We start from the raw sequence: 57,671 nt of genomic DNA, 5'->3' as shown, positions 1-57,671 counted from the left end.
AAAGGCGGAATTTACAACTTTGTAACTAAACGTGGTTTGTGTCAAGGTGTGAATTCTAAGATTTCTTGGACTCAAGTAGAAACAGGTTCTGCGATTACTTGGAAGTATCCCAGTTGTGTTTTAATTGGTGATAATTCTGTGGGTGAATTTTACTCGGTTGCATTAACAAATAATATGCAGCAAGCTGATACTGGAAGTAAGATGATTCACGTGGGGAAAAACACCCGCAGTACAATTATTTCTAAAGGTATTTCTGCTGGTAAATCTAGCAATAGTTACCGGGGTTTGGTGAAAATTAATCCTACAGCAAAAGGCGCGAGAAATTATTCTCAATGTGATTCGATGTTAATTGGTGATAATGCTCAAGCTAATACTTTTCCTTATATTCAAGTTCAGAATAATACGGGTAAGGTGGAACATGAGGCTTCTACTTCTAAAATTGGTGAAGATCAATTGTTCTTTTTTGCTCAACGGGGTATTTCTTCGGAAGATGCTATTTCGATGATGATTAGCGGTTTCTGTAAGGATGTTTTTAATCAGCTTCCTATGGAGTTTGCTGTTGAGGCTGATAAGTTGTTGAGTCTGAAACTAGAGGGTAGTGTGGGTTAAAAAAACGAACCACAGAGGCACAGAGTACGCAGAGAAAGAGAGGAAGAGAAGATGATTGTTGAGAATAGTGATTTGATTTTGTCGGTTAAGGATTTGACGGCTGATGTTGATGGAACTCAGATTTTGAAGGGGTTGAATTTGGAGGTTCGCGCTGGGGAAGTTCACGCGATTATGGGTCCAAATGGTTCTGGGAAGAGTACGTTTTCTAAGGTTTTGGCGGGACATCCAGCTTATACTGTTACTGGTGGTGAGGTGATTTTTCAAGGACAAAATCTTTTGGATATGGAAGCCGCAGACAGGGCTAGGAGTGGTGTGTTTTTAGCTTTTCAATATCCTCTGGAAATTCCTGGTGTGAGTAATTTGGATTTTTTACGGGTGGCTTATAATTCTCGTCGGAAGGCTCAAGGTTTAGAAGAGGTTGACGCTTTCGATTTTGATGATTTGGTTGAGGAAAAGCTGGATGTTGTGAAGATGAATTCTTCTTTTCTGAATCGCAGTGTGAATGAGGGTTTCTCCGGTGGGGAAAAGAAGCGGAATGAAATTCTGCAAATGGCGATTTTAGAACCTAAATTAGCTATTTTGGATGAAACTGATTCTGGTTTGGATATTGATGCTCTGAAAATTGTCGCTAATGGTGTTAATCAGTTAACTAATGCTGAAAATGCGACGATTATGATTACTCACTATCAGCGTCTTTTAGATTATATTGTCCCTGATTTTGTTCACGTTATGGCGCAGGGACAAATTATTAGAAGTGGTGGTAAGGAGTTGGCTCTTGAGTTGGAATCTCGCGGTTATGATTGGGTTCTAGAAGAAGCTTTGGGAGTGGGTGTATAATGTCTATTCCAATTAATGTAGAGACGTTTCATGAAACGTCTCTACAACAAAATCTATTAGATAGAGATGCTTTTTTAAGTGGTTTGTTAAGTCGGGTAACTACCACAAAACAAGATGGTTGGTTACAGGATTTGCGCGACGGTGCTGTTAATTGGGTGCGTCATTCTGTTATCCCCAATACCCGCGAGGAAGAATGGCGATTTACTGATTTATCACCTCTCAAACAGGTGGATTTTAATAATGTAGAGACAATTCATGAATTGTCTCTACAAGATGATTTTGTTTTACCTGAAGTCTCTGGGCGGTTAGTTTTTATTAATGGTGTTTATTCACCTGATTTATCTAATACTGAAAATTTACCTGCTGGCTTAATTGTTGGTAATTTGGATGTTTTACCTGGTGAAGTTGTTCAGGAATATTTAGCGCAAGCTGAAGGTGCTAAAGAAGTTTTTACGGCTTTAAATACTGCGGCTCTAAATGATGTCGCGGTGGTATGGGTTGCTAAAAATGTGGTTGTGGAAACTCCTATTCATTTACTTTTTGTTTCTGTTTCTGGTGAGTCTGCAACTATTTCCCAACCTCGTGTTTTAGTGGTAGCTGAAAGTAATTCTCAGGTGGGTTTGATTGAGGAATATACGAACCACAGAGACACGGAGAACACAGAGAAGGAAGTGTATTTTACTAATGGGGTAACGGAAATCTGGGTAAATGAAAATGCTCAGGTGAGTCATAATAGGGTTGTGCGGGAAGGTGCAGCGGCTTTTCATGTTGGGAAAACTGCTGTTACTCAGGCGCGATATAGTCGTTATAATTGTAATGCGGTGACGGTTGGTGGCAAAATATCACGTCACAATTTGGAGATTTTGCAAACTGGTGAGCAAACGGAAACGACGCTCAATGGTTTAACTGTGATTGCTGATAATCAATTGGCTGATACTCACAGTGCTTTGTCTTTAAATCATCCACATGGTGTGAGCAAACAGTTACATAAGTGCATTATAGGCGATCGCGCTCGTGGTGTCTTCAATGGTAAGATTTTTGTTCCTAAACCGGCGCAGTTAACTAACGCTTCTCAATTAAATCGCAATTTGTTGTTATCGTCTAAGTCGAGAATTGACACCAAACCTCAATTAGAAATCACTGCTGATAATGTTAAATGCGCTCATGGTGCTACTGTCAGTCAGTTAGAGGATGATCAAATATTCTACCTGCAAAGTCGCGGTATTGATGAAAATAATGCCCGGAAATTATTAGTTAATGGTTTCGCAATGGAAATTATTAACTTTATTCCTGTTGCTTCTTTGCGTGAGAGTTTGTTGAAAACTGTTACAAGTCTCACAAATAAATAGGCGATTAGAAATCGCGGCTATACAAACAAAGTCCGCCTTCGCGGACTCAAGATGTAAATTAAGGTATTGAACCCACGAAGGTGGGTTTCGCCTGTGTAGCTGCGGTTTCTAACCGCCCGGTGTAATTAAACCTAAAAACTCCTGAAATCTTTATTACAGCAAATTGTCATCAAACCCGGAACAAGAACCCCACCCCCAACCCCTCCCCGCAAGCGATGAGGGGGCTAAGATGTACATTATATGATTGGAAATCGCTGTAAAAATGACTATCACTTCTACCAAATCTCTCGCTGATAAAGTCCGCTCTGACTTCCCCATTTTACATCAGGAAGTTCACGGTAAACCCCTGGTTTATCTCGATAATGCGGCTACTTCTCAAAAGCCTTTCGCTGTTTTAAATGCTTGGCGTGATTATTACGAACAATATAATTCTAATGTTCATCGTGGCGCACATTTCTTGAGCGGAAAGGCTACTGATGCTTATGAAGGTGCGCGTGATAAGATTGCTAAGTTTATTAATGCGAAATCACGTCAAGAAATTGTTTACACTCGCAATGCAACTGAAGCTATTAACCTAGTCGCTTACAGTTGGGGAATGAACAACTTACAGCCAGGAGATGAAATTATTCTCTCGGTCATGGAACACCATAGTAATATTGTTCCTTGGCAATTTGTGGCTCAAAAAACAGGCGCGGTTTTGAAGTTTGTCGAATTAACACCGGCAGAAACTTTTGATTTGGAACAGTTTAAAAACTTGATTTCTGACAAAACAAAACTGGTGTCTATTGTGCATATTTCTAATACTTTGGGTTGCATAAATCCAGTTAAAGAAATAGCCGAAATTGCTCACAGATACGGTGCGAAATTCTTACTTGATGCTTGCCAAAGTGTCCCCCATACTCCCATTGATGTTCAATCACTTGACTGTGATTGGTTGGTGGCTTCTGGACATAAAATGTGCGCTCCCACTGGCATTGGCTTTTTATATGGTAAGCTGGAACTACTAGAAGCAATGCCGCCATTTTTCGGTGGTGGTGAGATGATTGCAGAGGTATTTTTAGACCATTCCACCTATGCAGAATTACCCCATAAATTTGAAGCTGGTACTCCGGCTATTGGGGAGGCGATCGCCCTTGGTGCAGCTATAGATTATCTTACTAATATCGGTATGGATAAAATCCATGCCTATGAAACCGAATTAACTGCCTATTTATTCGCGCAACTAGGGCAAATACCCCAAATTAGAATCTACGGACCAAAACCCAATGCTCAAGGGGAAGGGAGAGCCGCATTAGCCGCTTTTACAGCCGAGGGTGTCCACGCTAATGATTTAGCAACTTTGTTAGATCAAGAAGGTGTAGCGATTCGTTCTGGACACCATTGTACGCAACCATTACACCGTTACTTGAGTTTATCAGGAACTGCAAGAGCAAGTTTATCTTTTTACAATACTCTTGAGGAAATTGATATTTTCATCAAAGCATTGAAGGAGACTTTGGACTTTTTTGCTGGTGTGTTTGGCGATTGACACTCTCACTGTCTTTAGCCACTGAGATTCTTAGTTCAACGAGTCCACTTAACTCAAACCCCTTGCGGTATTTAAGCCAGAGGTGGTTCTCTCCCCAAGCGTTAACTTTCCCTCTGCCCGAAGGTAGTTGCATCATCTCGTTCCCAGTCTCTGACTGGGAATGAATTCTAGAAGGCTCTGCCTTCAATGATATTAGAGGCAGAGCCTCATCAACTGCATTCCTAGTCAGAGACTAGGAACGAGATGTGGTAGGGATTTGAGCTTAAATTAACACATATCAGCTTTTGCTTTACCCCTACCCGCGGAATCTTAGCAGTATTGTATTGAATCCTGACCCTAGTTAAAATGTTGCATATACATATACAAAGTTAGTAATTTCTAGGAAAATATGCCATAACAGAAGCTAAGATACTCCGATAATTAGGTGTCTATAGATGAAATATTCTCAGATTCAATTTAGCCAAAGCCTTGCGGATATTGATCTTTTCCAACTCCAAGAACTGTTTAATCTGGCTGCTTTTTGGGCAAAAGGACGTAGTATTAAGGATTGGGGTATAGCTCTTGCTAACAGTGAACCTGTTATTTCTATCTGGGATAGGGAATTATTAATTGGTTTTGCTAGAGCCACCTCTGATGGCATCTATCGCGCTACAATTTGGGATGTTGTCATTCATCCAGATTATCAAGGTAACGGATTGGGTAGCAAGTTGGTGGAAACGGTTTTAAGTCATCCCCGAATGCAGAAGGTAGAGCGTGTATACTTAATGACAACGCACCAACAGGAGTTTTATGAAAAGATTGGTTTTCAAGTCAATAACACCACAACAATGGTTTTAGATAATCAATCTAATTTTGAGGCTTTTGTCACTGAAGAGATTTGTTTGCAAGAGTCCCTGTAGGTATGGATATTTGCAGTCTAGTTAACTGCGATGTTTCTTCCTGGTTGGTGGGAAAAGGCAAAATTTCTAATTTTCCTCCCATCAATTCTACCAGACGTTGATTGAGTAAAAGTTTCATTCCTGGTGATAAATCTATATTTTCCTGAGTTGTTTGCGGTTCTGATTTCATCAAATGCAGAGATTCATTTGTGATTACTGTATCAGTGGGTATGTCTAACCAAATATTGACCCAATTATCTGGAGATTGTAAGTTGCTAGAAAGATGTATATTCCCTTCTTCCATGTTAGCAATTGTTGTATCTATCAAATTGATTAATACTTGTTTGAGCCAATGGTAATCTGTCAAAATCTGAATTTCTGGATCTGACGGTGATAAAATAAAAGGATAATTGCGGTTAACGGCTAGTAAATAAGTTAGTTCATAAACTTCCTGGAGAAATTCACTTAATTGCAAAGCCTGAATATCTAATTTATTTCTACCAGATTCAATTTTGGAAACATTGAGAATTTCATCAATTAGTTTTAATAATTTCAGAGATTTTTCGTAAGCTTGTTGGACAAATTCTCGCTCTTCTTGGGAATTTTCACACAAATCTGCCAAAATCAGTTGATGTAAACCCATCATACTCCCTAAAGGCGATCGCAATTCATGACCAATCCTAGCTAAAAAACCCCCTTGAAATTGGCTCATTTCCCGCGCCTGATAGTAGGCTAATTGGGTTTGCTCTAATTCTGCCAAAAGTGGGTTTTCTTGCTGTTGTGGAGCATTTTCAACGGGAACGGATGCAGATTTGCTAGACTGAAGGAATAATCTACAAAAACCTATTCCTAATCCTATTCCCGCGCCTAAATATAGCCAGTTACTAAAATCCATAATTATCTAATTTAATACTACCTTGTCGTAAAATCTGCCAATTGTTCCCTGTCCATTTAGCAACGGTGGAAGGTATTCCCAAACCTTGGTATTCCGTTGATTCTAATGTTAAAACCTCTGGAAATTGAGCTTCTATAGCTGCTTTGGTTTCTAAAGCTGGTTGTCCTGATAAATTAGCGCTAGTTGTCGCCATTGGACCAGTTTGCGCCAAAATAATTTGAGCAACTGGATGATTTGGAACTCTAATCCCAATAGTAGTCGGTTCAAGAGGATTCATGACAGTGGGAATTTTGTCACTAGCTGGTAAAACTAAAGTTAAAGCACCTGGCCAATATTGATTAACAATTTTTTGCCAGGTTTGATATTCTATTTGGCTACCTTGAACATAATCCCATAAATCTTCAGCTTTGGCAGCCATTAAAATTAAAGGTTTATCGAAACTACGTTGTTTCGCAGCATAAATTAATTCTGCTTGTACTGGTATGGTGGCTAATGCAGGGACGGTATCTGTAGGGAAACTGATGAGTTTTCCCGCTTTTGCAGATTCTATTAGGACTGATAATGAAAGGTTCATAAAGATGGTTTTTCTGCTGGTGTTTTGAGTTAGGGATAATTTTTTTGCTATTATTATCATAGTAGAAATGGGGTTTAAAAACATGACTCAACTAACACCAAAACAACCAGCAAGAAGAGGAAGAATTTTCCCTGAATTGACTTTATCGCCGGAAGAGTTAGCTAAACGTAAAGCAGAAGATGAACAATTTTATCAACGTTGTTGGGCAATTTTTCAAAGATTACTGCCTGAATTGATGAAAGAACATTATAACTCGTATATTGCTGTAGAACCAGATAGCGGTGATTATTTCATTGATCAGGATATGGAAGTCGCTAGTAAAAAATCACGGGAGAAACATCCTAATGTGATACATTTTCTATTTCGCATCAATGAAACAGGGGTAACAGGAAGAATATGATACAGGGTTATTTTGGTGATGAGGGGCAGCTTTTCTTTGAAATTGAATTAATTACTGCTGAAGGCTTAAATCTGCCTGTAGATGCTTTATTTGATACTGGATTCACAGGCTTTATGGCTATTAATAAACAAGATTTAGAAGGATTGAATTGGTCATTTATACGCAAGCAACGTTTACGCACTGCACAGGGAGAGTCAAGATTTGATATCTATTCAGGTAAAGTGATTTTGGATAATCAAGAGGATGAAATTCCTGTTTATGCTGGAGATGAATTAACGGAAATTTTATTGGGTTCAGCGTGGTTGGAGTTTTTGCCTTTGGTGGTGAATTTTCAAGCTGGTGTTTTGACTTTGGGATGATTTTTTTGATATTATTATAATATTAGAAATGGGGTTTAAAAACATGACTCAACTAACACCAAAACAACCAGCAAGAAGAGGAAGAGTTTTCCCTGAACTAACCTTATCGCCGGAAGAGTTGGCTAGACGTAAAGCTGAAAATGAGGCAGAGTATCAACGTTATCGAACAATTTTTGAGCGTGTACGTCCTGAATTGATCAAAGAACATTATGGTTGGTATATTGCTATTGAGTTAAATAGTGGTGATTACTTAATCGATCAAGATAAAGAAATTGCACATCAAAAAGCCCGTGATAAATACCCAAATGCTGATCATTGCGTTTTTTGTTTGAATGAATCTGGAGCAACTGGGAGAATATGATAGAGGGTAAATTTGGTGAAAAAAAGCAGCTATTTTTTGAAATTGAGTTGGTTGCTAATGATGGTTTAAGTTTGCCTGTGGATGCTTTATTTGATAGTAGTTTCACAGGCTTTATGGCTATTAATACACAAGATTTAGATGGGCTTAATTGGGATTATGTAGATAAAGAAATTCTGCGAACTGCTCAGGGTGAAATCACGTTTGAAAGATATTTGGGTAAGGTGATATTGGATAACCAAGAGTATGAAATTCCTGTTTATGCTGGAGATGAATTAACGGAAATTTTATTGGGTTCAGAGTGGTTGGAGTTTTTGCCTTTGGTGGTGAATTTTCAACAGAGTATTTTGACTTTAGGATGATTTTTTTGATATTATTATCATAGTAGAAATGGGGTTTAAAAACATGACTCAATTAACACCAAAACAACCAGCAAGAAGAGGAAGAATTTTTCCTGAACTGACTTTATCACCGGAAGAATTGGCTAGACGTAAAGCTGAAAATGAGGCATTTCACAAACGTTGTCGGGCAATTTTTGAGCGTGTACGTCCTGAATTGATCAAAGAACATCATAATTGGTATATTGCCGTAGAACCAGATAGCGGTGATTATTTTGTTGATAAAGATATAGAAGTTGCTAGTCAGCAAGCACGAGAAAAACACCCTCATGCTGTACATTGTATGTTTCGGTTGAATGAAATTGGAGCAGTTGGGAGAATATGATAGAGGGTTATTTTGGTGATGGGGGGCAGCTATTTTTTGAAATTGATTTGATTAATGCTGATGCTTTAAACTTACCTGTAGAGACAATGTTAGATACTGGCTTTACAGGTTTTCTAGCAATTAATAAACAAGATTTAGAAGCACTAGATTGGCAGTTTATTCGGGAACAAGAATTGATCACAGCCCAAGGAGAAAAAGCTTTTGATTTATATTTAGGTAAAGTGATTTTGGATGATCAAGAGTATGAAATTCCTGTTTATGCTGGAGATGAATTAACGGAGATTTTATTGGGTTCTCGCTGGTTGGAGTTTTTGCCTTTGGTGGTGAATTTTCAAGCTGGTGTTTTGACTTTGGGATGAATGATTTTGGGGAAATAAACCACGAAGGCACAAAGATCGCGAAGGGAAGAAAAGAAGAGAGAAAAGAGTTATTTTTAATTTATTGGTAAGTCGCGCAGGTAGTAAAATTTATCTGTTTTCCAATCGTTTCCTTTTTTTCTTCCTAAATAACCTGTTAATGGTGATGATAGTTCTATTAAAATTTCATACATTTCTCCTGGTTTTAATGGTTGTGGTGGATTTGAACCGAAATATGCACCATGTAAAGATTCAACTCCAGCAGATTCTATTCCTGAGTTTTGTAGATAGTTTTTTACCAGTTGGATAATATGCGATCGCAATTTAATCTCTTTTTCTACTTTTTCTATATATTCATTAATTTTATCATCAATTTGTCCCGGTTCTAAGTATTGCTTTAATTCAATTAAGTTGATCGCACCTGGATATTTTGCTTTGAGTTCAACTAATTTTTGTAATGTCATGGCTTTGATAATACTGACTTTAGAGATTTGAGCAGATTCTTTCAAATTTTTAGTAGGTTCACCAGGTCCAATAATTAACCGCACAGCTTGAAGATAATTTTCTTGAAGATGTCTTTTACCAATTCTATCTAATTCTTCTACTGTGTTATGAGGAATGCTTTTACCTGCTTTACATTCGCAAACTAGAGAATAAGGTTGTGAACAATATAAATCTAAACCTCCAGCACCACCTTTGTGATCTTCCTCTACCTTGAATCCTAAAAAATTAAGGCTTTTGCGTGTAACAATTTCAAAGTTTGTACCTGCCTGATAGTTGCTTGTACTATCATCTTTTTCTATGCTTCTATCTCCTAAAGATGTAATTGTTTTTATCCAATCTAAACTTTTATCTAATTTTGGAATAGGTGGAACACTATACCAGCCTAAAAATTGCTTAATGTCATGATTTAGCTTTTCAATATCTCGATTAGTTTCTGAAATATTTTCACATTGAAACTGTAAAGCTTCTATATTTTGGTATGGAGAAATATTTCCAGATAAAATTAGGTTTTTTCGTTGGCTAAAACTAGAATCAGAAACCACAGGAATATCATTTTCACTTGCATGATGTACTATATCTTCAGATTTAGTCCAGTAAAATAAACCTGTATCTGTTGGTATATTAACTATACAAGGTTTAGAAAGATAATAAACTCGCAACATCAAAAATTTGAGAACTTTCTGCTGTTCAAATATATTTTCTAAAGCACTCAAATTCCAAATTGTTGATTGTGTAATTTTCGGTAAAAGATCCTTTTGATCAGGATTAATACGCCATTGATATTCACAACGCGCCCAAAATTTAAGATGAATAGGGTATGTTGAATATTTAGCCAAGGCATTTTTAGCTTTTGCTAAATATTCAGGTTGATAATACTCCTCTAAACTGAGGTTATTTGGGAGTTGTTGACATGGATATAGCCAAAAGGCTTTACCCTCAGGTTGAAACTGCTTGAAAGGTACTACAATCAATTTTCCCAAAGCCAGCATTTCTACATCAAAAGCTGGTAATTGAATTCCATTTATTATTTGATTATTCATATCACACTGGCGCACTCAAAATTTCACAAATCAATAGATTATCAGCAGCAAGACTTAAATCTTTCACAAATTGAGTTACCTCTTCTTTGGTAAATCCATAGTCTTCAGCTTGTTCGTAAATTTTCTGAATCGCTACTAGAGGTTTAATATCATTTTTTTTCAACACCACTACTTCACCTCCCTGCTCTTTTTCCAGTTTTTCTTTTAGCGCATATCCAATTTTCCAACTTCTCGGAACATCACTAGAACGGATTAAACAACCACGAGTAAGTCCGTATTTATCGTAGTTTACTAATCTCGTCATTACTGCATTAAATGTTTTACCATTTGTCGTTTCACATATTCTTACCCCAATTTTGATTTGGCATTTATGCAAGCAGTCATAACCAGAGATAATAAAATGTAAATCATGTGTTGCATCAGCAATTTTTTTAACTTCTTGAATTACCACATTTGCTGTACCACCATTAGGAATCATGTTCATGGCACAAGTTATGATTGCTGCTAACTGATCATCATCTTTCATGGGTATACGAATTCGTTTAAGTAACTCCTGGTACTTCTCCAAAAAAGTTTTCTTTTTTTTCTTATCTTCATCTTCTGGTGGTATAACTTGAGTAATTTTTTCAAATTCATCAGCACACCATTTCATCAGAGAACGCGCACTAGCAGATTCACTGGCAATATGTTTAATTTTGCTTTCCTCAAAAGGATATAAATGAGGATAATCTTCAGCGTTAAGACTATTATTTTTGTAAAACCAATTTAGTCTGAGTTTAACCAATTCTATAGTCTGTTCAGTAGTAGGTGGTTTTGCTCTAACTGCTCTTTGTCCAACTCTATCTGGGATACCACTTCCCATTTGTTCAATTTCTCTCCATGTGTCACTAATAACACAGCAAACAAGAATTACATTACTACATTGAAAATAAATTCTATCAATACATTTCGCAATACTTTGAGCAGGGCTATCTCCAGAATCATTATCAGTACCAGCACTATCAAGTTGATCAAAACAAATTACCACTGGCAATGATGCTATTTCCGCTAACTTGCAGATTTGTTCCATCATCCAGATAGATTTATCTTCTTTTTCTGCAAATAAAAATTCTGGTAATCCTATTTTTTTAATCTCTGAATTATCTTCTCCTTTAATCCAAGCCAAGGCAATTTGAGCAATTATTGCATTTTTCAGAAGTAAAAATAATAATGCCTTTAAAAAATTGACATCAATTCCAGTTTGATTTTCTAATATCGCTTCAACTAATTCATCAAAAAAGCCTAATAGCGTAGTTTTATTTTGACTAGCTACAATATATTTCCGTAATTCATTAGGTGAATGACACTTTTCAATATATGAGCGATATTTGTCCTCAAACTCTGTTCCTTTTAAAGTATTAATTGCTGCTGCTGCTAATTTCTGCCATTGGGTAATTCCTTGACTATCTTGATATGTAAAACTATCAGATAAATAGAAGCGAACATGAGAATTGATTCGTTTGGGATTAGTACAAGGACTAATATAGGCAAAAACAGAATCTCCTTCTTGTGTTATTTTTTTCCATACTCTATGGATAATATGACTTTTGCCAGTACCTCTATCACCTTTAATTGCAATTCCAATTTTGCTAGAATACTTTTTACGCACTTCAGAAATTGCATCAAATATTCTTTCGTCAATATGTTGATTTAGTCCAGGTAAATCAGTGATAACATCACCCCAAACTTCATTAGCTGATATTACTGATTCCAGTCCAAAAGGATTTACCGATTCTTTACGTGCCTTATCAAGTAAGGCATATTTATCTGTGGTTGACATTTTAATTATTTCCCTATTTGACAATTACAATGGTTTACTAACGAAAAATAGAAGCCCTCTTATTTCACTATTAATAGAGTCTTGTTTCTGTTCTTCAGTCGCTCCTCGTGCTTCTCCACTTTGGAGATATAACAATTGCTCTGCTTGCATATCCATGATCCAAGCATTAAATTGATCGCGTTGTAAACGATTTTCTACTTCTTTGCGTATCTGCCAAATAGGAACTAACCCAGCATGACTATAGCTTTTGTCTAACTTATCGAATAAATCCAGAATCTCTGATTTAAACTCCTCATAAGAACCAATTACCCCACCACCAGACGCAACCGGCGCAGCTACCACATTAATTTGACCTATCCACCGCAATAACGCATTAGCCGCCCAAGTCCCAACAATAGTTCCCTCAAACTTAAACTCATCACTACGCAAACCCGCACCCAATACATCTAAACCGATTGGTGAGTTGAGAGTATAACCAGTCCTAGAAACAGTAACAGCCCCCTGTTCCTGCAAATCCTCTAAAATCCCCTTATAGTCCGCCATTTTCTGACCCTTAGCCACTATCCGCTTCGTCAGCAAACCTTTTTTCACTTCTTGTTGACTTGCTCCTAAATCCCACAACGCAAGCAGCAAGCGAGTTTTAGCATATAAAGTCTGTAAATTTTGGGCTTGGGCGTTCATATTCAGTATCCTAATTAACTAAAAAATATTATAAGTATTGTATTTGTTACTAGGACAAAGATCAAATAATATTGAGTATTTTGATGTAAATAAGACAAAAATCAATATTTATGACTTATGCCGCAAATACCCTGAACAGGTGAGGGTAAAGCAAGAGCTTCATTGGTGTCAACTTAACGTAAAACATCTATCCCGCAAAGAACTCAACTTACCTCATTCCCAGTCTCTGACTGGGAATGAATTCTAGAAGGCTCTGCCTTCAATGATATTAGAGGCAGAGCCTCATCAACTGCATTCCTAGTCAGAGACTAGGAACGAGATGTGGTAGGGATTTGAGTTTCTAATTGCATATTTCCTCAGAGGTAAGAAATTAGAGTCGCTTATATCAGCAGCAAGATGGAAGACCGACAAAAATAGTTCATTATTATACTGAAAACAGTTCATAGTTTAACCAAATATGAACCGTTTTCAGTATAACGGGCTGTGGGGGTGGTTCTCGAAACGCATCAGTACCACCACCTGTAGATGATACAGGAGGTAGAAACGTGAGCGATCGCTCCGATCAGGAAAATTAACTATCTGGTGAAAATTAAATCTGCGTTTTCCAGAAACCTTGTAGAGACGTTCCATGGAACGTCTCTACTTTTTTGGAGATATCTATTTCTATCAGACATCTAAATTAGGCAAACTCTTCCAATTGTGACAACTTTAACCAAATATTTGGCGTTGGCACTTGTCCAAACTTCACCAAAGCATAATCACCCTTAATATCCACAATTTCCCCCTGGGTTTCAAACAAGTAACTAGGTAAACGGGAATCACTAGCCTGTGCTTCTAGACTATTTTCCAGCTTTTCCCGAATAGCCCGCACCATATTTCCTTTTTTAATCGCCATAAGTTCCCCTCGTTCCAAAATAAACGCTTTTACTGAAAATTTTAGCCTGTACCCAGACACAAGGGGAATTTTTCTATTAATCACCTGGTTTTTTAGCCGACATCATCCCCATATTTCCGCCCGCGCCATTGCTTAGGAGTGTGAAATGCAGATAAAAAGATGCGTAGCACCGCTAAAGGGTCAGCCAACGGAGAAAGCCAGAATAACCAACCACCAGTGGCATCTTTCCGATCATAGGAGGGAGCGATCGCTAATAATAAGGCAAAGCGAATCACCACCAAAAATATATTCAATCCTAACAACAAATCCGCAATATCCTCATAAATCCTCCTTAGAGGATGTTTTAAAAGTATTAGATGAAACCGATAATCTCCAAAAACCTAACCCCCCTGCCCCCTTCCCTACGAGGGAAGGGGGTTTTCAAAGCCTCTCCCCGCTTCGGGGAGAGGTTTGGAGAGGGGTCTGTTTATACATTAAAAACTTTTCAAACACCCTCTTAGACAATCCAGAATTAGTGATCCAGCAACTCATTTTACCACCTGCATAATTATCGCATTTCCCATAATTTGGAAGACGTTGCATTAAGCATTCATTCTTTTAATTGCTGAGAGAGAAGGATATTTTTTATTATCAATAAGTAATTGACGTTCTAATAAACGAGGTTGATCATTAAATCCTAAAATTCTAGCCGTCACTTGTCCTATATTTGTGAGAGATTCAATAGTAGAATTATTCAGTTTAAAATGTTCCCCCCAATTATCCCAACGAGGATGATAAAAACGCACAAATTCTTTTTTATCTAAAATAATTGAACCGATATCACTTCCTTTAAAACGATTACAATAGACACAACAATAAGCCAGATTATCTATATTTGATGAGCCACCATGTTTGATACTAATAATATGATCAATGGCACAGCCTAAAATGGTATCATGTTCAGAAATCAGGCAATATTCACATAAATTATCCGCTCTTTCTGTAACTAAGCGGCGAAGTTCTAGATTTAAATAAGGACGCTCCATAATTTAATTTTAAGCCTTCTCGTTAATAAAATCATAAGCCCTAGCTTTTGCTAGTCTTAATAAATGTTCTAGAATCAAATAATGATCTAATTCTGATTTCTCCTCTGGAGAAATTCCATCAGTTTTTTCCCGAAAAATTAAATCAGATACTCTTTCTTTTACTGTTTCCGATACTTGAAATTTAACTAAACTTTGAGATGTTATGCCAGCAGCGAGAAAGTTAATTATCTCTTCATACGCTGGATTAATGGTGATTGATGTTTTCATGATGATTATCTCCTTTATTAAGGATATTTAAAATCCATAGAGCAAATAAATGTAGAGAATTTACAGATACACTAATTATAATAGCCTGTGTTCTTTAAGGGAACACCAAAAAATAAATTACCCAATTTTGTGGGATGGGCATCCTGCCCGTCCTTGATGATTAGCGGGCAATTCGTCCCGCACCACAAGAAATTTTTGGGTATTTTTTTATTTTTTTAATTGGAAGTCCCTAAGAACCAAGATATTTTCTCATGATTAAGATCGCTCCCTCCCCACAAGACAAACTGGAATAAAGAGCGATACCCTCAGTCAGCGCCCTAAATAGCCTTAATCCCCATATTTCCGCCCGCGCCATTGCTTAGGAGTGTGAAATGCAGATAAAAAGATGCGTAGCACCGCTAAAGGGTCAGCCAACGGAGAAAGCCAGAATAACCAACCACCAGTGGCATCTTTCCGATCATAGGAGGGAGCGATCGCTAATAATAAAGCAAAGCGAATCACCACCAAAAATATATTCAATCCTAACAACAGTAGCGCCGGCAGTGAAAGCACCAAAGAAGGCAGCGACAAATAACCCAGTAAAATCAAAATAGGTAAACCCTGCACCGCCGACAATACCCATAAATCCCCCCAAATCTGAGCGGGAGAAGCAGCATCCTTCAAATCAAGGCTGCGCCCCCATTCGTTCCAAGTTTCCCACGCCCCCTCGTACATCCTCACCCTTAGCACCTTAGCCCCATCCAAAAAGCCCACCTTAAAGCCCTTAGCGGCAATATTCCGCGCCAAAGTCACATCATCACAAAAAGAACCCTTCGCGCTGGTGTAACCATCCACAGCCTTTAACACAGACCGACGACACAAAAAACACTGACCATTAGCCATTACCCGTTCCGGTTGTTCAGTATAAATCCCCGTCGGATCAAATCTATACAACAACGTCATTAACAAAGCCGGTTGTAACCAACATTCCCCCGGATACTTGAGAATAAACTGCGGTGATAAAGATACCAAATCATAACCTTTAGCGATCGCAGTTTGCACCAAACTCGCCACCAAACCAGCATCAGGTTGGATATCTGCATCCATACCCAAAAACCACTCACTCCCCTCAGAACTGAACAAAAAACCATTATGCAACGCCCAAGGACGACCCACCCACCCAGAAGGTAAAGGATCATCCGTCATCACCCGAAAGCGTGGGTCATTTGCTGCTGCGGTTTTTACCAAATCGGGAGTACCATCTTGAGAGCGACTATCAACCACAATAACTTCCCGAACCTCATAACTTTGGCGAGTTAAACCAGCCAAAAGCGGACCAATCCGCAACGCCTCATTTAACGTCGGTACAACCACACTCACACTGCCTAAAAGTTCCGGTGTTGGCTGTTGTGCTGTTAAAGCTGGATCACGTCTAGGACCCTTCAGCAACCGGGAAAGCAAAATCGCCGTTGCCGGTACTTGGACAAGTAGCAATAGGAGTGGAATAATATTTAGCAATTTCAACCCTGACTTTTTGTATAAACTAGCTACTTTAAATCTTCTCGCAATTTAGGCAAATTGACCTAAATTATCCAGCGATATACAATAGGCATCTCCAAAAAAGATGGTATAGCCGAGAATCCTTACCCATGGAACGTCCACAAATTTTTGAGGTTTATAGCCGGACTAACCACCAAGTTGAGACGTAACGGACTTCCAATTAAAAAAATACCCAAAAATTTCTTGTGGTGCGGGCAATCTTGCCTGCTAATCATCAAGGACGGGCAGGATGCCCATCCCACAAAATTGGGTAATTTATTTTTTGGTGTTCCCTAATCTTCAACTCACAACTGATTTTAACTTCCTAATTCTGAAACTATGCGGTGGGGAAGCTTAAATTACCGGATGAAAAAAGGTTGAAACCTATACCAGGACTACTTGTATGTACACAGTAGCTCCTTTTAGGAGAGGGCTAGGGAGAGGTAGGGAAGGGGGGTTAGGTTTCTGGAGATTATCGGTTTCATCTAATACTTTTCCCACAACCTCTAAGGACAGGCTACGCCATCAGCATTAAGCAACAAAAACCTTTTGGTGTAATGCTATAGTATGTTACTTGACACTCTCCGGTCTAAAGACGTGGAGATTCTGTAGAGGGTTTCAGTCTATATCCCTCGGTTATCCCAGTTTCAGGATTGGTTCCTTAAATATTTGGGTTCTTGCCCTGATTTCGTTTGCCCTGGCGGGCGAAATCATATCTGACAAGCGTAACTTTCCGAGAGTCCCCCGGTAGCTTTTTATGTCTTTAGTGACAATTTGATTGTATCACGAATATGGATTAAAATTTGAAATTATTTCAAATTTTCAAATTAACGTCATTGCAGGATAAAGGAAAGCAACTAGCCTTCATCCCTTGTCTGAAGCCCAGATGCGTTCGACTTAGGAGAACGCATCTTCAAGGGTTTTCAGCATCTACTTTATAAGTGTGATTAAAAAGTTGTGCATCATTGCCTGTTTCAACAGAGAATAATTTGACTATGGATTTTGACTATTTCCGAACCAACGAAAGTAATAACACCAATAAGAACTTTCAACACTTGTTATCTAGTGGTTGGCGACCATTTCACAGAGATTTTGATTGGGAATACTTCGGTAAAATTCTATTCCATGACACTCAAGAATTAACCCAAAAAAGTATTAATTTAGCCAGTTATTATGCTGATGCTTTAGCGAGAAAAGAATATGCTTGGTGGGCAAATATTTTAAATTTAGCTTCAGATTACACCCGTGGTGAATTCCAAAAATATTGGAACTATATTACACCAGATATGCTCACCCCAGAACAGCGCCATAAAGACTTTTTAACCACAGAAACACCCCTAGTCCAATTTGTCAGCCGCAACAGTATTCCTATTGATTACGTCCTGAATCTTCTCCAAGAAATAACCGTTTTACGAGTTTTAAAACTATTAGAACGCCCTGATATTATCACCCAATATTACTCAGAACGAGACTTTTATTTCCCCGTTGAAAAATTTGTAAACTGGGAAAGACTAGATGTGGTTAATACAGTTTATGCCTACTGGTCAGAACATGATATTTGGTTACAAATTGAAGCTTATGAAAGAGGCAGAAGAAATTATACTTTAATGGCTAAAAATATCAAGCCATTAATTAATAAAGCCACCTATGATCTAGCAGTTATGCTGAGTGGATATCAAAGTCGTGTTGGGAAAGTTCATAGTCAGTATTCATTACCAACATTTCCCCAAGATATTCAAGATTTTACTGACATAGTTCAACAAACAATTTTAGATCAAAATCAATTAGCCGTTGTAGTACATGGCGCACCAGGTACAGGGAAAACAGCATGGACACAAAGTGTTGCTAAAGAAATTCTTGTCCCTTTAGGATATGTAATTTTCATTTTAGATCATGATGCCATCACTAACTTTGTGCCGCCAACATACTTAGAAAAGATTTGTATTATCATCAACGAAGCTGATAATTTAGCTCAAGATCGAGCTTCAGAAGTAGCACAATATAACAACAAAACCGAGCATATTTTAGCCTTATTAGATGGGACATTATACCAAAGCATAATTGACGAATCTGGTATTCAAATGCAACAGAAATTAGTCATACTAATGACTTGTAATACCACGGAAAGATTAGATCCAGCCATGTTACGTAAAGGTAGAGTAGACTTAATATGTGAGTTTACCAAAAAATTTGTTTAATTAACCACAAGACAATATCCCCGACTTCTTCAAGAAGTCGGGGATATAAATAATCTCAATAACACTAATTACCTGCACTTATGAATAAAAAAGAACAAACAGTAACGCGATTATTTTCCCATCTAAAATTTGATAATCATAAATTTCAACATCAACCCGGTAGTGTTTTAGGAAATACAGCTTTAATTGTCGGGACTACCATTGGGGCGGGGATTGTTGGATTACCTGCTGTAACTTTACCATCCGGGATTATACCATCCACAATCCTACTTATTACTGTATGGCTGTATACTTTAACTTCCGGTTTATTAATTGCAGAATTGACTTTAAATGTGATGAGATTTGAGGGTATTTCTCATATAGGTTTATTAGCAATCATAGAAAAGATTCTCGGTAAACCAGGAGCGAGAATTGCCGGAATTGCCTATGTATTTAACCACTATGCCCTGTTAGTGGCATATATGACTGAAGGTGGCAAAATTTTAACAACCACAGTTGATAAAGTTTGGGAATTAGAGCATATTTCACCTCAGTGGGTAGGAACAGTTAGTTTTTTTCTCGTATTTGGTAGCCTAATGTATTGGGGTAAAGATAGATTGATAGAAAGAATAAATGGTATATTTATTATTATTTTATTAATTACTTTTTTGGGTTTATTAATATTAGGAGGAATGCAATTCCAAAACTCTCAACTTCTAGTACAAAATTGGCAATCTATCGGTAATGCTATTGCTATTATATATGTGGCAATGTTCTTTCACAGTATTATTCCACTGGTTGTAACTCAATTAGAAGGAGACATTCACAAAATTCGCCAATCTATGATTATTGGTTCATTAATTCCCTTATTCATGTTTTTGGCTTGGAATGCTGTTATTTTAGGCTGTATGACTCCAGATATTTTATCCCATAATTTCGCAAATGAGAGCGTATTTGATCCACTGCAAATTCTGCGAACTGGTCAATCAGGAGAATGGTTTGCTGTCTTATTATCAATTTTTTCTGAATTTGCAATTGTGACATCATTTATAGGTATTACCTATGGTTTAGCAGACTTTTTTCAAGATATTTCCATCATTACTAAAAGCGAAATTTCTCGTTTACCTCTCTATTCCTTAGTATTGCTTCCACCTCTGAGTTTAGGAACATTTAATCCTAATATCTTTTTTCATGCTTTAGAATACACGGGAGCATTTAGTGTTTCCATTCTCGGAGGAATTATGCCAGCATTAATGAGTTGGAAACAAAGTCAAACACCAGAATTTACTAATGGTAACTATCAAACCCTAGTTCCTGGAGGAAAAATAACATTAATATTTATTATGGTCGGGGCATTATTTTTAATATGTAGACAAATTTTGGTAATATATCAATTTTGAAAAATGTGAATAAAACCTCTCTTGTCGGGTAATGACAAGAGAGGATTTGGAGCTAAAGTCCGGTAGGGTAATCGGGCTATTTAATATTTAATATTTATTCGGGTTTAATCCAGTCCCCCCTAAGACATATAAATTAATGATTATCATCTACAATTGGTATCATTTACGAATTTGCATAAAAAAATCCCTTGTTTGTATAGTGCAAACAAAGGGATATACTGTTAAAGTTCGTCAGGTGATCGGAATGTTTAATTATTTAATATTTATTGGGTGCGTCTTGATTCCTCCATTGGGTAGATAAAAATTTGTGATATGAAGATATTGTTGTATATTTTTAGACTATTAACATAAATACATTTATTCATATAAGTAATTGGACAAAAATATTTACAGTCATTGCGAGCGAAGGGAAGCAATCACAACCCTTGCGATTGCTTCATTTCACTTCGTTCCATTCCCAATGACATTGTGTAATTAATTCTGTTTCACTACTTATCATATTCATGAAGAAATCATGAATTTATCAATATATCCAACAAATTCTCCCAAACTAGGAACATTATTAGCAAGGTACATATATAGAAACTCGTAATCTAAATTAGATGCAAGTCTATTGATTTGTTTCTCGCTTTTGTTATAACCTTTTCCTGCATAGTTATAAATCTGTTTCATATCATCAGCAGGATGAGGTCTTTGTTCCATATCATCAGTTTGAGGATTAAATCCAAAAATTGATTGAATTTGCTCTGGAGTCAAACCTGGATCTATTTTGAGAAAATGATTATATTCTGCTAAAAACCATGATTCCACTTCCATAACAGCAAGAACTATATTTATAGGAATTACCCCTTTTGGTAAAGTATAATTCAAACCTCTTTCCAACTTAGATTTGTCAGCTATGGATATTGGATAAACATCTCTTAAACCTATTACTCTATCATAGCCATCTTCAGTTAAACGATGATACCACTCCTTCATGTCTGAAACAACACTTTCATCACGGCATGAGTTATAAATTAATACATAAAATTTTGTTTCTGAAGTGACAGAATCTTTCATTATTACTTTATCAAAGTTAATTCCTTGCCGAGATTTATACTGAAAACGGTTTATAGTTTAACCAAATATAGAACCCCTCTCCAAACCTCTCCCCGCAACGGGGAGAGGCTTTGAACTTGTTTTTTATATCATAAAAAAGTCCAGATTTTAGACGTTTTGAGTATAATCTCTATGGAAATCTGAAATTTTCCAGCAATTTCTCTCAGCAACTTTGCGACAAAAATCTGTTCTGTTTTACCCTCTACAAAAATAGCTAATTTTTTCACTATTCTATATTTTCCTCATTACCAAACCCCTCAATATAGAATTGAGTTGCAAAAAAGTCGAAATTGTTTAACCCAGTGAATTTAAAATCATCAAATATTTCCTTTGAATTATGTATGTTATGAAGTTTAGCTAATCCTGGTGTCCTTTCAATCACTGACCAATATTCCAAAGGAACACCATTCATAATAAATCTGTCATTGGTAGTCATAATTAGCTGAACTAATCCAGTTTGTGCTTTGCTAATAAGCAACTTAACCATCGCTGATGCTCTTTCAAAATCAAGTCCTTCCCCAATATCATCTATCAAGATACAACTAGGCTGTTTGGCTAATAGTGAGTAGTTTACTTGAATAATTAAAGATAATACTCTAAACATCCCTTGAGATATTATTGATTGTTCAGTTTTATCTTTTAAATCACTTTCTTGAACATAAATATATTGCGGTTTTACTTCTAGCAAGTAGGATTTACCTTCTTGAAGAATCGAAGTTGATGGCGTTTTAGTACCAATTTCATCTATTCTGTAACCAACAGATAACATATCTGATTTGATAGATTCAATAAAACTTTCTCCTAACTCTTTTTCTCCTAGTTTGAATATGCGAATTACATGATCTTTATTTTTGAAGTCTATATTTTTTTTGATTATCGCAACGCTTTCGGTGTTAATTACATCAAGACTACTTCTGCCTAAATCTGTTCCAAATTCGTAATACCTCAATAAACTTGCCCAAGTGTAAACTTCTTCAAAAAAAGGATGCTGGATAGAATCTCTTCGATGGAAAGCAGCGACTTCATTAGTAGGTGTTTGAAAATCAATTTCTTTTTCTAATTGTTTAGCCCAAATTTTACCTTCACCTGATTTATCTCTCTTGAGGTAAAATTTAGATCCAATAGTGTAACTTTCTTCAATTACTAGACCATTCTCAACTTTCAATATGTAAACTTTTTTATTATCTCCGTTATGAGAATCAAAAGTTAGTTTCCACTCTCTTAACCTACCATCAAGTCTACTGAGCTTTTCTTCACCAGATAGAAAATCTGATAAAAATTTAATACTTCTCAGAATTCTTGATTTTCCAGAGGCATTTTTACCAACAATCAAGTTTACATTACCTAATTGACAACCTTCTAAACGCCACTCACTTGGCAAATCTTTATCCTGACAATATTCTACAAAGTCTAATCTCATATAGTTTTACTATTTATACTTAATTAAAGTAACCATAACTTATTATAGCCTATGATCAATCACTACTTACCCAAAAACAACACCGCGATAAATTTCCGCTGTCGGTAATTCAACCCCAATTGACTCCAAAGAAATAGATTTTTCTAAATTATTAAAATCACTTAACAACCAACCTTGAGATTGTTTACTATATTTTTCTATAAAAGGTTCATCTTGTTCAACTAATAAATATTCACAAAAACTGCTAATTGAACGATACATCCGAAACTTGCTTTTGCGGTCATAATCTGCTGTTGAAGGAGAAGTATTGGTACAATTTCTCCATCACGATATTCACTGCGCCCTTCAGCTTTTCTTCAATGGTGCGATATTCATCTAAACTATAACGACGCTCAACTGTGGTAATCATCATGTTGTAACCGATTACATTGAAGTGATCACGATTATAGCAAAATGGGGACTATTGCTAATGTGAAGGTCTACAATTTTCTAGTAAGTGATAGAACTTACGCAAGTGTCACACCAAAACTCTGTTGTAGGGTGCGTCAGACTGCATAAATCCTGCAAATAAACAAATTGTTGATATCTGACGTACCCTACCAATATGCCAGTTGCTTAAGAGGGTGTTTAAAAAGTATTAGATGAAACCAATAATCTCCAGAAACCTAACCCCCCTTCCCTCGTAGGGAAGGGGGGTTTCAAAGCCTCTCCCCGCATCGGGGAGAGGTTTGGAGAGGGGTTTATTTATACATTAAAAACTTTTCAAACATCCTCTAAGTCCTGAGTGAATTACAGTTAATTTCGTGCAGAGACGTAAGGAGAAATCAAGAGTGTTAAAATCTAACTAAGACAATAGATGGAGTAACTCTGATGCTACAAGTTAAACATCAATTTCAAAGCTTTGAAGAATATTTATCTTATGATGATGGTACGGACAAACTTTATGAATTATTTAATGGAGAATTAATTGAAATGCCCCCAGAATCAGGAATTAATGTGCAAATTGCCACATTTCTGCTAATTCAATTTGGCTCACTTTTGGGTTATAAAAGAGTACGGGGACATGGTTTGGAATTGGAAGTAAGAGGAGAACCGAGAAACCGTTATCCTGACTTGACTATTATTCGAGAAGAGCATATTCAACAATTAGCAAATCGGAACACTATTCGCCTATCAATGCTACCACCTTTATTGGTTGTTGAAGTTGTTAGTCCTGGGGAATTACAAAGAGATAGAGATTTTATTGCCAAACGTCTACAATATCAAGATTGTGGTATTCCTGAATATTGGATTATTGACCCCCAAACCCAAAGCATATTGGTTTTAGAATTAATTAATGAAATTTATCATGAGATTGGGATTTTCTCTGGTGATGATTTAGTTTTATCTCCACAATTTAATAGTCTAAATTTAAAAGTATCTCCAATTTTTGCATAAGGATAAACAAGAACATCCTGTTAATCCTGGTATGGCTTGCGCCACGCTACGCTACCAGATAATATATTCGTAGGGATAAAGCGTAATTCTCAGCCCCTACCAGCTTTTTTACTTACATAAGTAATTGGACAAAAATATTTACAGTCATTGCGAGGGAAGGGAAGCAATCACAACCCTTGCAATTACTTCATTTCACTTCGTTCCATATGGCTAACGCCACGCAATGCTAACGCAATAACATTGTGTAATTACTTCTATCTCACTACTTAATTCCTGAGTGAATTACATTTAATTTCGTGCAGAGACGGAAAGAGAAATCAAGAGTGTTAAAATCTAACTACGGCAATAGATGGAGTAACTCTGATGCTACAAGTTAAACATCAATTTCAAAGCTTTGAAGAATATTTATCTTATGATGATGGTACAGATAACTTGTATGAACTATTTAATGGAGAGTTAATTGAAATGCCGCCAGAGTCAGGAATTAATGTGCAAATTGCCAATCGTCTTTTCTTAATGTTTGCATTGTTAATAGGGATTGATAGAGTGCGAGGACATGGTTTAGAATTGGAAGTCAGAGGAGAACCGAGAAACCGTTATCCTGACCTGACTATTATTCGAGAAGAGCATATTCAACAATTAGCAAATCGGAACACTATTCGCTTATCAATGCTACCACCTTTATTAGTTGTTGAAGTTGTTAGTCCTGGGGAATTACAAAGAGATAGAGATTTCATTGCCAAGCGGCTACAATATCAAGATTGTGGTATTCCTGAATATTGGATTATTGACCCCCAAACCCAAAGCATATTAGTTTTAGGGTTAATTAACGAAACTTACACTGAAATGGGGATTTTCTACGGTGATGATTTAGTTTTATCTTCACAATTTAATAGTCTAAATTTAAAAGTATATCAAATTTTTGCATAAGGAAAATGTGTGAATCAGGATATCCAGGATTTAAGGATTTACAGGATTAGGAAATGAAGGTTTCCCCAATTTTAAAATTAGTAAAAAGCAATAAATCAATTAATTTCTATTTCTTGGTGGTGTAACAAACAGGTAAGGGTTTAGCATTGCTAAACCCCTACATTTGTACTGAAGATTGGGATATTTTTTGAGTAGGAATTTTTTAAACTCCAGTAATTACCCATTACCTTTGTTTACAGAATATTGAGAAGGTACACCAATGTGAAGAGAATGATCCAAATAATATCAACAAAGTGCCAGTAAATTTCCGCCATTTCGATGCCCGTATGTTTAGTGGCAGAATAATGACCACGACGGAAAGAACGCCATAATACACCCAAAATTAATAACAATCCAATAAAGACGTGCAAACCGTGAAAGCCCGTCATTAAATAAAAGCAATTAGAGAAAACATTAGTAGTGAATCCATAACCTAAATTCATGTATTCATAAACCTGACCGGCTAGGAATACAGCCCCCATAATTGCGGTGATAAAATACCAAAACCGCATCCAACCCACACTATTTCTTTTAATTGCCATATCACCAAAGTGAATGACAAAACTACTAGAAACGAGGATGATCGTGTTAATGGCTGGGATAAATAATTCTACTTCTGTTCCTGCTGGTGGCCAAACTGCTGTAGTCCCTTTAAAAAACAAATAGGTGGCAAAAAATCCACCAAACATCAATGATTCAGAAGCGAGAAATGTGATTAAACCCCACACTCGTAAATCTGGATGTTCTTCATGCCCGTCGCTATGATGTTCAATTGGTGTAATTGCAGTCATATTATTATTCCTAGTAAATTTTTTCTAGTCTCACGCAAAGGCGCAAAGGCGCAAAGATAGAAAGAATTATCCTCAAAAAACCTCTGCGTACCTCTGCGTTTTAATCTGTTAGCGATGATTTATCATGACCATAGTCATAAGGTCCATGAGTAACAACGGGTAGAACTTCCCAGTTTTCAATGATGGGTGGGGAAGAGGTTGTCCATTCTAAAGTTAAACTTTCCCAGGGGTTATCACCTGCGAGTTCGCCGTTTTTCCAACTGAAAATGGCGTTTAAGGCGAAGGGAATGACAGAAATACCCAAAAGAATTGCGCCAATGGTGCAAAGCTGGTTTAAGCTGGTAAATTGGGGGTCATACATGGCAACTCGGCGGGGCATTCCTTGTAACCCTAGTTTGTGCATGGGTAGGAATGTGAGGTTTGTGCCGATGAAGGTGAGGACAAAATGAACTCGTCCCCAGGTTTCGTTCATCATTCTGCCGGTGATTTTGGGAAACCAGTGATAGATACCTGCGTAAATCCCAAAGACTGAACCACCAAATAAGACGTAGTGGAAATGACCGACTACATAATAGGTGTCGTGAACGTGAACGTCAAAGGGGGCTGTTCCCATGGTTACGCCGCTTAAACCGCCCATGACGAACATGGAAAGTAAACCAATGGCGAATAACATGGCGCTGGTGAAACGGATTTTTCCTCCCCAGAGAGTTGCTACCCAACCGAAGATTTTCACACCTGTGGGGACTGCAACTATGAGTGTGGAAATGGTGAAGAACATCCGCATCCAACCGGGTGTGCCACTGGTGAACATATGGTGAACCCAAACGAATAAACCAACGACACAAATGGCGACTGTGGAAAAGGCGATCGCTTTATAACCAAATATCGGTTTCCGGGCGTGGGTGGGAATAATTTCGGACATAATCCCGAAAATCGGCAGAATCATTAAATAAACCGCCGGATGGGAATAAAACCAAAATAAATGTTGGTAAATAATGACGTTACCACCTGCATCTGGTTTGAAGAAGGATGTGCCGAAGTTAATATCAAATAACAGCAAAACTAAACCGGCTGCTAATACGGGAGTAGAGAAAAGGGCAAGGATAGAAGTTGCTAAAATTGCCCAACAAAATAGGGGAACTTGATCCCATTTCATGCTGGGAACTTTCATCATCAAAATGGTGATGACAAAGTTAAGTGAACCTAAAATTGAAGAAGTTCCTACCAAAACAATCGCTAAAATCCACATTGTTTGGGCGTTGTTGGCGGTAACTAGACTTAATGGTGGGTAAGCTGTCCAACCTGATTGAGAACCACCAAAGATAAAACTACCTAATAATAGTAATCCGGCGGGGGGATTTAACCAAAAGGCGATCGCATTTAATTTAGGAAAAGCCATATCTCTAGCACCCATCATCAAGGGGACTAGATAGTTACCAAATCCACCAATTGCACTGGGAACAATCCACAAGAAAATCATGATTGTGCCATGATTTGTCATGAAGGCATTGTACAGATTTGGATCAAGAAAGTCCGAGTCCGGTGTGGCTAATTCGGCGCGAAGGGCGATCGCCATTAACCCACCAATTAGATAGAATGCAAAGGCTGTCACCAAGTATTGAATCCCAATAACTTTGTGATCAGTATTAAATGTGAAATAATCTCGAACTTTCCAGGCTGGGGGATGAGAACTATGAGTAATCAGCCGGGTTGTTGATTCGCTTGCATCAGGTGGGGGATTAACTGGAAAATTTACTTGTGTCATATTTTTGTTAGTTGTCTTTTGTCAGTTTTCAGTTATTAGCTAATAATTACTAATGACTCATAACTAATGACTTAAGATCTGCTGGAGTTACTTCCAAATTGTGAATGTAGGGGTCAAGAAATTCTGACGGAGATAAATTCTCCAAATTAACTGCTACAGCACGATTCATATCTTGCTTTTGGGCAATCTGGTTTTCACTCATCCAAGCATCATAATCTGCTTGTTCATGGACGATTACTTGCGATCGCATTGAACCGTGATAACCACCACACAATTCTGCACAAACTACCGGATAAGTACCAGTTTTTGTAGCTGTAAATCGCAGTTGTGTAGGAACTCCAGGAATAGCATCTTGTTTCAGACGAAATTGGGGAACCCAAAAAGAATGAATCACATCATCTGCGGATAAATTCAATTGCACATCAGCACCGATAGGAACGTGCAATTCTCCAGCAGAAATACCACTTACAGGGTAATTAAATAACCACGCAAATTGTATACCCTTAACATCTACAACCAAATCAGCCGGTTTATTTTTGGTTTGCGGATTTTCACCAATCCCAATATTAGCTATTTGACTAACATTCATAGCACCCGCTGACTCATGGTGAGGATGACTACCCACACCAAAACCACCCATTTGGTTATAAATATCAACACTATAAATACCTAAAACAATCACAATTACCGTAGGAATTGCCGTCCAAAAAATTTCTAAACTCAAGTTACCTTCTACAGGTGTACCATCAGAGTTATCTCCTTTGCGTCGTCTATAGATAACTAGAAACAGCAGAATCGTCCCTTCAACAATTAAGAAAAGAGCAACCGCAATTGTTAACATGATATTGAAAAAACCATCCACCAAAGGAGCTTGTTGCGATGCTGCTTCCGGTAATAAATGATGATTTTGACCAACCCAGATACTGATAGGGGCTATGATCATCCCAGCTAACAGTGTCCACAGCGAAACAGGAACTTTTTGCATAAATGCTACCTGCTTTGTAAATAGTAGTAAAACCAGAGTCAACAGATTTTGCATTGACTCCACCAGACAAGTGTAGAGCTTGAGGATTTTAGATTGGTGGTTTTTGATTAATTCCGCCCTGAAGAGGCCGGGAAGCTGTCCCGAAAATTCCCAATCCAAAATCTGAAATTTTTCGGTCAGTAAAGATAGACTTTGGTAGCCACAGAATTATTTTCTGAGGACAAAATTATCTTTGATATTTTCACTATTACTGTTCTAACTTGTATCTAATCAAAAATCGGTAAACTTCCATATTTTTTCATATTGATAACCACAAAATCCTCGACTTATTGAAGAAATCGAGGATCTAAGAGGTTGATATTTTCATAAATCAAATAGCAGCAGAAAAAATAGTAGCAAGGATGATTTTTTTGAGATGATAGCAACTTACAATTTACGTTTCTGTTTACCGCAAACCTTTTAACTAACTACGGTAAATATTAAGATTCCCCTCTAATTACCTTGCCTATAAACTTAACCAAAATAACCGATGTTTTGCAGGACATTACACCGTTAAATATTACCAAAGATGTTATTTGTCTAATGTTACATGACTATAACAATTCTTGGGACAAATCCGAGAACAAGCTTCACACCCAATACAATTTTCTGGATGAGTAACAACCATTACTTTCCGTTCCACTTCTTCCTCATCTTCATCTTCGACAAATTCACCTTCTTCGTTTAAAGGCATTAAGCCCAAAACTTTATGACCACAAACTTTCATACATCTGCCACAACCGATACATTTGTCTTTGTTTATTTCTTGGGCAAATTTAGGAGTCCAATCAGTACCTCCAAAGGTCAATCCTGTTAATGTAGCCATGAATAAAACCTCAGCAATTTTAGCTAGATATTAGTTAATCCTTTAATATTCATACTAGCCTGATATTTTATTTTTTCAATCACAAAAATTAACTTTTTTATCAAATTTTGATGACTTGCTAAATAATATTATTTATTTTTGCTTATTTGAAAATATTAAACGATATTACTTATTGATAAATTTGTCTAGTGCGCTTCGATAAAAAGCTGATTAATCAAAGGTTTCCAGAATTGTGTTTAAAGTTATTTTCTCAATAAATATCAATTAATGAGTCTAAAAATACCCCATTCAATAAGAATAATAATCAATTAGCACCCATTATTATGAGCTTCATTAACCTCCTACTTGCAAATATTTTCTAATTAGATAAAAATATTCTACTAACAGTATTAGTAAATACAAACTTAAAAAAATCATTTCCTCTATTTTTGAACTATTTTCTTCACATCCTAAATCACGTAGGTTGGGTTGACAAAGGAAACCCAACATTTTCGCCACCTTGTTGAGTTTTGTCCCATTACTCCGTAACGCTGACGCGAACAATCCAACCTACAGCTATAAGATGTTATTCAAAAACATTTAACATATTTTATATAGCCCAAAATAAACATTATGACAGTAAATATCCAGGTAAATATTAAGAAATTCTGCCAAGCTCATACTGAACAATCTTATTGAAATCTTTATGAAAATTATAGTTAATGAAGAAGCAATGAAGCCCAACTTTGCAAAATATAAATAGCTACAAAATCTGGCTTCATTCACCCTATGAGTAATTAATCAGGCGAGAAACATATCTTCTCGTTATAGAGGTAATTTGGTAGCGAGTTATGAATCAAAAGGACACATTAAGGGGAGACTTGAGCCAAACATCTCAACGATTAAAGTAGGAAGACGGACCATGCCGCATATAATTCCTAACCACAGTTGCGTGGGATGTGACAACTGCCGACCCCTATGTCCTACGGGTGCAATTAAAATCAAAGATGATGAATATTGGGTTGATCCTGCCCTTTGTAATAATTGTGATGGCTATTATTCACAACCACAATGTGTAATTGCCTGTCCCACAAATGCGCCTATTCCTGTACACGCCAAAAAAGGAAGATGTAAAATTGAACCACGAGATGTTACCAGTCCCGATTTATTTTCTAATGGTAAGAATAACCCCTTCGCTTCAGCCATAGTTATCTGGGAAGCTTGTAATTTACTAGCACAACGAACATCTTTACAATGGGAAAAAGATGAGGAAGGTAACTTACATTACAGTCGCTCAGTTAATCAAGGACGAGGGACAATTTCCTTTCATCTTCAAGACCTATTTCCAGTTAACAACCGTGCTAATAATTCACAAGCAATTGATTATTTAGACATCCGGGCTGCTTGTATTCATCTTATTTTCGCCGCTCAAATTACAGCATTAGATCAACCTTGGGAAGAAGAATTTACCATTGATGAACGACAAATTGAACAGTATTTGGGCTTAGAAAAACGTAAAGACCTCAGCAAAAGTGCCAAACTGGGTTTAATTAAAAATATCGTCTCTCAGACTTGTTCTCTCATGGTTTCTATTGACTGGCCACAACAAGGTAGAGTTCCCAGTTTTTCCATTAAAGATAGTTATTTATGGAATTTGACAGATACCCAACATCATTTTCAAGAAGATGATCAAGGTTGTAAATATTTAGTGGGACTGACATTTACAATTAAAGCTGGGATTTGGACTAAACATTTCTTCAACAGACAAGGATGCAAAGAACGAACCACATTTTATCAATATGGTAGTCTTCCCAAAACTCTACTCACCACAGTTATGAGTCTGTGGCAACAACACGAAGGTGCTGTTAGACTTATGCTTTGGTTATTATTTAAAACAAAAATGGGGAGAGAACAACGCATCACTATTCCTACCTTGCTGCGCGTTGCTTATGGTGAGGAAAAAGTGACCCAAGCTTCCAGACACAGGGAAGAACGGAAACGCCTACTTAAAGCCTATGAAAATGATTTAGAAGTTCTCAATCATTATGGACTTAAGCCATTATTTGATCCTGTTACCTATCCCCCGGAAATTCAGCCCCTGTGGGCAAAATTAGTAGATATACCGGAAGATCCAGAGGAAGCGTTAGAATTTTGGATTAATGATGGTAGTGGTGAAAATCGCCTCACAGACAGCGGACCACGTGGTAAATGGAATTTACTTCTGAACGCACGCATTTTATCTTTTGAACTCCCGACCGATTGGGAAAATCGTTCAGAATCAGATAAAAAACAACGTCGCTCCACTAAAGCAAAAAGCAATCATCAACAAACAGGTAATTTGCTAGGGGAAGAGGTTATGGAAGGACGAAAAAAAATGAACCTCTCCCAAAGGGAACTAGCCAAGTTGATGGAAAAAAGCCAAAGCTGGATTCGTGATGTGGAAAAAGGGCGCTTAAAAGCTAAACTAGACGATCAAATGCTCTTGAGACAATTGCTAGATATTTCATAAGGTACAGCAGGAGTCAGGAGGAAAATTCTCTTGGCTTTTGATGTAAATTTTTTACGCAGCTTAGTTAATTATACTCAAAACGGCTAGAAGCTGGACTTTTTTATCATACAAAGAACAAGTTCAAAGCCTCTCCAGTATTAAATATTATTCCTTTTCCCTCTCCTAAGAGGAGAGGGTTAGGGAGAGGTGCAAAGGAGAGGTTTACCAGAGGGGTTTCATATTTGGTTAAACTATGAACCGTTTGCAGTATAAACAAAATCAAGATCCGAATTTTGATTTTTGGTGTTAGATGGTGAGTATATACTAGTAACTTGAGATGATATCTAGATAGGTATCAATCTTAATTTATTTAGGAGTGAACATGAGTAATATTATTTTTCGTAAAACTTGTTTAGCCTTACCAAGTCTTGCAGCTTTGGTAGTTTTAGGTAGCGGACTTTCCGTAAATGCTCAGACAGTCGAACCAGGAACAATTGTTCTTCCCACCAACCAAACATCAATATCCACCGTTGCTACAGAAGAAATAGCCAGTCGGACAATCACACCCGTACCAGGAACAGTAGAAACTTCATCAGTTATGCTCAATTCTGGTTCTACACAAGCTACCGAAAAAACAGAACCATCCAATCAAATAGCACAAAGTCCGATTGGCATAGGTAGAGCCACTCGTGGTGGTAGTAGCTATATTGGTGTTGGTCTCAACGTTGGTGCATCCGGTAGCTTTTCAGCTTTGAGTGATGGTAATTTCACTGTTATCAGTAAAATTGGTCTGACCAAAACCTTATCAGTTAGACCATCAGTAATATTAGGAACAGATACAACATTTCTTACTCCTATTACTTACGACTTTGCTTTTAAATCACCAGATCCATTTACAGAACCTTTACCCATAGCTCCTTATATTGGACTAGGTGCGGCTATTAAAACAGGTAATCAATCTAACACTGAAGCTGCTTTGCTAGTCACTGGTGGTATAGACGTACCTCTAAATAGCAGATTAACCGCCACAGCCGCCGTCAACGCTGGATTTTTTGATAAAACTGATGTGGGAATTTTATTAGGAGTCGGTTATAACTTTACTGGTTTTTAGAAAATAGAAGTAAGCAGGTGTTTAGGATTGCTAAACATCTGCTGATTACTGAATTCTGCTGTTTTATTGCAAAGGGATAAAGCCTGATTGTTGGATAATTTGTTGTCCTTGGGAAGATAATGCCAGATCAATAAATTGTTTCACGGCGGGACTATTCTGTTTGCGAATTGCTAAATAAACACTCCGACTAATGGGATATTTACCAGATTGAATGGCAGTTTTATCTACAGGCGATACTTCATTAATTGGTATTATTCTTACTAGCTGCTGATTTTCTAGCTGGGAAACTGTAGCGTAGCTAATCCCATTATTTCCCAGTATGCGGACTATTCCTGTAGTTTCGTCTTGGGGAAAGGTGATAAAATTAGCACTATCCGGGGCAAAGGGTTTTTCTAACAAAACTGTGTCTTGAAAGAAGTCTCTAGTCCCACTACCAGCAGCGCGATTAATAACTTTAATAGAGGCATTTGATCCACCCACTTGTGACCAATTAGTGATTTGACCTTGATAAATTTGTCGTAATTGGTCTAAAGTTAAACTACCTTTAAAGGGATTATTAATACCAACAACAACACCTACTGCATCACGAGCGATCGCTATTACCTGAATCCCCGCTTGTGCTTCTTTCGGTTTCAAAGGTCGAGATGTTGCAGCCATTACCACTACATTCTTCATTAAGGCTTCCAGTCCCTTACCTGAACCTTTGGGAAATCCATTCGGTTGACCATAGGTAGTGGGAATATTAGCATTTATTTGACTATAAGCATTCCGCAGACGCTGGATTAAACCCACCATAGTTGTACTACCATCCATACTTAAAACAGTAGGATTAGGCAATGATGTATCAATATTAGCAGAGTTACTGCTAGTTGGGTTAATAGCCGCAGTATTGGGTTGAGTTTCCTGCGCTGGAGGCTCTTGAGTTGCAGTTGGCTTTGGTATAGGTACTGTTGAAACTGTAGTATTAGAAGCAGTATTAGTCAATCCTGGGGTAGTTTTTCCCGTGAGTTTACCTTTGAAAGCAAAATAACCACCCCCTACAGCTACCAATGCGGTCAAACCTATGAAAACAATGGGAGGAATTGCAGACTTTTTCAATTGGTGTCCGCAAATTTCACATTTCTTTGCACTAACCGCATTCTGATCATGTCCACATTTAGGACACTTGACATTATTAAAGTTATAATCTGTTGTCACAAATACCTCATTTACTAATTACTATTAAGTAGGTGAACACAATAAAACCAAACTGTGTAAAGAAACGTAAAATCGCCCAAACCCTCTTCAGTCTTGCCTTTTGCCTTGCCATAACGACAATTTTCCACGCCAACCTACTTATTTAGCTGCTAATTCTGCTTGAATTTTTGATTCAATTTGAGAAATTTGTTCATTCGTTAATCCTAACTCTTCTTGCAGTTCTAATAACTGTACTTGTTCTTCTAAATCTATTTCTCCATCATTTCCCAAAAAAGCTTGATACATTAAGGTATATTCCTCAACTGCATTATTAGAAGCAACTGATGGCATAAATTCAGTAATCATCAAATCAGCAATATCTTGGGAAATATTATATTTCTGGCGAAATTTCTCCACCAACTGTAATTCTGTCGCTGACGGATTACCACTTTTATAACAAGTAGCCACTAGCTTACGAAATTTTTCCAAATTCTCATCATTGATCGGAATGGATTTATTAGATATAGTTGTGGCAGGTACAGTAATTGGGGTATTGGCAGATGAAGTAGCAACCATCAAATTATATTGCTTAATGTAATTTTCAATTGCTGCTTCTGCTTTTTGATAATCGGTGTTATCCTTACCACCTACAAGGGTATTTTCTACTTCCTGTAAACAACTCATCAGCTTTTGATATAATTGCTGTTTTTCAGGTTTAGTTATGGCACTTTCTCCAATTGCTTTTAGCCCATCTGCCAAAATATCTCGAATTTTTCGATTTTGGTCACTGAGGAGATTTTCTTCTACTTTTTGCCAGTTGTCTCCCAAAACTTGCACTTTTTGCAATCCTGTCTGTTTATCTATGTAGAAAAAGCGAATTTCTTCAAATCCCGTAACTTTATTTTCCTGGACTACAATTAATCCAAATGCCTTTGCTAAAAGCAGATTTTGTTTAATTTGTCCCTCTTCTTGACTGGAGGGCATAATGTCCTGAAATTGGCGATGATCTTGGTGAGTATGTAAAGGGTTTTTATCAGATTGATTCACCGTCCGATAAATGACTCGCATCTTTTCCATCCCTTCAATTAACCGCAGTGGAAAAGCCCCTACCTCTTGGACAAAGAAAATATGATGGGGATCATTTAATGGCCGAATATCTTTATCAGTCAGGGTACTAGATTTGCGAATTATTGGTAAAACGGCATTTACAGCCGCATCAGATGGTTTAGTACCACCTTGAATCCCAATTAATGTTTGTCGTTTTTCTGCCTTATTTTCCCAACCAAGATTTACCTGTTCTTGGCTAAATCGTAAGAAAGATTCGCTCTTTTCAAAAGTAGTTTTAATTTGGGCTTCTTGTTGTTCTACAGTTGGATATTGTTCCAAAAACTTTCTAGCTGTTGATATCTGCAATTGGGATTTATCCACAAACTCATCTACGCTGCGGTTTAACAGCCGACCAAATAAGTCTTTAACCCGTAGTGGATCAAATTTGTAAAGGTCAAATAGGGGAATTCCCATATCATCTAATATATCCTGAGATACTTTCTGATATACCGTTTCTGTTTTGCCTTCTAAAATTTGATTAAATACCAAATCTATATCCTTGGGATTATATAGTAAAATCCCATTAACAGTTAAGGTACTTGTTTCTCCTACATAAGTCTTTTCTCGCTCATTGAGTTGAGTTTGTAAAGTTTCTAGGCTTTGCTCGAAAGCCGTCAAATCAACAATCAAACTATTAACTTCTTCCTTGAGAGCATCTAGTAACAAAACTCCTAAAGAGCGAGATTTAACTTCAACTTTAGCAGTATAAATTGACTTTAATGCTTCCATAGTTCCATTAAAATCTTGCTCAATCACTGCCTTTTTATTTACTGGATTGAATCGTTTTGCATTATTATCTATTTGTTTGAGGAGAACTTGTAAAGCATTAGCAGCAGACTGTTCTTTGGGTAGCCAATTTTTTTGCCGTTCTTGATCAAACTGACTGCGGTAATTATTAAAGACTTCTAACAGCCCTTCTAAAAATTGCCGGACAAATTTGGGACCACGAAATCGGTCTGCAATCATGCTGTAAACAATGTGCCGGATTTCTTGCCTTTTTTGAATTTTCAGGCGATTTAAATTGTCCGACATTTTTTGGAAATAATCACTCCAGCGACGTGGATCACTATCACTATCATTAAAGTGTGGACTATATTTTTCCTGTTCAACTGAAATAAACCGCTGCAAATTTTCAAAGGGAATATTCAAATCATTACGACGTTTACGTAAACTAGCAATCCAGTCAGCCACTTCCTTACCATAGGGTTTCATGCTATCCCCCAAGCTGATACTATCCAGAAGTTGATGCTGACTATCTGACTCAGCTAGATTCAAACTTGGCAAGATTTCTGTTTGAATCAAATCTCGCATTGATCCTGGTGCGGGAGTGGGATTTTGCCACCATCTAACTACTTGTCCTGCTAAACGAGAAGCGCAAGCTTGAACCACTCGTTGAATAGGAAATTGAATACTGGATAAACCAAAAGCAATAAAATTTTGAGGATACCCAAAAGAGTCAGGACTAGCCCACTGTTTACGAATGTTGTCCCGGACAAGTTTTTTGTATTGACTAAATCCAGAACTGAAATCTAAAAATATATTTTGTCCTACCATTTCCAGAACCGAATTGAGACTGGGAAGGGTGACTTTATCATTACTATTACCAACAAGATAGCAGAAGTTGAAAGGTACATCTTGACTATTTTGAGTGGTAATCCGATCCGATGAGTTACTACTATATTGGCATTCAAATCGAGTATCATTGCGAGAATAATGGTTTAGTTCCATTAGAGCAGAATAGGCATTAGCAATAACGCGATCGCCCAACCCGGAAAAAGCCCCTGGAAGCACTAAATAAGCTGATGACTGGGGCATTTCTGAAGGCGGAACCCAATCCCGCAAATTGTAAGCCAAATCTAGCACCATTCCCGATCCAGTGCCACCGGACAGGGAACAGACAATAAAAATATTTATCCCTTTATCAAGTTGTAAACCCCAACGATCTAACATGAATTTTTCATGTCCGAGAATCCGTACTTTGGCATTAGTAAAACTATTTTTGATAGCTTGATAGTTCACCGCAAAGGCAAATTTACCTAAAGCTCGTATTTGCCCCGCACCTGCCAAAATGGAATCAGTACCCTTTAACTGACTGGGAAACCACTCTTCTAGATAATTATAAGCAGATAACTGATTAAGCATAGCTTTAGCGTTTTCTACCTTCGCCCATACTTGTTCAGAGGGGCTAAGACCAATGTTTTGCTTAAGAACAGTTTGCGCCTCAGAGACTTTAGCATTTTGTTCTGTATCTATATGCAAAAACGATACAATTGGTAAAGCATCCAAAGAGCCATAGGCTTCGACAATCATCCGCCGGACTTTAATTAATATTTCCTTACCTGTGCCGCCTAGTCCTATGACTACGGTTGGTGTCATGCCTATATAGTCTGCCATAGTCGAGGAATAATAAGAGACTAATGTAATTTACTTATATCAAGCATACTATACTGCATTTTAATCATGTCGTGTCAATAATACTTATTGGCAAAAAAAGCTGATATTGCAGCTTGATCAAAAATCCCCGACTTCTGATAAGTAGTGAGACAGAATTAATTATACAGTGTCATTGCGTTAGCGCAGCGTGGCGTTAGCCATATATAACGTAGTGAAATGAAGCAATTCCCAGGGTTGTGATTGCTTCCCTTCCCTCACAATGACTGTAAATATTTTTGTCCAATTACTTATAAATCTGACGGGGATTTTTATGAATTAATTACTTAGGACTCACCTTGTCAATTACCTTGATTTTGCCATCATCGCCCACAGTCCAGACATCATAAGTACCAATGACATCACCATTAGCGTCAACATCTACATCACCGCTTGCGCCTTGATAATTAATCTGTTTTCCTGCTTTAAGTAGCTTCAATCCTTCACAAACATCACTAACTGGTGTACCTTGACCAGCGGAGACTTCCCTGATTTTACCAGCAATCCCAGCCCCCGTATTTTCCTTAGCAGCTTGGGCGGCTAATACCAACAATGCCCCAGCGTCCCAAGCTTGAGGTGCGTATTCTCCGGGAGAACCGCCTTTTTTCTCTTGCCAAAGTTTATTAAAGTTTTCCAAACCTGGACCACTAGAACCAGGAACTGTCCCAATAGCCCCCGATAAAATATACTTGCCGTCACTACCTTTGCCAACTTGGTCAGGGAAAGTAGCAGATTTTACGCCGTCCGTGAGTAAAATTTGTACGCCTTTCGTGACACCTTGTTGATAAGCAGCTTTGAGAAATAAACTCCCTGTTTCCGCATATAATACGCCTAAGACCGCATCTGGTTTCCCAGCAAAAGCCGCAGTTGCTTCTGTATCAAATGTTTGGGACTTGGGATCATAGCGCACAGGCTTATCTTTATTAACTACTGTTCCGCCTAATTTTTCAAAAGTATCTACAAATGCTTTTTCAAAACCCACGCCATAGTCATTGTTAATAACTACTGTGGAAACTCTTTTAAAACCTTTCTTCTTAGCAAGTTGAGCTAAAGCTAATGCTTGATAGGTATCAGGAGGAGCAGTTCGCGCCCAAAAACCCTTAAAGTCACCTTTTTTAGCTTTGTCGGTAAATACGGGGCTGGTGCTACCAGGCGAAATCAGCATGACTTTATTGGGTACAGCCACAGAAACCGCCGCAGTGGAAACGCTACTAGCAAAAGAACCGACTACACCAGCTACCTTATCTAAGGTTGCTAATTTGGTCATTCCCGCAGCACCGGCTTTAGGATCTGTTTGGTCGTCTACTTGTATTAAAGTGACTTTTTCACCGTTAACACCTCCACAAGCGTTAACTGTGTCTACTAATAAGGGAACTGAACCAACCATTTGTTGTCCAATGGAAGCTAAGTCACCTGTTGTGGGTAATAAACTACCAATTTTCAATCCTTTAGTATCACTGGTTGTAGTGGTAGCGGTTGGGGAAGTGGTACTACTTCCAGTTGGGGGATTGGGATTTTCGCAAGCGGCTAACAAGAAACCACTGGCTAGGGTAGCTATACTCAAGGCTAGGGAAATATGAATTTTTGTCATAGTTAATCACACAGATATTCAGAAAACTTGATGTAGATATATTTACATCAAGCCTTTAAATCGCAGATTATAACATCCTCAAACTATCATTGGTTTCAATTAAACCATAACTTTTTCACCGGGTTTAGGGGCAATTACCTGGGTTGTTAAATGGTTTTTCTCTAGCAATGTGCGAAATTCTGCCACAGTTCCCTTTTCTTGCAGGAATTTTACTAATATTCCTGCAAACAAAATATCCCCTCCGGCTGCGGTAGGGAGGATAAATTGAGGTTTTACGGATTTTGCTACTTCTAGGGCGCTATTCATTCCTTTAATAATCGGACCGAGTAAGGGTAAGCTCAAATCAATGATTGGAGTGATTACTACGTCAATGGGCGCTATTTCTTTGAGTTGAGGGGAATGATAGCCATGAGGTTCATAATACAGTGTGGAATTATTTACTAAATCTTTAAGCAGATAGCCGTTTTCTAATAGGGTTGGTCCAATGGGAGAACCAGGAAAAGCTTTGATTTCTACTTGCTGATTTAAGGTAAAGGTTTCGCCATGATTGAGGCTAATTATTTGTTGATAACCCAGTTGTTTGACAACTTTGGCAGCATTGGGGGAAGCGACAACTGGGATATTTTTGTTAAGCTGCTTTAGGGTGGGTGGGTGTGCATGATCTTCTAAACCTTGAGAAAGCAAAATTAAATTTATATTATCTGGTATTGACCGATCCTGAGAACGAGAACCTTTAAATAACCAATCTAAATTATTAAAGGTTAAATCACCAATTAACCAAGGGTCAATTAGTATCCGCTGTTCACCAATTTCAATTAACCAACTATTACTATCTAACCAAGTAAGGTTCATAATCACAGAAATTCCTTATTTTTAATATTAAAGATCAAACTTCGTAAATAACGATTACTAGTAGTCTGTCAAATAAATTTTGACGGATAAAGAAGAAATGAACCACGTTCGCGGAGCATGCCGTAGGCATTAGGACGCAAAGAGCGCGAAGGAAGAAGGAAGAGGAAAAATTTATTTACCCGTCAATTAGTTCTTGACAGACTACTAGGTCGCGCTATCTCTATTCCTATGGCTTTAGATGGTGTTTGAAAAGTTTTTAATGTATGAACAGACCCCTCTCCAAACCTCTCCCCGAAGCGGGGAGAGGCTTTGAAAACCCCCTTCCCTCGTAGGGAAGGGGGCAGGGGGGTTAGGTTTTTGGAGATTATCGGTTTCATCTAATACTTTTAAAACATCCTCTTAGTATAAATAGAATGATTGCCACCTTCCCGCAATAAATAAAATCCATTTTCTTCCAAATACTTAATTAAATCTTTTCGTTTTACTGACATAATCAAACTTCTACAGGAATTTGTTCCAGTAAAGAGTTTTCTGTGGGAATTTCTTTATTTTGTTGATGATAGGCAAGAATCATTTCTTTGAGTGCATCTTGTAACATAGTTCTGCACATTTCTAGTGTTTCTCCCTCAGTAATGACTTCTTGCCATTCAATCAATTGTCCCATATATCCACTATTTATTTTGGTATATTTTGCGGTGTATGTAGTTAGCATAAGACATTAATCAAGAGTATTCTATAAATTATAACTTTTTTTTGAGTTTATACATTCTTTGTCACTGGTTGTCTATTGTCCTGCTAACATTTGTAATAATTTATCCATGTTATCTAAATTACCAACCATCCGCCGAATTGGATGGGGCCAAACCTTAACTAAAGTAGGAGTAGCAGAAACTTGATCTATTTCTGCCTGTTCTGGATTTGTGAGGACATCAATAACTTTGAGAGTATAAGGATATCCTAGCGATCGCTCTAAGGATTCGTGCAAGTTCTGTAAAATTTTTTCTGTAGTCGCACTATGACCAGCAACAAACAAACGCAAAACAAAGCCTGGAGGTCCTTGAATATTTTGTAGCACAGGTTGTCTATTGACAACTGGTGGCTGGTATTGCGAGGGAGAATCAGCCAAATCTAACCGCACAATTAAATCATGATCTTGCCAAAGCTGAGGAAATGTCGACCGATAAGTTGATAATACCAAGCGATCGCACAAACCATCCTGCCAAGGTGCTGATTGCCACACCAAATCCCCCGTCCCAAAAATCGCATTCAACACAGCCTGATGCCTAATCACCGCAGGATAGGCTTCAGCAAAAATTTGCACTTGTTGAGTCCGAGGATTTAACCAGTGATCAATAGTTGCAGTATAGCAAGGAACTAAAAAATGTGGCGGCTCCGGTAAATCAAGAATTTCTTGCAAAGCCGCACATAAATTTAAATGCCATCGTCCTTGCTTATTAGGGTCAATACAATACATTAAATCCCCCCCAGGCGTAAACAAGGCAATACCCTTGAACAACTGGGGTTTAGAAAGTTTGTTTACATTCAACTTAGTCATTAGTCATTGGTCATTGGTCATTACCCATTACCAATTAAACACGACCTCGGAGGAATTGAGCCATTTCGTTAGGAGTTGGCGACATTTCTAGCGCCGTTTCCTCGGTAATCCGACCTTCTTGGTAAAGATCGAGCAATGACTGATTCATTGTCACCATGCCATCAAAACCAGCTTGTTTCATTAACTCCGCAATCTCATCATACTTGCCATCCTTCACCCATTCCTTAACAGCCTCAGTATTAATGAGAATATCGTGGAAAGCCGCCCGTTTACCATCTGTAGTTCGGCACAAGCCTTGAGCAATCACCGCTACTAAAGATTCCGCAACCGCTATCCGCATAGCTTCCTGTTCTTCACCCGAATATAAATTGAGAATCCGTTCAATAGTTTTTACCGCACTATTTGTGTGCAGAGTTCCCATCACCAAGTGACCTGTTTGTGCCGCCTTCAGTGCCGTATTCACGGTTTCCTTATCCCGCATTTCCCCCACCAGAATTAAATCTGGATCTTCCCGCAAAGCTGCTTTCAAAGCATTATCAAACTTGCGAGTGTGCATTCCCACCTCCCGCTGTTTAACCAAAGACTTACGGCTTTGGTGGACAAATTCCACCGGGTCCTCAATCGTAATAATATGTTTAGCCATCTCCCGATTGATATAATCAACCATCGCTGCCATTGTCGTAGACTTACCCGAACCAGTAGGACCTGTCACCAAAACTAAACCCTTGTGATGATGACAAATATCTCTAAACACTGGTGGTAGGCGCAACTGCTCCATAGATAGAATTTTGAGAGGAATTAACCGCAGTACCATTGCATAACCACGCAGCGAATCAAACACATTAATCCGCACACGGGCAAAATCGTACTGAGTCGCCCCATCAAATTCTAAATGTTCTTGAAACCTTTGAATTTCAGAATCAGAGAGAATCTCCCGCAACCAACGCATAAAAGTCAGTTTATCAACTTCGGGATAACTTGTTGTCAGAATTTCCCCTCGGCTGCGGAAGCGGGGAATTTCACCCACTCCCAAGTGAATATCAGAGTAACCCTCATCAAAGGCTTCCTGAACAAGCTGCGCTAAGGTACGTCCTACAGGTTCATTCGTTAACCCATTAGAATTGGAAAATATTGGTGGTGGTGTAGTAATTATTGGTGGGGCTGGTGCGTTCATTTCTAAATTTGCCACCGGAGGCTGTACTTTTGCTTTTGGTAAAGGTGGCGGCATTCTAAATGTTTGTGATTCTGTCATATATCTTCACTTTTGTTAATTAGTAATTGGTTGCTCGTCAGTTGTCAGTTGTCGGTTGTCAGTTGTCAGTTGTCAGTAGAAAATATTTTCCCCCTGCCCCCTGCTCCCTGCCCCCTGCCCCCTGCTCCCTGCCCCCTGCCCCCTGCCTCCTGCCCCTGCCTCCTGCCCCCTGCTCCCTGTTATGCAGTCTTTTTAGTAGGTTATTTACCAATATACATATTTTTTAACACATACTGATTATCCTTGCTCTTCCGTAAGATTTACGTAATATATCAGTAACTAATAATATCAAGTAATTAAGGGTAGCGAGAGGAGTGAAAGCGAGGAAAATTCAGAATTACCCATTACCTACAGCCTATTTTTTATTACCTCCTGATAAATTATGAGAAATAATATCGTTTTCCATAAGAAATGTTAAGCATCTGAGCGATCAAATTGCGGGGATCAATATCTGCTTCTCATCTACCGTTAGTCCATATTTCTCAAGGCATATACCAGAACTCTTTCCCCTACCTGTGGGTATATGTGAATTCTCATTCATAACTAGAAAAAATCAACTGTAAACTTTAGTAAAGAAATGCTCATTTTAAAGCCAAGGTTTTATATACTAAATTTCACTGAAACAAAATCAGTTAATTCGCTTTCGAGTGAGAAACAACTGAAATTTAAACTTGCTGTGTATTGGGAGGAAAAGTCATGGTTTCGGCTCAAAGCTCTAATCTAGTTCGGACCCACTCCTTGTTAATGATGAGAAGCTTTTTAATCTGGACATTTACGTTGGCAGTGTGCTTGTTAGTTGTTGGTTTTCCGTTGGTTGTATTAATGGCTACAGTAGGTTGTTTATTATCTATTGTTTTACAATCCGTGATGCCTGCTAGTGCCGTGTTAATTGTGGCAGGTGGCTTAGTAACGTTTAATGTCATGGCAGTATTAATTGCTGCTGGAGTGCTAACAGCTAAAGGTATTCATCCTAAGCAAATAAAATGGTTAAATTGGTTACATGACGAAGCTGAAAAAACTCAAACCACTGTTTATGCAGCTTGCCCTTTAACTTGTGAAATCAACCAATAATTATCATTAGCTAACACTTGACAAATAGTACATCTGCCCGGTTCATCCGGGTTTTTTAATGTTGAAAATAGGGAACAGGAAAGAAGCAGGGGGCAGGGGGCAGGGGGCAGGGGGCAGGGGGAAAATATTTTCCACTGACGACTGACAACTGACAACTGACAACTTACCCATTACCCATTACCATTAACTATTTACCTAACTTAATCGTGTTACCAATTGCAATGAGACTGTCCTCAAATAAAGCCTCACGTCCCCAGCGTTGCACCTGTTGACTTAACAAAGCCTCTGCCTTTTGTTCCGCAAGAGAAGTAACCTGTTGGAACAAACCAGACGACTGAGCGCCACCATGAGTTTCCATTCGCATACAGCCGCCAGTTTCCGAGCAAATCACAGTTCCACAATTAGCTTGAATATTAGTAGAACTCAACCGCAAACCAATTAAATCGCCGACAATTTCCCCAATATCAGCAATGGGAACACCTGCCAACTCAACTTCTATGTGTTTTTGGTCTTGAGACAGGAATTGCACAGAAGTGATGTCATAATCACCGTTTTCCTGTCTATAGGAAACTGGTTGCCATTCTAAGCGATTAGCTAACCAACCTAAATACAACAACGCTTGAGCAGCATTACCTTTTTCGTAATCAATATTGACACGATCAATTTCTCTAAGAGCAGCCCGACGATTAGGCGCATCATAAGCTTGTGCTGTCAACTCCTGCCACGCAGATAACCGCCGCCAATTCAAATCAGCCAAAGGTACACCAGATTCTACTAACTTTTGCAAACTGAGTAAATCATCTTCTGGTGTATTAAAGTTGCAAGAATCAACAATGACATTATTGCAAACTGCGGCTAATCGTTTAAACAAAGGGTTAGCCGCATCCGGTGTAGCTTTCCACCAGAGGAACTTAGGTAAACCACCGATTAATAAAGCGGGAATCATGCCCCCAATGCGTTCTAATGCCCAAGCAGTACCAGTGAGGGTAATATATTCACAGCAAACAAGAGTGCTAGAAGACTGCTTTTGAATTGGGCAATAGGCAGAAACTTGAGCCTTTACCCCTTCATCATCCCCAGCCACAGGACATAAAGCAATGATCCGGCAGGGGTTACGGATGGCAATTTCGTCCGCAATGGTGGGACTCGTAGGACTGAAAGTATAGCCCATAGCGGCACCATGACTATCTCCATTTGGTCCGGTGTGCTGATTTTGGAAATATTCTTGCCGCAAAGCAGTGAGAGTTTCTGGTGTTGCACTACCAGTTTCTGAGAGATGGTGCTTTTTTTGTAATTCCTGCAATGCTGTTTTAGTTTGAGGTCCGAGAATGCCATCAATAGGACCCTTGTAAAAACCTGTTGCAGTTAACAAATACTGGGTTTCTTCAGGTTCGTAAACCACCAAAGTAAATGTTGTAGCGCGGGTAGCAGCGGGTAAACCACCGTCTTCTCCCTGAATACCGTAACTTTGCCAAACTTTAGTAAGTTCTGCTTCAATTTCGGTGAGGGAAACATCTTTGGGGGCTTGCAAAGAATAAATTGTTGGTGCTTGGGAAATCATAGTCTATTTTGGATTTTGGATTTTGGATTGTGGATTTAAGATTTAAGATTTTCAGATTTTGCATTAGAAGTTAGGTGATGGTTAGTAATTAATAGGTAATAATTCTTTTCCAACCCATCCATTCCCAATCCAAAATCTAAAATCTAAAATCTAAAATTTCTACAGTCTGCGCCAGCGGCGACCGTCTTGGTTAATTAATAATTCTGCCTCTTCTGGTTCCCAAGTACCTGCTTCATACTGAGGGACAGTGGCAGGATCTGCGGGTAAATCCCATACAGATAAAGCAGGTGTAACCACTTGCCAAGCGGCTTCTACTTCGTCTGCTCTTGTAAATAAAGTTTGGTCGCCCATCATACAATCAAGAAAGAGGCGGTCGTAGGCATCAGAAGTAGCTGAAATCCCAAAAGAACCATAGCTGAAATCCATATCTACGGAACGGGTGCGGAAATCACCACCGGGCATTTTTACATCAAACCGGAGGGAAATCCCTTCATTGGGTTGTATCCGCATGGTCAAAACGTTGGGGTTAGCTTGCTGGGATGCAGAGGGGAACATTCTGGAGGGAACTTCGCGGAAGTGAATGGCAATTTCACTAACTTTTTTGGGCATCCGCTTGCCAGTTCTCAGGTAGAAAGGAACACCTTTCCAACGCCAGTTATCTACTAAAAACTTCATTGCCACATAGGTGGGTGTGGTGGATTCAGGATTAACTCCTGGTTCATTTCGATACCCTTCCACCTGTTGTCCTTTCATCCAGCCAGCGCTGTACTGACCTCGAATAGCTGACTTTGATAAATCATGAACATCAGCCAAACGGGTAGCTCGTAGCACCTTGACTTTTTCTGTACGGATACTATCAGCATCCATAGCGTTGGGTGCTTCCATTGCCGTTAAACAGTAAAGCTGCATGAGGTGGTTTTGCAACATATCCCGGAGTGCGCCGGCGCTTTCATAATAGCCAGCCCGGTCTTCCACGCCTACGGTTTCGGCTACGGTGATTTGGACGTGGTCAACAAATTGCCGATTCCACAAAGGTTCAAAAATGGCATTAGCAAAGCGGAAAACCAGCAAGTTTTGGACTGTTTCTTTACCTAAGTAGTGGTCAATCCGATAGACTTGATTTTCTTTACAAAACTTTTGGACCACTTGGTTGAGGTTTTGGGCGGAAGCTAAATCACGTCCAAAGGGTTTTTCAATGACTAAACGATGTTTTTCTGGATCATCTAGCATTCCTCCTAACCCCAGTTGCTTAATAGCTTCGGGGAAGAAGTTGGGGGCGACGGAAAGGTAGAACATCCGGTTTCCGCGTGTTCCCCGTTTCTCGTCTAGTTCGGCTAATAGGGTTTTGAGTTTTTGGTAGCCGGTTGGGTCGTCTATATTCCCAGGACAGTAAAATAAACCTTGAGAAAAGTCTTGCCACAGTTCACCTAGTTCTACACTAGCGTGAGCTTCTTCCATGCCTTTTTGCATCTGCTCACGGAAGTATTCATGACTCCATTCCCGACGGGCTACGCCCACAATGGTGGTTTCTGCGGGAATCCGTCTTTCTCTCCGCAATTTGTATAATGCTGGGACTAACTTCCGCCAAGTTAAGTCTCCAGACGCGCCAAAGATGACAATTATTTGTGGTTCGGGCATCCCTTGCTGCTGTAGACCGGCACGCAATGGATTTTCTAACAAACTGACCATAGGATTTTAGATTTTAGATTTGGGATTTGGGATTTGGGATTTGGATTTGGATTGGGGTTCTAATCTTTGCCAATTACCCCAATTCCCTCTACAGGTGAGAATAGCTTGACTTTGCCTTTTAAAGAGTTCATGAATGACACAGAAAAGACACGGATTGATTGTTGCAGGTATATGGGGTACAGAATTAGAATTCAGAATCCAGAATTTAGAATCCAGAATCCAGGGAATAAATTCCCTGTCTGATAGCTAAAGTCGGTTTTAACCGACTATTTTTTCTTTTATTTGTTCAGTCTAGAACATGAAGTTTGATTTTTAATTAATCAGGGTTTTGTCTAATTACCTGTTTTGATAAAAGACATAACTTTGGCTACGTTTTCTTTACTACCAATAATTAATGGGGTGCGTTGATGCAGTTTGGTGGGAACGACATCTAAAATATCCATTGTTCCTGTGGTTGCTACGCCTCCAGCTTGTTCAATTAAAAATGCTAAAGGGGCGGTTTCATAGAGTAAACGTAATTTACCTTCTGGTTTTTGTAGTGTTCCTGGGTACAGAAATACTCCACCCTGTAATAAAATTCTGTGAATATCGCTGACCATTGCGCCACTGTAACGGGAACTATAGCCTTCGGTGCGATGAACATAACGGATATATTCTCTAAAGGGTTCTTCCCATTGCCAGAAGTTGCCGTCATTAACGCTATAAGTGGCGGCGTGATTGGGCATTTTGATATTTTCTTGACAGAGAATAAATTCACCCAAGCTAGGATCAAGAATGAAGGAATGTACTCCTGTACCTATTGTATAAACCAGCATGGTGCTGGGCCCATAAAGAATATATCCGGCGGCTAATTGTTTGCGACCATTGGTAAGCAAATCCTTGGCTTCACCATCAATATCTGTTCCTTCTTGCTGACGAATGGCAAAGATAGAACCTAAACTGAGATTGTTATCTGTGTTGGATGAGCCGTCAATGGGGTCATAAAGTAGGGTATAACGACCGATGGGGCAGTTTTCTGGGATATAGTAGGGTTTTTCCATTTCTTCGGAAGCGAGACGACAGACTAAGCCGCTTTGGTTGAAGACGGAAATAAATACTTCGTTGGCGTAAACATCCATTTTTTTGACGGATTCTCCTTGGATGTTGACTTCTCCAGTGAATCCGAGAACTCCTTCCATTAAACCAGCGCGACTCAAGCGACGGGCAACTAATTTACCCGCTAAGGCGATGCGGTTCATGAGCGCACTTAAATCCTGGGCATCGGGTCCAAAACTCTGTAGTTGTTGGAGGATGTGGCGGGATAATGTTGTACAATCACGATCTAAAGCTTTATCTGTGGACAAATCCAAAGATTCTGATTCTTGAGTCATAAGAATACCCGGTAAGTGGGAAACGAGGGTGGCTTGGCTCCCTGAGAGGGAAACGACACGAGCGGTTTTAACCGCTGTGGATATTAAAATTGAAACCAGATTTTTGATTGGAATCTGGAAACCAACTCCCATTTCTGGGGTAATGTTAGCCTAGACCTGTTATAAGAGCTTGTTGGGCTTGCAACACTGTTCCTGTTACCTTAGAACTGTTTAATCACAAGCGACAGAGCAGGGAACTGGCAACGCATTCGGTGGGTGTCGTGACTCAAATAACGGCTACCATGAGAGTAAACTCAGGGTGGTCTGGTCAGTACGGACTGCTCGATTACTCTTGCAAGCCCAGTCCCTTTAGGGCTGGGTTACTGACATTAGTTTTTCCCTAGCAGTTGGCTATGAGGTCGTGGTTATTTATGGCGATTTTCCATCGCTGCTTCTATCTTAGAAAGGGAATTTCATAACTTAGACGTGATTTTAGATAAACTAAAGAATTGAAATTTTGATTTTAAGATCCCCGACTTCTTGAAGAAGTCGGGGATCTGGGTTTTTCTGTATTTTTCCTAGATAGGGTTTGCTGAATAAGTACCCAAAGCAAACCTAGATGCCACGCTGTGAGTAAGGTTGTGTGTACACCGTAGGTCTTTAGACCGGGGAGTGTCAACTAAATAATATTATACCTATATAGGGCTTGCTAAATAAAGCTAAAACCATTTATTAATAAGGGTTTCGCGGATTTTTATCACAAAAAAGTGCAAGGTTTTGGCTGATGGTGTCTCAAAATAAGTAGGTGGGCGTTAAAAATTGTCCTTGGGGCAAGGGAACAGGGAACAGGAAGAGAGTTTTGAGTGATTTTAAGTAGGTTGGCGTTGAAAATTGTCGTTATGGCAAGGCAAGAGGCAAGAGGCAAGAGTGAAGAGGGTTTAGGCGGTTTTACATCTCTTTACACAGTTTGGTTTTATTGTGTTCACCTACTTACTTTTCTTCACATACCTTTAAATTTTTCTGTTCACCTACTTACTTATTTGATTTTTGATAGCTTGCGTGGCGTAGCCATTCAAAACTCGGTACACCTTCATATTCTCAAATCCTCTTGCCTTCCTACGCAGGAAAATTCACAGAATCAAACCGGAGTCCTATAGTTAGGAATAGGAGTCAAAAGCAAGAATTATGTTGAATATTTTCTATCTATGAATGATGATTTTTTCTTTGTCTAAGTCTCAAGTTTATTTAGTAGTTATTAGTTAAAATACTGATAATCAGGGTAACAATAATCTTCAGTTCTGATAGAAATGAGAGGTTATGAATTTATTGATTTTTCTAAATAAATTTATTGACGATTTTGCATATAATCAAAATATATCTGCTAAAGGTATTAAAGCTGGATTTTTATTTCCTGTTGGCATTGGTTGAGATAAATAACCAATAAGGATTTACGAGTAAGCCTAATTATGCCTAAAAAGACGACTACTCCCCATTAACGACTCTGGAGACGAGATGTATCTAGCGCATTCATTCATGAGTGATGAGAAACGGCAACAACATCAACAACATCAACAGCCTTTGATTTTAGTGGTAGAAAATCATGACGATAGTCTACTGCTGATGAGTTATACCCTTGAGTTACTTGGTTGTCAGTCTATTTGTCAAAAAGAAAGTTCAACAACAGTATTTATGGCTAAAGAACATCAACCTGATTTAATCTTATTGAATATTTTTTTACCCGGGATGAATGGACTAGATTTTATTCGGTATCTTAAGCAAGAATCGTTAACTTGTCATATTCCTGTGGTGGCTATGACGGTTTTAACTGATGCTGAATATAACAAACGGATGCTTGAAGCTGGTTTTGATGATTACATCGTTAAACCTTATATGATTGAGGAGTTGGCTGCAATTATCTACCGATTTCTAGGGAGGAAATTTGAGCTATGCTCGGTTTTAGAAGTGCCACAGATTCATTAATAATCATGCGGCAATTTTAGGGAGTTTGACTGTGAATATGCTGCCTTTACCGATTTCTGATGAAAGTTCTATTTTACCTCCGTGTGCTTCAATAATGCGGCTGCAAAGATGTAGTCCTAAACCACTACCTGATCTTTTATTTTTACCTTGACGAAAGCGCTCAAAAATAGTTTCTTGATCTTCTGGTGCAATGCCATAACCTGTGTCTTGAACTTCGATGATGATGGTACTACTGCAATGATTAGCTGGGGATAAGGTTTCAAAAATGCGGATTTCTATACTGCCTGTATCCGTGAATTTGATGGCATTACCAATTAAGTTATGGAATACTCGTCTTAATTCTAAGCGATCGCCTTTAACTATGCCGCCATTATTGTCTGTTGGACTTAATTCATGGGTATCTAATTTCAAAGTTAAGTTTTTTTCCAGTGCTAAGGGATCTAATTCACTTATGACCTCGGTAGCAATTGTGGTTAAGTTGCATGATTCAAAGTAGAGATTTTTTTGTCCAGCTTCAAAGCGGTAAACTTCTAGTAATGTATTCACCATTTCTAGGAGATTTTGATTGCTGCGAATCATTACACTAATGGGTTGTTTCATTTCTGAAGGAATTTGTCCAAAGACTTCTTGCAGAAATAAATTCAGCACTCGATTAGCAGCTACTAGGGGAGTACGTAAATCATGGGTAAGACGAGAAACAAAGTCTTCTCGCTGTAGGGTCATTTTGCGTTGTTCGTCAATACTGTGCTTTAATCTTAGGAGCGATCGCACTCTGGCTAATAATTCTTCAATCTCAAAGGGTTTGCGAAGAAAATCATCAGCACCGATATCTAAACCTTCAACTACGCTGGCTTCAATACGGGCTGTCAGTAGTAAAATCGGAATATAGTTGATTTCAGGATTATTCCGAATCTGTTGTGTAACTTCATAACCATTTATTTCTGGCATCATCACATCTAAGATAATTAAATCCGGTGGTGACTTAATGACTTTTTCTAAGGCTATTTTACCATCCATTGCTGAATCAATTTCATAGCCTTCGCTTTCTAAGATTGTCCGCATTAAAGTCAGATTATCTGGGACATCGTCAACGCACAAAATTCGGAATTCTTTCAAGTTAGACATATTTAATTTCTTAGTAATCTACAATTTTAAGTGGGGATAATTGATTAAAGCTTTATGAGGAGAATGTACAGAATGAAAAGGATTTTGATGAGGACTAAAGACCACACTCCCTAAATCCGGTGCTAAATTTATTTTTCGTGGTAATTTTATTTTAAATATTGAACCTACCCCTAACTGACTTTCGATATCTATTTTTCCTCCCATGATGTCTACCAGTGAATCAATAATAGCTAAACCTAACCCTGTACCTGAATATTTACGACCAATACCTTGATCAATTTGGTGAAATGCTGCAAAAATTTTTTGAAAATCTTGAGAAGCAATACCAATTCCTGTATCTTTCACCGTTATTATAACTTGATTTTGAGTTGTTTCTTGGATTTCTACCCAAATAGTCCCAGCCTCAGTAAACTTTACAGCATTGGAAAGTAAATTGATGACAATTTGTTGTAATCGTACTGCATCATTAAATACTAATGTATTTTCTAGGTCTATTTTAACTAGCAAAGATAAATTTTTGGCTTCAGCTAAGGGACGAATGTTTGTAACTGCATGACTCACAACTTTTGATAAATCCAATATTTCTGGCTTTAGTTCTAATTTCCCGGATTCTAGTTGAGAAAAATCCAGAATTTCATTAATTTTTAGCAGTAGATCTTTGCCATTATTGAGAATTTTCTCTACCATGTCTAGTTGTTGATTTGTCAACTGACCAAATTTGGGACGTAAGAGAATTTGTGAAAACCCAATAATTGCATTCATGGGAGTTCTTAGTTCATGGGATATGGTGGCTAAAAATAGTGATTTTAAGCTAGATATTTCTAAAAGTTTAAAGTTTTGATATTTAATATGTTGCTGTTGTGCTGTTAATTCTTTTTGCTGTAAAACTAGTTGTTCACGACTTTCTTTAAGCTGTTGGTTTGCTAAATCTAGCCGCATTTCAGCATGATATACACGGATGGTACTGCGTAAGATTTGAGCTATGGTTTCTGGTGATAATCTAGACTTAAGAAAATACTCACTAGCACCTAATTTTAGTAACTCTCTGGCTATTTGTTCATTGTCTGCATCTATGAGAATTACTAGCGGAACTTTAATCCCTGAAGATTGTAATTTATGGATTAATGTGAAACTATCTTGATTTGGTAAGTGATAGTTAAAAAATACGCAATCATAGTGATTATTGATGAGGGCAAAAAAGGCATGATTCCCATCTTTAACTTCATCAATTTCCATGCTAATAGCTGTTTGGGTCAGAGCTAGACTTACTATTGAGCCATTAGACTGATCATCGTCTACAACTAAGATTTTCAGATTCTCTTCCATCGGTTTTTCTTCTGGCTGTCCAATACAGATTTATATTCAGCATTTCTGTTTTTACAGTTTCTAGATTATACAAATAATGAACATGATTTTCTGGTGAATGAGCAGATTTATTTCCAGGTAAGAGAAATACTTTATCCACTTAAAAAGATTGTAAATTAGTAATTCATGAACTGTCCTCACCCATTAGTGAGAGTTGCATGGAAACATTATGTACCATTGGCTTAAGTGTTTTTGTCTAAGCATTGGTAATAATTATCAGGTGAAAAATTATTTGCGTCACACATATAAATAAGTAGGTTGGCGTTGAAAATTGTCGTTATGGCAAGGCAAGAGGGTTTAGGTGATTTTACATTTCTTTACACAGTTTGGTTTTATTGTGTTCACCTACTTACGTTTTTAGCGTAGATATCAGGGTTAGAAGTTTTTTTTGGTGTCTGATAGCAGAGTGTGATAATAGTAATGCTCGCATATTTGCTAACTGCTGTATTGAATCCATAGTAAATTTCGTAATAGTACCATAACTGTAATTTTTCTGATTTGTCTCAATAATTTCATTTGTTTTGCGGGAAATATCTATATATCTTTAGCTAGATTTTTACAGCTATGAAAATTCAAAAATCAATTATTTACTATTCCTATTGATAGATGTTCATTGTTTCACATATCATATATGCTGAGGGATGGATAAATTAAATACAATTCTTAAATAACTAATCAGCTTTTTGCTATTGGTAATACTTCCTTTAGAAGTAATCTGATTATCATGGGTGTAATAAATAATGAGTGACATTAGCATTCTATTAATTGAAGATCATGATTTAACGCGCATGGGACTCAAAACTGAATTGCAGTTGCATGGCGGTTTTAAGGTGGTGGGTGAGGCAGCTAGTGCGAATCTGGGACTAAAACTGCTAGAAACAACTAAACCGGATGTGGCTGTGATAGATATCGGTTTACCCGACATGGATGGGATTGAACTGACGCGCAAGTTTAGACGTTATCAGGCGGAAACAGGACAATCGCAGACCAAAATATTGATTTTGACGATGAATAATTCAGAAAATGTGGTTTTGGCAGCCTTTGCCGCCGGCGCAGATTCTTATTATATGAAGGATACAAGTGTTAATAAATTTATTGAGGCTGTACAAGCAACTTTTCATGGTAACTCTTGGATTGATCCGGCGATCGCTAATATAGTATTACGGAAAATGCGTCAAGGTGTCCCCGGTGATCATCAATCATTTGATAAGCCGAAAACTGTCAAAATTGAAGCCCTAGAAACAGAATATGAACAAGTTTTAGAAACTTACCCCCTCACCCAACGGGAACTGGAAATTCTGGCATTGATTGTGGCTGGTTGCAGCAATGGACAAATTGCCGAGAAGTTATATATTACTGTAGGTACGGTCAAAACTCATGTTCGCAATATTTTAAATAAACTCTGTGCTGATGATCGTACCCAAGCAGCAGTTCGGGCTTTACGTTCCGGTTTGGTGGTTTAAGGAGTCAGGAGTCATGAGGTAGGGGCGCAGGGCCTGCGCCCAGTCAGGAGATGGATAAGAGATAAGAAAATTACCCATTACCCATTACCCATTACCCTTACTTGTAAACATTCTGCAATCCGTTGTGCTGCACCTGCACGTCCCATGCGTTGAATGCCATTTTCAGCGATCGCATGGAGGATGTCAGGATTTTTGAGGAGAGATTGGATAGCTGGGAGAACTTGTGATGGTTGGTTGACGAGGGTGAGGGATATGCCTAAAAGCCGACTTTGGGCTTCTGCAAAACCGGGGTTATATTGAGGACCATTACCAGGGATAGCGATCGCAGGTTTTCCCAAACCGATGAATTGTTCCGTTGCTGTTCCAGCCATAGCGATCGCCACATCACCTAAATACAGGCAATCATTATAGGCTTGTTGGGTCAAGATGAAGTAAGAATTTTTTTGTTGAAAAGTCAAGCTATCGGGGTCAGAAATTGGTAAAGGAGATTGATCACACCGTCGCCAACCTTGGATATGTAAACTCTGTGATAAAATACTACAATCTAGACCAGGAGCGATCGCCCCTAAAAAAATCATCGTCCCCGCAGCCCCAAATAAAGAATCTGGTCGTCGTAAACTAGCCATCAGTGCTGATACAGCAATCATGATGATTTCCCAATTATTGTAAGCTTCCGGCGCACGAGAACCGGGCAAAAGAGTCACAACAAAAGGACGAATCACCTCTTCGAGTTCAGCATCAGGACGATAGAACTGTTGTGCAGTCAAACTTGTCTGTAACCCATCCATCATGGGATTCCCCACATCTACAGCGGGAATTGACCATTTTTTGAGAATTTCCGTAGTCAGAGAATCTCTAGGAAACACCGCCCGACAACGACCACGACTCATCAACCACCTTTCCCAAGGATGGTAAATCGAACCAGAAAAATTTTCCCACCATGCGGACTTTGATTTCCTGGGTAACAATCCCATTGCGTCACGCACATAATATTCTGATTTAGCCGTCCCCACAAAAGCATAATCAGCACCACTCATCGCTGCAAACAGCAAAGGAACAATATCCCCCACAGCGAGAACAGCCTTTTGATTACCTAACTTAGTTTGTGAACTTACCCAACGGCGGATAGATTGAATTTGATTAAGAGTCAACTGCACCAACCCCCCGCCAACATCACGCATTAATTCACGGCTATCCATATAAATAAAACCACCGGAAGGCATAGTTCGCACTTTACCAATCAGAGGAATATCTATTTTTTGATAAGCACGTCCTTCACCCACTATTGGTAAAGCAAAAATATCCGGTGGAGAAGATAATTGTTGTAAAGCCTGAATAATCCGCACAGCAATCATATCTTCCCCATGACCATTGCTTAAAACTAATAACTGTAATGGAGAATTGATCATTTTTCTAAATACTAGTAGTCTGTCAACCCGAAAATGACGGGTGAAGGCAAGTAGGGGGAGAAGAGAGGTAGGGGGGTGGGGGAGGTGGGGGAGGTAGGGGAGGTGGGGGAGGTGGGGGAGGTAGGGGAGGTGGGGGAGGTGGGGGAGGGAAGAAGAGAAGTTTTTTCCGATCATTACCCGTCAAAATAAATTTGACTAACTACTAGGAGTCAGGGGTAGAATTGTTGAGAATAGCTTTTGCATATTCCCAGGATTGCCATATCCGGGGTTCAGAAGCTTGATGATTTTTTTATCTGCATTTTTAGCCCTTGACTCCACTCCCCGTATCAGTAGGGACGATGTATTTTTGTAAAAACAAAAATAATACTAACACTGGAGTAATAGAAATTACTGAACCAGCAGCCACTAACCGCCAATCTAAGGAAAATGTTCCCGCTAACTTAGCTACCCCCAATGGTAGAGTATACAAACTTTCATCCTGAATGACAATTAAAGGCCACAAGAAGTCACTCCAAGCACCAATAAAAACAAAGATAGCCAAAGTAATTAAGGCTGGGCGAATGGCAGGTAGCATTACGCACCACCATAATCCTAACTCAGAACTGCCATCTAAGCGAGCCGCTTCCTCAATTTCTTTTGGCACACTTATTAAAGCTTGTCGGAGTAAAAATATACCAAAAGCAGATGCTAAACTCGGAAAAATTATCCCTAAGTAACTATTTCGCAATCCTAGTTGCACTGTTAAAATATATAAAGGAATCATGACAATTTGGAAGGGAATCATAATTGTGGACACAATGGCAATGAAAATTCCATTTCTGCCCACAAATGATAGTCTAGCCAAGGGGTAAGCCGCTAAGGAACAAAATAACAAATTTAAACCAACTGTTAAGACTGATACTAATATACTATTGTATAAATAAGTTCCAAAAGGTAGAGATTGCCAAACTCTGGAGAAGTTTTCTAATGTTGGTTGATTGGGTAGTAATTGGGGTGGTGACTGCCAGATATTTTCCGTTGGTGATTTTAAGGCTGTACTGATCAGCCATAATAATGGAAATAGCATCACCAGAGCGATCGCTCCTAGTATGCCATAAATAACTAAGGTTTGAGTGCGAGAGTTTTTAAAAGTCATTATCTTGATAAAAATGATTAAACATGAAAGTAATTAACCTAATAATACAAAAAAATAACTAAATTTTGCGATATGATCAAATCGAAATTTTCAAAACAAGTAATATTTTCATGAAACTAGTTCTGAAAATAGCGGCATTTGTGACCATAATTATTTTTGTTAGTGTTAGCTTAGTCTCTATTCACAAAATTTCCCAAAGTCAGCCAACACAAACCCCTCAAATCAGGACAGACTGTATAACTAACTCCGACATACCTTGTCATAGCCCAACAACATCTGTAAATACACAATTTATTCCCAATCAGCAATTAGATGATCAACAGCGTTTCTTAGCAGTAATCGCCAAAAAAATCCCCACAATTCCCCAAATTGATAGTTTTGAATATACTTTACTGCGTACTTATGGGACAGTATTTATTAATCAAAAGCCAGGAATTAACCTACCACAAAAAGTGATTTTA

The 57,671-nt window shown here is 38.3% G+C and carries 51 protein-coding genes and 2 pseudogenes (2 of these 53 running past the window's edge); 21 read left to right on the top strand and 32 right to left on the bottom strand.

Translation table 11 applies throughout. The annotated features are described in order from the left end of the window. From sufB to NG743_RS21795, 5 genes are all read left to right on the top strand, one after another. On the top strand, positions 1–609 hold the end of the coding sequence (sufB, locus tag NG743_RS21815; RefSeq protein ID WP_027401841.1) for a Fe-S cluster assembly protein SufB. Its footprint begins 831 nt before the window's first position; 609 of the gene's 1,440 nt are visible here — the last part of the coding sequence; its start codon lies beyond the left edge, outside the window; its stop codon occupies positions 607–609. Positions 610–660: 51 nt separating this feature from the next. Then, complete coding sequence (gene sufC / locus NG743_RS21810; RefSeq protein ID WP_053538252.1) at positions 661–1,446, top strand: Fe-S cluster assembly ATPase SufC; 786 nt, start codon at positions 661–663, stop codon at positions 1,444–1,446. Further along, positions 1,446–2,795, top strand: a complete 1,350-nt coding sequence (gene sufD, locus NG743_RS21805; protein WP_027401843.1) for a Fe-S cluster assembly protein SufD — start codon at positions 1,446–1,448, stop codon at positions 2,793–2,795. The genes sufC and sufD overlap by 1 nt, the downstream gene beginning before the upstream one ends. Before the next feature lie 262 nt (positions 2,796–3,057). Then, positions 3,058–4,323 carry a cysteine desulfurase gene (locus tag NG743_RS21800; protein ID WP_257120881.1) on the top strand — a complete coding sequence of 422 codons (1,266 nt, stop codon included), beginning with the start codon at positions 3,058–3,060 and terminating at the stop codon, positions 4,321–4,323. A gap of 434 nt (positions 4,324–4,757) precedes the next feature. Beyond that, on the top strand, positions 4,758–5,222 hold the full coding sequence (locus tag NG743_RS21795) for a GNAT family N-acetyltransferase (protein ID WP_027401845.1): 465 nt from the start codon (positions 4,758–4,760) through the stop codon (positions 5,220–5,222). On the opposite strand, the gene NG743_RS21790 is transcribed toward NG743_RS21795, so the two are convergent. Then, complete coding sequence (locus NG743_RS21790) at positions 5,188–6,096, bottom strand: sensor histidine kinase (RefSeq protein WP_257120880.1); 909 nt, start codon at positions 6,094–6,096, stop codon at positions 5,188–5,190. The two genes, NG743_RS21795 and NG743_RS21790, sit on opposite strands and share 35 nt — an antisense overlap. Continuing rightward, positions 6,086–6,670 (bottom strand): L-threonylcarbamoyladenylate synthase, encoded by a 585-nt coding sequence (locus NG743_RS21785; RefSeq protein ID WP_257120879.1) that lies wholly within the window; start codon positions 6,668–6,670, stop codon positions 6,086–6,088. The genes NG743_RS21790 and NG743_RS21785 overlap by 11 nt, the downstream gene beginning before the upstream one ends. An 82-nt stretch (positions 6,671–6,752) precedes the next feature. Here NG743_RS21785 and NG743_RS21780 point away from each other — a divergent pair, with 82 nt between their 5' ends. From NG743_RS21780 to NG743_RS21755, 6 genes are read left to right on the top strand one after another with little or no spacing between them, the layout of a single operon-like run. Then, on the top strand, positions 6,753–7,070 hold the full coding sequence (locus tag NG743_RS21780; protein ID WP_027401848.1) for a type 2 periplasmic-binding domain-containing protein: 318 nt from the start codon (positions 6,753–6,755) through the stop codon (positions 7,068–7,070). Next, positions 7,067–7,429, top strand: a complete 363-nt coding sequence (locus tag NG743_RS21775) for an aspartyl protease (RefSeq protein ID WP_096670402.1) — start codon at positions 7,067–7,069, stop codon at positions 7,427–7,429. The genes NG743_RS21780 and NG743_RS21775 overlap by 4 nt, the downstream gene beginning before the upstream one ends. Positions 7,430–7,472: 43 nt before the next feature. Further along, entirely contained in the window at positions 7,473–7,790 is a 318-nt protein-coding gene (locus NG743_RS21770) for a hypothetical protein (RefSeq protein ID WP_257120878.1), read from the top strand. After that, positions 7,787–8,149, top strand: a complete 363-nt coding sequence (locus tag NG743_RS21765) for an aspartyl protease (RefSeq protein WP_257120877.1) — start codon at positions 7,787–7,789, stop codon at positions 8,147–8,149. Before NG743_RS21770 ends, NG743_RS21765 begins: the two co-directional genes overlap by 4 nt. 43 nt (positions 8,150–8,192) lie before the next feature. Further along, complete coding sequence (locus NG743_RS21760; protein ID WP_039204226.1) at positions 8,193–8,510, top strand: hypothetical protein; 318 nt, start codon at positions 8,193–8,195, stop codon at positions 8,508–8,510. Next, a complete protein-coding gene (locus tag NG743_RS21755) occupies positions 8,507–8,869 on the top strand; it encodes an aspartyl protease (protein WP_039204228.1) in 363 nt (120 codons plus the stop codon). The genes NG743_RS21760 and NG743_RS21755 overlap by 4 nt, the downstream gene beginning before the upstream one ends. A 74-nt stretch (positions 8,870–8,943) precedes the next feature. On the opposite strand, the gene NG743_RS21750 is transcribed toward NG743_RS21755, so the two are convergent. The 8 genes and pseudogenes from NG743_RS21750 to cruG form a co-directional block, all read right to left on the bottom strand. Beyond that, positions 8,944–10,410 (bottom strand): DUF1802 family protein, encoded by a 1,467-nt coding sequence (locus tag NG743_RS21750; protein ID WP_257120876.1) that lies wholly within the window; start codon positions 10,408–10,410, stop codon positions 8,944–8,946. Position 10,411: 1 nt separating this feature from the next. Next, entirely contained in the window at positions 10,412–12,229 is a 1,818-nt protein-coding gene (locus tag NG743_RS21745; RefSeq protein ID WP_257120875.1) for a hypothetical protein, read from the bottom strand. A gap of 24 nt (positions 12,230–12,253) precedes the next feature. Beyond that, entirely contained in the window at positions 12,254–12,910 is a 657-nt protein-coding gene (locus NG743_RS21740) for a hypothetical protein (RefSeq protein ID WP_257120874.1), read from the bottom strand. 679 nt (positions 12,911–13,589) lie between these two features. Next, positions 13,590–13,805, bottom strand: coding sequence for an NAD(P)H-quinone oxidoreductase subunit O (locus tag NG743_RS21735; protein ID WP_027401856.1), 216 nt, complete (start codon positions 13,803–13,805; stop codon positions 13,590–13,592). 92 nt (positions 13,806–13,897) lie between these two features. Beyond that, positions 13,898–14,110 (bottom strand): annotated as a pseudogene (locus NG743_RS21730) (glycosyltransferase family 2 protein); the annotation flags it as partial. 276 nt (positions 14,111–14,386) lie between these two features. Beyond that, entirely contained in the window at positions 14,387–14,830 is a 444-nt protein-coding gene (locus NG743_RS21725; protein WP_257120873.1) for an HNH endonuclease, read from the bottom strand. A gap of 9 nt (positions 14,831–14,839) precedes the next feature. Further along, positions 14,840–15,097 carry a hypothetical protein gene (locus tag NG743_RS21720; protein ID WP_053538263.1) on the bottom strand — a complete coding sequence of 86 codons (258 nt, stop codon included), beginning with the start codon at positions 15,095–15,097 and terminating at the stop codon, positions 14,840–14,842. Between the two features lie 327 nt (positions 15,098–15,424). Further along, positions 15,425–16,594: a 2'-O-glycosyltransferase CruG gene (gene cruG, locus NG743_RS21715; RefSeq protein WP_371316450.1), complete on the bottom strand. Its 1,170-nt coding sequence runs from the start codon at positions 16,592–16,594 to the stop codon at positions 15,425–15,427. 1,016 nt (positions 16,595–17,610) lie between these two features. Here cruG and NG743_RS21710 point away from each other — a divergent pair. Both NG743_RS21710 and NG743_RS21705 read left to right on the top strand, forming a co-directional pair. Next, positions 17,611–18,813: an AAA family ATPase gene (locus NG743_RS21710; protein WP_168466608.1), complete on the top strand. Its 1,203-nt coding sequence runs from the start codon at positions 17,611–17,613 to the stop codon at positions 18,811–18,813. A gap of 80 nt (positions 18,814–18,893) precedes the next feature. After that, complete coding sequence (locus tag NG743_RS21705; protein ID WP_027401859.1) at positions 18,894–20,192, top strand: amino acid permease; 1,299 nt, start codon at positions 18,894–18,896, stop codon at positions 20,190–20,192. A 501-nt stretch (positions 20,193–20,693) separates the two neighbouring features. Here the strand turns inward: NG743_RS21705 and NG743_RS21700 are convergent. The 3 genes and pseudogenes from NG743_RS21700 to NG743_RS21690 all read right to left on the bottom strand — a co-directional run bounded on the left by NG743_RS21700 (position 20,694) and on the right by NG743_RS21690 (position 23,119). Next, positions 20,694–21,251, bottom strand: coding sequence for a hypothetical protein (locus NG743_RS21700; RefSeq protein ID WP_257120871.1), 558 nt, complete (start codon positions 21,249–21,251; stop codon positions 20,694–20,696). A gap of 265 nt (positions 21,252–21,516) precedes the next feature. Next, the gene (locus tag NG743_RS21695) at positions 21,517–22,710 is read right to left on the bottom strand and encodes an AAA family ATPase (RefSeq protein WP_027401861.1); all 1,194 of its coding nucleotides are present in this window, start codon (positions 22,708–22,710) and stop codon (positions 21,517–21,519) included. A gap of 66 nt (positions 22,711–22,776) precedes the next feature. Next, positions 22,777–23,119: pseudogene (locus NG743_RS21690) on the bottom strand (Uma2 family endonuclease). A gap of 461 nt (positions 23,120–23,580) precedes the next feature. Between NG743_RS21690 and NG743_RS21685 the strand changes: the two are divergent. Together NG743_RS21685 and NG743_RS21680 are read left to right on the top strand one after the other, a co-directional pair. Then, positions 23,581–24,147, top strand: a complete 567-nt coding sequence (locus NG743_RS21685; protein WP_027401863.1) for a Uma2 family endonuclease — start codon at positions 23,581–23,583, stop codon at positions 24,145–24,147. Positions 24,148–24,510: 363 nt separating this feature from the next. Further along, positions 24,511–25,077 carry a Uma2 family endonuclease gene (locus NG743_RS21680; protein ID WP_257120870.1) on the top strand — a complete coding sequence of 189 codons (567 nt, stop codon included), beginning with the start codon at positions 24,511–24,513 and terminating at the stop codon, positions 25,075–25,077. Positions 25,078–25,310: 233 nt separating this feature from the next. Here the strand turns inward: NG743_RS21680 and NG743_RS21675 are convergent, their stop codons facing one another. From NG743_RS21675 to fdxB, 4 genes are all read right to left on the bottom strand, one after another. After that, positions 25,311–25,907 carry a cytochrome c oxidase subunit 3 gene (locus NG743_RS21675; protein WP_015078454.1) on the bottom strand — a complete coding sequence of 199 codons (597 nt, stop codon included), beginning with the start codon at positions 25,905–25,907 and terminating at the stop codon, positions 25,311–25,313. 100 nt (positions 25,908–26,007) lie between these two features. Continuing rightward, positions 26,008–27,672 carry a cytochrome c oxidase subunit I gene (gene ctaD, locus NG743_RS21670; RefSeq protein WP_027401865.1) on the bottom strand — a complete coding sequence of 555 codons (1,665 nt, stop codon included), beginning with the start codon at positions 27,670–27,672 and terminating at the stop codon, positions 26,008–26,010. A 49-nt stretch (positions 27,673–27,721) separates the two neighbouring features. Further along, a complete protein-coding gene (coxB, locus tag NG743_RS21665; protein ID WP_027401866.1) occupies positions 27,722–28,657 on the bottom strand; it encodes a cytochrome c oxidase subunit II in 936 nt (311 codons plus the stop codon). A 571-nt stretch (positions 28,658–29,228) separates the two neighbouring features. Then, positions 29,229–29,522, bottom strand: a complete 294-nt coding sequence (fdxB, locus tag NG743_RS21660; protein ID WP_027401867.1) for a ferredoxin III, nif-specific — start codon at positions 29,520–29,522, stop codon at positions 29,229–29,231. Positions 29,523–30,423: 901 nt separating this feature from the next. Here fdxB and NG743_RS21655 point away from each other — a divergent pair. Both NG743_RS21655 and NG743_RS21650 read left to right on the top strand, forming a co-directional pair. Continuing rightward, the gene (locus tag NG743_RS21655; RefSeq protein WP_257120869.1) at positions 30,424–32,010 is read left to right on the top strand and encodes a helix-turn-helix domain-containing protein; all 1,587 of its coding nucleotides are present in this window, start codon (positions 30,424–30,426) and stop codon (positions 32,008–32,010) included. A gap of 361 nt (positions 32,011–32,371) precedes the next feature. Further along, the gene (locus tag NG743_RS21650; RefSeq protein WP_027401869.1) at positions 32,372–33,100 is read left to right on the top strand and encodes a hypothetical protein; all 729 of its coding nucleotides are present in this window, start codon (positions 32,372–32,374) and stop codon (positions 33,098–33,100) included. Between the two features lie 63 nt (positions 33,101–33,163). Here NG743_RS21650 and NG743_RS21645 read toward each other — a convergent pair whose 3' ends face one another. The 7 genes from NG743_RS21645 to NG743_RS21615 form a co-directional block, all read right to left on the bottom strand. After that, entirely contained in the window at positions 33,164–34,297 is a 1,134-nt protein-coding gene (locus tag NG743_RS21645; protein WP_257120868.1) for a substrate-binding domain-containing protein, read from the bottom strand. Positions 34,298–34,435: 138 nt separating this feature from the next. After that, positions 34,436–37,777 carry a tubulin-like doman-containing protein gene (locus NG743_RS21640; protein ID WP_257120867.1) on the bottom strand — a complete coding sequence of 1,114 codons (3,342 nt, stop codon included), beginning with the start codon at positions 37,775–37,777 and terminating at the stop codon, positions 34,436–34,438. Between the two features lie 319 nt (positions 37,778–38,096). Further along, the gene (locus NG743_RS21635) at positions 38,097–39,404 is read right to left on the bottom strand and encodes an ABC transporter substrate-binding protein (RefSeq protein WP_027401870.1); all 1,308 of its coding nucleotides are present in this window, start codon (positions 39,402–39,404) and stop codon (positions 38,097–38,099) included. 99 nt (positions 39,405–39,503) lie between these two features. Further along, the gene (locus NG743_RS21630; RefSeq protein ID WP_027401871.1) at positions 39,504–40,256 is read right to left on the bottom strand and encodes an MBL fold metallo-hydrolase; all 753 of its coding nucleotides are present in this window, start codon (positions 40,254–40,256) and stop codon (positions 39,504–39,506) included. Between the two features lie 493 nt (positions 40,257–40,749). Continuing rightward, entirely contained in the window at positions 40,750–40,968 is a 219-nt protein-coding gene (locus NG743_RS21625; RefSeq protein WP_027401872.1) for a type II toxin-antitoxin system HicB family antitoxin, read from the bottom strand. 72 nt (positions 40,969–41,040) lie between these two features. After that, positions 41,041–41,811: a circadian clock KaiB family protein gene (locus NG743_RS21620; RefSeq protein WP_027401873.1), complete on the bottom strand. Its 771-nt coding sequence runs from the start codon at positions 41,809–41,811 to the stop codon at positions 41,041–41,043. 34 nt (positions 41,812–41,845) lie between these two features. Beyond that, on the bottom strand, positions 41,846–43,063 hold the full coding sequence (locus NG743_RS21615) for a type IV pilus twitching motility protein PilT (RefSeq protein WP_027401874.1): 1,218 nt from the start codon (positions 43,061–43,063) through the stop codon (positions 41,846–41,848). 696 nt (positions 43,064–43,759) lie between these two features. Between NG743_RS21615 and NG743_RS21610 the strand changes: the two genes are divergently transcribed. Continuing rightward, the gene (locus NG743_RS21610; protein WP_027401875.1) at positions 43,760–44,134 is read left to right on the top strand and encodes a hypothetical protein; all 375 of its coding nucleotides are present in this window, start codon (positions 43,760–43,762) and stop codon (positions 44,132–44,134) included. Positions 44,135–44,321: 187 nt separating this feature from the next. Here NG743_RS21610 and opcA read toward each other — a convergent pair whose 3' ends face one another. The 3 genes from opcA to fbp form a co-directional block, all read right to left on the bottom strand. Beyond that, positions 44,322–45,695, bottom strand: coding sequence for a glucose-6-phosphate dehydrogenase assembly protein OpcA (gene opcA / locus NG743_RS21605; RefSeq protein WP_193962692.1), 1,374 nt, complete (start codon positions 45,693–45,695; stop codon positions 44,322–44,324). A gap of 159 nt (positions 45,696–45,854) precedes the next feature. Further along, positions 45,855–47,384 carry a glucose-6-phosphate dehydrogenase gene (zwf, locus tag NG743_RS21600; RefSeq protein WP_193962693.1) on the bottom strand — a complete coding sequence of 510 codons (1,530 nt, stop codon included), beginning with the start codon at positions 47,382–47,384 and terminating at the stop codon, positions 45,855–45,857. 332 nt (positions 47,385–47,716) lie between these two features. Beyond that, on the bottom strand, positions 47,717–48,754 hold the full coding sequence (gene fbp / locus NG743_RS21595; protein ID WP_027401878.1) for a class 1 fructose-bisphosphatase: 1,038 nt from the start codon (positions 48,752–48,754) through the stop codon (positions 47,717–47,719). Between the two features lie 1,491 nt (positions 48,755–50,245). On the opposite strand from fbp, the gene NG743_RS21590 reads away from it, so the two are divergent. Beyond that, a complete protein-coding gene (locus tag NG743_RS21590; protein WP_039203561.1) occupies positions 50,246–50,713 on the top strand; it encodes a response regulator in 468 nt (155 codons plus the stop codon). 3 nt (positions 50,714–50,716) lie between these two features. Here NG743_RS21590 and NG743_RS21585 read toward each other — a convergent pair whose 3' ends face one another. From NG743_RS21585 to NG743_RS21575, 3 genes are read right to left on the bottom strand one after another with little or no spacing between them, the layout of a single operon-like run. Beyond that, positions 50,717–51,838 carry a hybrid sensor histidine kinase/response regulator gene (locus NG743_RS21585; protein WP_257120866.1) on the bottom strand — a complete coding sequence of 374 codons (1,122 nt, stop codon included), beginning with the start codon at positions 51,836–51,838 and terminating at the stop codon, positions 50,717–50,719. Between the two features lie 18 nt (positions 51,839–51,856). Further along, entirely contained in the window at positions 51,857–53,164 is a 1,308-nt protein-coding gene (locus tag NG743_RS21580) for an ATP-binding response regulator (RefSeq protein ID WP_027401881.1), read from the bottom strand. Next, positions 53,127–53,303 carry a hypothetical protein gene (locus NG743_RS21575; protein ID WP_257120865.1) on the bottom strand — a complete coding sequence of 59 codons (177 nt, stop codon included), beginning with the start codon at positions 53,301–53,303 and terminating at the stop codon, positions 53,127–53,129. Before NG743_RS21575 ends, NG743_RS21580 begins: the two co-directional genes overlap by 38 nt. 640 nt (positions 53,304–53,943) lie before the next feature. Between NG743_RS21575 and NG743_RS21570 the strand changes: the two genes are divergently transcribed. Next, positions 53,944–54,666 carry a response regulator gene (locus NG743_RS21570; RefSeq protein WP_027401882.1) on the top strand — a complete coding sequence of 241 codons (723 nt, stop codon included), beginning with the start codon at positions 53,944–53,946 and terminating at the stop codon, positions 54,664–54,666. A gap of 77 nt (positions 54,667–54,743) precedes the next feature. Here the strand turns inward: NG743_RS21570 and NG743_RS21565 are convergent, their stop codons facing one another. Beyond that, a complete protein-coding gene (locus NG743_RS21565; RefSeq protein ID WP_027401883.1) occupies positions 54,744–56,075 on the bottom strand; it encodes a lipid-A-disaccharide synthase-related protein in 1,332 nt (443 codons plus the stop codon). Positions 56,076–56,376: 301 nt separating this feature from the next. Continuing rightward, positions 56,377–57,210 (bottom strand): carbohydrate ABC transporter permease, encoded by an 834-nt coding sequence (locus tag NG743_RS21560; RefSeq protein WP_039203551.1) that lies wholly within the window; start codon positions 57,208–57,210, stop codon positions 56,377–56,379. Positions 57,211–57,320: 110 nt separating this feature from the next. On the opposite strand from NG743_RS21560, the gene NG743_RS21555 reads away from it, so the two are divergent. Beyond that, a protein-coding gene (locus NG743_RS21555) for a D-alanyl-D-alanine carboxypeptidase family protein (protein ID WP_257120864.1) crosses the window boundary here: on the top strand, positions 57,321–57,671 show its start. 486 nt of this gene lie beyond the right edge of the window; 351 of the gene's 837 nt are visible here — the first part of the coding sequence; the start codon lies at positions 57,321–57,323; its stop codon lies beyond the right edge, outside the window.

Source organism: Dolichospermum heterosporum TAC447, assembly GCF_024584745.1.
GTDB lineage: Bacteria > Cyanobacteriota > Cyanobacteriia > Cyanobacteriales > Nostocaceae > Dolichospermum > Dolichospermum heterosporum.
Note: the sequence above shows the minus strand (reverse complement) of the source record. Positions and strands in the feature narration are given on the sequence as shown.

Excerpts from the sequence above, each read along its gene's own strand:
- sufC (WP_053538252.1), top strand. The coding sequence starts at position 661 with ATGATTGTTGAGAATAGTGATTTGATTTTGTCGGTTAAGGATTTGACG.
- sufD (WP_027401843.1), top strand. The coding sequence starts at position 1,446 with ATGTCTATTCCAATTAATGTAGAGACGTTTCATGAAACGTCTCTACAA.
- NG743_RS21800 (WP_257120881.1), top strand. The coding sequence starts at position 3,058 with ATGACTATCACTTCTACCAAATCTCTCGCTGATAAAGTCCGCTCTGAC.
- NG743_RS21795 (WP_027401845.1), top strand. The coding sequence starts at position 4,758 with ATGAAATATTCTCAGATTCAATTTAGCCAAAGCCTTGCGGATATTGAT.
- NG743_RS21790 (WP_257120880.1), bottom strand. The coding sequence starts at position 6,096 with ATGGATTTTAGTAACTGGCTATATTTAGGCGCGGGAATAGGATTAGGA.
- NG743_RS21785 (WP_257120879.1), bottom strand. The coding sequence starts at position 6,670 with ATGAACCTTTCATTATCAGTCCTAATAGAATCTGCAAAAGCGGGAAAA.
- NG743_RS21780 (WP_027401848.1), top strand. The coding sequence starts at position 6,753 with ATGACTCAACTAACACCAAAACAACCAGCAAGAAGAGGAAGAATTTTC.
- NG743_RS21775 (WP_096670402.1), top strand. The coding sequence starts at position 7,067 with ATGATACAGGGTTATTTTGGTGATGAGGGGCAGCTTTTCTTTGAAATT.
- NG743_RS21770 (WP_257120878.1), top strand. The coding sequence starts at position 7,473 with ATGACTCAACTAACACCAAAACAACCAGCAAGAAGAGGAAGAGTTTTC.
- NG743_RS21765 (WP_257120877.1), top strand. The coding sequence starts at position 7,787 with ATGATAGAGGGTAAATTTGGTGAAAAAAAGCAGCTATTTTTTGAAATT.
- NG743_RS21760 (WP_039204226.1), top strand. The coding sequence starts at position 8,193 with ATGACTCAATTAACACCAAAACAACCAGCAAGAAGAGGAAGAATTTTT.
- NG743_RS21755 (WP_039204228.1), top strand. The coding sequence starts at position 8,507 with ATGATAGAGGGTTATTTTGGTGATGGGGGGCAGCTATTTTTTGAAATT.
- NG743_RS21750 (WP_257120876.1), bottom strand. The coding sequence starts at position 10,410 with ATGAATAATCAAATAATAAATGGAATTCAATTACCAGCTTTTGATGTA.
- NG743_RS21745 (WP_257120875.1), bottom strand. The coding sequence starts at position 12,229 with ATGTCAACCACAGATAAATATGCCTTACTTGATAAGGCACGTAAAGAA.
- NG743_RS21740 (WP_257120874.1), bottom strand. The coding sequence starts at position 12,910 with ATGAACGCCCAAGCCCAAAATTTACAGACTTTATATGCTAAAACTCGC.
- NG743_RS21735 (WP_027401856.1), bottom strand. The coding sequence starts at position 13,805 with ATGGCGATTAAAAAAGGAAATATGGTGCGGGCTATTCGGGAAAAGCTG.
- NG743_RS21725 (WP_257120873.1), bottom strand. The coding sequence starts at position 14,830 with ATGGAGCGTCCTTATTTAAATCTAGAACTTCGCCGCTTAGTTACAGAA.
- NG743_RS21720 (WP_053538263.1), bottom strand. The coding sequence starts at position 15,097 with ATGAAAACATCAATCACCATTAATCCAGCGTATGAAGAGATAATTAAC.
- NG743_RS21710 (WP_168466608.1), top strand. The coding sequence starts at position 17,611 with ATGGATTTTGACTATTTCCGAACCAACGAAAGTAATAACACCAATAAG.
- NG743_RS21705 (WP_027401859.1), top strand. The coding sequence starts at position 18,894 with ATGAATAAAAAAGAACAAACAGTAACGCGATTATTTTCCCATCTAAAA.
- NG743_RS21700 (WP_257120871.1), bottom strand. The coding sequence starts at position 21,251 with ATGAAAGATTCTGTCACTTCAGAAACAAAATTTTATGTATTAATTTAT.
- NG743_RS21695 (WP_027401861.1), bottom strand. The coding sequence starts at position 22,710 with ATGAGATTAGACTTTGTAGAATATTGTCAGGATAAAGATTTGCCAAGT.
- NG743_RS21685 (WP_027401863.1), top strand. The coding sequence starts at position 23,581 with ATGCTACAAGTTAAACATCAATTTCAAAGCTTTGAAGAATATTTATCT.
- NG743_RS21680 (WP_257120870.1), top strand. The coding sequence starts at position 24,511 with ATGCTACAAGTTAAACATCAATTTCAAAGCTTTGAAGAATATTTATCT.
- NG743_RS21675 (WP_015078454.1), bottom strand. The coding sequence starts at position 25,907 with ATGACTGCAATTACACCAATTGAACATCATAGCGACGGGCATGAAGAA.
- ctaD (WP_027401865.1), bottom strand. The coding sequence starts at position 27,672 with ATGACACAAGTAAATTTTCCAGTTAATCCCCCACCTGATGCAAGCGAA.
- coxB (WP_027401866.1), bottom strand. The coding sequence starts at position 28,657 with ATGCAAAAAGTTCCTGTTTCGCTGTGGACACTGTTAGCTGGGATGATC.
- fdxB (WP_027401867.1), bottom strand. The coding sequence starts at position 29,522 with ATGGCTACATTAACAGGATTGACCTTTGGAGGTACTGATTGGACTCCT.
- NG743_RS21655 (WP_257120869.1), top strand. The coding sequence starts at position 30,424 with ATGCCGCATATAATTCCTAACCACAGTTGCGTGGGATGTGACAACTGC.
- NG743_RS21650 (WP_027401869.1), top strand. The coding sequence starts at position 32,372 with ATGAGTAATATTATTTTTCGTAAAACTTGTTTAGCCTTACCAAGTCTT.
- NG743_RS21640 (WP_257120867.1), bottom strand. The coding sequence starts at position 37,777 with ATGGCAGACTATATAGGCATGACACCAACCGTAGTCATAGGACTAGGC.
- NG743_RS21635 (WP_027401870.1), bottom strand. The coding sequence starts at position 39,404 with ATGACAAAAATTCATATTTCCCTAGCCTTGAGTATAGCTACCCTAGCC.
- NG743_RS21630 (WP_027401871.1), bottom strand. The coding sequence starts at position 40,256 with ATGAACCTTACTTGGTTAGATAGTAATAGTTGGTTAATTGAAATTGGT.
- NG743_RS21625 (WP_027401872.1), bottom strand. The coding sequence starts at position 40,968 with ATGCTAACTACATACACCGCAAAATATACCAAAATAAATAGTGGATAT.
- NG743_RS21620 (WP_027401873.1), bottom strand. The coding sequence starts at position 41,811 with ATGACTAAGTTGAATGTAAACAAACTTTCTAAACCCCAGTTGTTCAAG.
- NG743_RS21615 (WP_027401874.1), bottom strand. The coding sequence starts at position 43,063 with ATGACAGAATCACAAACATTTAGAATGCCGCCACCTTTACCAAAAGCA.
- NG743_RS21610 (WP_027401875.1), top strand. The coding sequence starts at position 43,760 with ATGGTTTCGGCTCAAAGCTCTAATCTAGTTCGGACCCACTCCTTGTTA.
- opcA (WP_193962692.1), bottom strand. The coding sequence starts at position 45,695 with ATGATTTCCCAAGCACCAACAATTTATTCTTTGCAAGCCCCCAAAGAT.
- zwf (WP_193962693.1), bottom strand. The coding sequence starts at position 47,384 with ATGGTCAGTTTGTTAGAAAATCCATTGCGTGCCGGTCTACAGCAGCAA.
- fbp (WP_027401878.1), bottom strand. The coding sequence starts at position 48,754 with ATGACTCAAGAATCAGAATCTTTGGATTTGTCCACAGATAAAGCTTTA.
- NG743_RS21590 (WP_039203561.1), top strand. The coding sequence starts at position 50,246 with ATGTATCTAGCGCATTCATTCATGAGTGATGAGAAACGGCAACAACAT.
- NG743_RS21585 (WP_257120866.1), bottom strand. The coding sequence starts at position 51,838 with ATGTCTAACTTGAAAGAATTCCGAATTTTGTGCGTTGACGATGTCCCA.
- NG743_RS21580 (WP_027401881.1), bottom strand. The coding sequence starts at position 53,164 with ATGGAAGAGAATCTGAAAATCTTAGTTGTAGACGATGATCAGTCTAAT.
- NG743_RS21570 (WP_027401882.1), top strand. The coding sequence starts at position 53,944 with ATGAGTGACATTAGCATTCTATTAATTGAAGATCATGATTTAACGCGC.
- NG743_RS21565 (WP_027401883.1), bottom strand. The coding sequence starts at position 56,075 with ATGATCAATTCTCCATTACAGTTATTAGTTTTAAGCAATGGTCATGGG.
- NG743_RS21560 (WP_039203551.1), bottom strand. The coding sequence starts at position 57,210 with ATGACTTTTAAAAACTCTCGCACTCAAACCTTAGTTATTTATGGCATA.